We start from the raw sequence: 55718 nt of genomic DNA, 5'->3' as shown, positions 1-55718 counted from the left end.
AGACGTAGAACGGGTCTTTCTTCCTCGTGTCCAGCAGCCCGGGGTCTTCCTGGTAGGCGGCCCTGAAGTCGATGACCCGTCTTAATGGGACCTGCAGCCGATCACCGAGCTTGTCCGCCGCCCACTTCGCCGGGCGCGACCGGAACAACCGGATCGCCGGGCTCATCGGGATCTCGTCGTTCAGCAGGATGTTCATGCACACGCCGGCCGTCACGGCCGGGCACGCGTCGAGCGCGTGGAACGCGACTTCCCCGCCCTGGCTCGCGCCGTGCACGACGATGGGGAGGGACGTGCGCAGCGCCGCGTAATCGGTGACGGCCCTGGTGTCTTCGAGGAAGTCCTCGAAGCTGAACACCCCCGGCTCGCCCTCGGTGCGGCCGTGCCCGGTCAGGTCGAACGAATAGACCGCCGCCCGGTAATTGCGCCGCACGTGCTCGGCGAACGCGTCGTAACTCTCGCTGTTGCCGGCGGTGCCGTGCACCAGCACCAAGACGTAGTCGGCGGTGGGATTGTCGTAGCGGCGCACGAAGATTCGCTTGCCCCCGGATCCGGTCACGGTGTCTTCGACCATCGGTTGCTCGGTGAGGTTCGTGGTCATCGCCCTGGTTCCAATCCTGCGGTGATGCGGGCCGCGAGCAGTTGGGCGAACACGTCGAAGTCGCGGCGAAAGGCCGACGTGTCGGAAACGAACGGCCGCTGCATCGACATGCCCAGCAGCACGGTCTCGAAGAGGCGCACCGACTCGTCGATCAGGCGCTGCGGCACGCCGTCGCCGGCGATGCGGCGAAACGCCTCGCCGAGCTGCCGCCGCTGTTTATCGCGATAGTCGACATACGCGGTCCGCAGGAACTCGTTGTGGTTGGCCGCCGCGGCGAACTCCACCATGAACGTGACCGCGTCGATGTTGTCGATGAATAGGGCGTACATCAGGCCGGCCGCCCCGGTCAGACCCTCCCGCACCGACGTCCGGTGCGGCAGTCGGGTCGCCGCCGTCGCGAACATGCGTTTGGCCATGTCGTCGATCGCGGCCTGGAAGAGCTTTTCCTTGGTCTCGAAGTGGTAGTGCAGCAGCGTCTGCGAGACGCCGGCCTTCGTCGAGATCAGCTTCATCGAGGACTTTTCGTAGCCGTACGCGCAGAAGCACTGGATCGTCGTCTGCAGGATGCGCTGCCGCGCGTCGCCGGCGGGCAACTCGGAGCTGGACACCGCCGCGGTCATCCGCCCACGATACTGTCTGATCGATCAGTCAGGCAAGGTAGGCTGTCGGGTGATGCGATCAAAGATCACGTTGACCTTTGACAACGGCCCGACCGCCGGTGTCACGGACGAGGTTCTCAACGTCCTCGCCGACCGTGAGCTGTCCGCCATCTTCTTCGTCGTTGGGCAAAGCGTCCGCTCCCCCATGGGACGCGGATTACTGGAGCGGGCCGTGCGCGAGGGGCACCGGATCGGCAACCACTCCTTCACTCACGGCCGGCCCCTGGGCGAGCTCTCTGCCGCCGAGACCATTCACGAAATCGGCGGCGCACAAGAGATTTTGGACGAATTCGGCGATGCCGATCGCTACTTCAGGCCATGGGGAACTGAGGGCGCACTGGAACGGCGCTGCCTGAATGCGACGGCGGTCGACCACCTCGTCGCGGAGCAGTACACGTGCGTGCTGTGGAACAGCGTCCCGCGCGACTGGGTCGACCCCCGCGGTTGGGTGGGCCGGGCGCTTACCGATGCCCACAGCCAACGGCACACCGTGGTGGTCCTGCACGACCTGCCCACCGGCGCGATGGAGCAGCTACCGAGGTTCCTCGATGAGCTCGACGAGTCCGGCATCGAGGTCACCACGGACCTCCCCGACGATTGCGTGCCGATCGTCCGCGGCCATGTGCGAACACCCGTCGATCACCTCACTCCGGATAAGGTGAATCGGTAGAAGGTGAGGCTCCAATGAGCGACATGACGGCACGATTCGCCGAAATCGTCGGCCAGCACAACCTGCTGACCGGCGACACCATCCCCGAGGACTACTGGCATGACGAGGTGCTGACGAAACCGCCGCAACGGCCGGCGTACGTCGCCAAACCGGCCTCGGCGGAAGCGGTTTCGCAGCTACTGAAGGCCGCCTCGGACAGTGGCGTGCCGGTGACGGCACGCGGCTCGGGCACCGGCCTGTCGGGCGCCGCGATCCCGCGGGCCGACGGGCTGCTCATCTCCTTCGAACGAATGAACGCCGTGCTCGAGGTCGACACCACCAACCAGGTCGCCGTCGTCCAGCCCGGGGTCACGCTCACCGAGCTGGACGCCGCGACCGCCGACACCGGCCTGCGCTACATGGTCCACCCGGGCGAGCTGTCGTCCAGCGTCGGCGGCAACGTCGGCACCAACGCCGGCGGCATGAACGCGGTCAAGTACGGCATCGCCCGCCACAACGTGCTCGGGCTGCAGGCGGCGCTGCCGACGGGCGAACTGATCCGCACCGGCGGCAAGATCGCCAAGATCTCCACCGGCTACGACCTGACCCAGCTCATCGTCGGCTCCGAGGGCACCCTGGCCCTGGCCACCGAGGTGACCGTCAAGCTACATCCGCGCCTCGACCACAACGCGGCCCTGCTCGCCCCGTTCGCCGACTTCGACCAGATCATGTCGGCGGTCCCCAAGGTCGTGGGCAGCGGCCTCGCGCCCTACATCCTGGAGTACATCGACAACGTGACGATGGCCGCGCTCGTGCACCAACAAAACCTCGAGCTGGGCATCCCCGACAACGTCCGCGACAGTTGCGACGCCTATCTGGTTGTGGCACTTGAGAACCGGTCCGCCGACCGGCTGGACGAGGACGTCGAGAACGCCGGCGAGCTGCTGGCCGAGCTGGGCGCCGTGGACGCCTACGTGCTCGAGGGCGGTTCGGCCCGCAAGCTGATCGAGGCGCGCGAGAAGGCGTTCTGGACGTTGAAGGCGGTCGGCGCCGACGACCTCATCGACACGGTGGTGCCGCGCGGCGCGATGCCCAAATTCCTCTCGGCCGTGCGCGGCCTGGCGGCTGCCGCCGGCGGCGCCGCGGCCGGTTGCGGGCACGCCGGCGACGGCAACGTGCACCTGGCCATCTTCTGCAAGGACCCCGACACGCGCAAGAAGCTGCTGACCGACATCTTCGCGCTGGCAATGGAATTGGGTGGCGCGATCTCCGGCGAGCACGGCCTGGGCCGCGCCAAGACCCCCTACTACCTCGAACTCGAAGACCCGGTCAAGGTCGACCTGATGCGCCGCATCAAGCACAGCTTCGACCCGGCGGGCATCCTCAACCCCGATGTGGTGTTCGCGGCCGGTTAACCGATAACCGGGAAATGGCGTTGGGCGGCAAGGGCTTTGAGTCCCTTCCGCATGGTCCAGCGCACGTGCGCATCGAGCCGCTTGATGTCGGGAGCGTCGCCGAAGTGGCCCAGGTCGATCGGCGGCAACACCTCGGTGACGATCTTGGTGGGCAGCGGCATGTTGACCGGCGCGAGAACGCTGAACCCGAACGGAAAACCAAACGTGACCGGCATGATGTTCGTTCGGAAGAACCGGCGCTCGAACTTGGTCAGCCGGAGCAGCCGCGCCAGCCACTGCCCACGCGTCAGGAACAGCTGGCTCTCCTGCCCCCCGATCGAGACGGCCGGCACGATCGGAACGTTCGCCTCCAGGGCCGTGGTGATGTAGCCGGTCCGGCCGTCGAAGTCGATCACATTCTCCTGCAAGGTCGGCCGGTACACGTCGTAGTCGCCGCCCGGGAAGACCAGCACGACCGCGCCCGAGGCCAGCGCCTTCGCGGCGTTCTCGCGCGTTGCCCGGATCACCCCGGTGCGCCGGAAGAACTCGGCGGCCGGTCCGGAGAAGATGGTGTCGAACGCCAGCGCGTAGAGGGGTCGGTCGTAGCCGTAGGTGTCGTAATAGTCGACGGCGAACACCGACAGGTCGAACGTGAACATGCCGCCGGAATGGTTGCCCACCACCAGCGACGGGCCTTCCGGAATGTTGTCCAGGCCGCGGACCTCGGAACGGAAATACCTTTTGACGATCGGCCGGGTCAGCGCGACGACGTGCTCGGTCAGATCGCGGTCCCATTTGTCGACGTCGGTCGAGTCGGTGTGGGTGTCGTTCATGTTGTTTGCCCTCGCTCGCCGTTGAGCGTGAGCTGATGCTACGCCCGCCGACCTAGGGCGACCTCGGTTTTGCGGCGCGGAATTTTGCCGGCGAATTCGAGGGGATCGTCGATCAGTGAACCCGCGCACACAACCAACGGTTGTGCCCTCACAACGGCGCGACCTCTACTCCCGCACGCCTGGCCTCGGCACTATGAAGTCATGAGACGTGGGCGCAACGAAGCGCCCGCTCTCACCTCTGACTGACAACATCATCGCGTCGATGCCGCGGCCAGCAGCCCAAAGCCGTTCCGCACCGCGAAGGAGACATCATGACCGCAGCACGCCCCGCCAAGACCCGCAGCGAAGGCCAGTGGGCACTGGGTGACCGCGAACCGCTCAACGACACCGAGAAGATCAAGAACGACGACGCGCCGCTGAACGTGCGCGACCGCATCGTCAACGTCTACGCCAAGCAGGGCTTCGACAGCATCGACCACTCCGACCTGCGCGGGCGCTTCCGCTGGATGGGCCTGTACACGCAACGCGAGCAGGGTTACGACGGCAGCTGGACCGGTGACGACAACACCGACAAGATCGAAGCCAAGTACTTCATGATGCGGGTCCGCACCGACGGCAAGCCGTTGACGGCGCGCTCGATGCGCACCTTGGGCCAGATCTCGACGGAATTCGCCCGCGACACCGCCGACATCAGCGACCGGGAAAACCTGCAGCTGCACTGGATCCGCATCGAGGACGTGCCCGAGATCTGGCGCCGCCTCGACGAAGTGGGCCTGCAGACCACCGAGGCCTGCGGCGACTGCCCGCGTGGCATCCACGGGTCGCCGCTGGCCGGCGACGCGCTCGACGAGGTACTCGACCCGACCCCCGCGATCGACGAGATCGTCCGGCGCTCCCTGAACAACCCCGAGTACGCCAACCTCCCGCGCAAATACAAAACCGCGGTGTCGGGCCTGCAGGACGTCTCCCACGAAACCCACGACGTCGCGTTCATCGGCGTCAACCACCCCGAGCACGGCCCCGGCCTGGACCTGTGGGTGGGCGGCGGCCTGTCGACCAACCCGATGCTGGCCCAGCGGGTCGGGGTGTGGGTGCCGCTGGACGAGGTGCCCGACGTGTGGGAGGCCGTGACCCGGCTGTTCCGTGACTACGGCTACCGGCGGATGCGCGCCAAGGCGCGGCTGAAGTTCCTGATCAAGGACTGGGGCGTCGAGAAGTTCCGTGAGGTTCTCGAACAGGAATACCTGAACCGCCGGCTGATCGACGGCCCGGCCCCCGCACCGGTCAAGCACACCATCGACCACGTCGGTGTGCAGAAGATCAAGAACGGGCTCAACGCGATTGGCGTCGCCCCGATCGCCGGACGCGTTTCGGGCACCACCCTGTCGGCGGTGGCCGACCTGATGGAGAAGATCGGCTCCGACCGCGCCCGGCTGACCCCGTTCCAGAAGCTGGTCATCCTCGACGTGCCCGACGACAAAGTCGACGAGACCGTCGCCGCCCTGGACGCGCTGGGCCTGCCATCGCGCCCCTCCGCGTGGCGCAAGAACACCATGGCCTGCACCGGCATCGAGTTCTGCAAGCTGTCCTTCGCCGAAACCCGCGTCCGCACACAGACTTTGGTGCCCGAGCTGGAGCAGCGGCTGGCCGACGTCGACTCCAAGCTCGACGTGCCGATCAGCGTCCACCTCAACGGCTGCCCCAACTCGTGCGCGCGCATTCAGGTCGCCGACATCGGCTTCAAAGGCCAGTGGATCGACGACGGCCAGGGCAACTCCGTCGAAGGCTTCCAGGTCCACCTGGGCGGCGGCCTCGGCGAAGCCAGTGGCTTCGGCCGAAAGTTGCGCCAGCACAAGGTGACCAGCGACGAGCTCGGCGACTACATCGACCGCGTGACCCGCAAGTTCCTCGAGCAGCGCGACGGCGATGAGCGTTTCGCCGCCTGGGCCCTGCGCGCCGACGAGGCCGATCTGCGATAGGAGCTGAGGACCCGCCATGGTGGCGATGAACTTCACCGAAGAGCAGCTGCGCAAACTGGCCGAACGCGGCGCGGCCGAGATGGCGGACGCCGAAGCCACCGATGTCCTGCGCTGGACCGACGAACACTTCGGCGGCGTCGACGGCCCCCGCGAAGGAGCCAACTGCAAATATGTGGTGGCGGCCAATATGCAAGACGCCGTGGTGATTTCGCTCGCGTCCGCCGTGCGCCCGGGCGTGCCGGTGCTGTTCCTGGACACCGGCTACCACTTCGCCGAAACGATCGGCACCCGCGACGCGGTCGAGTCCGTGTACGACATCCACTTGCTCAACGTCACGCCCGAGCACACCGTCGCCGAGCAGGACGAGCTGCGGGGCAAGGACCTGTTCGCCCGCGACCCCAACGAATGCTGCCGCCTGCGCAAGGTTCTCCCCCTGCGCCGCGCGCTGCGCGGCTACGCCGCCTGGGTGAGCGGGCTGCGCCGGGTGGAGGCCGCCACCCGCGCCGACGCGCCGCTGATCAGCTTCGACGAGTCGTTCAAGGTCATCAAGGTCAACCCGATCGCGGCCTGGACCGACGACGACGTCCAGGACTACATCCAGCGCAACAACGTGTTGGTCAACCCGCTGGTCGAGGAGGGCTACCCGTCCATCGGCTGCGCGCCCTGCACCAGCAAGCCGGCCGAGGGTGACGATCCTCGCAGCGGGCGCTGGAGGGGACGAAACAAGATCGAATGCGGGTTGCACGCATCATGAGCACGCTCGTACTCACCGCCCACGGCAGCCGGGACCCGCGCTCGGGCGCCAACGCGCGAGCGCTGGCCGATCGGCTGGCGAGCATGCGCCCCGACCTCGACGTGCGACTGGCGTTCCTCGAGCTCAACGAGCCGAACTTCGTCGACGTGCTGGCCGGCCTGCCGGACAGCCGCCGCGCGGTCGTTGCCCCGTTCCTGCTGGCCAGTGCCTACCACGCGCGCCTGGACATCCCGACGCAGATCGCCGAGGCCGGGGCCCACGGCATCCGGCAGGCCGACGTCCTCGGCGAGGACGAGCGGCTGGTGTCCGTGCTGCGCGAACGCCTCGGCGACGTCGGGGTTTCCCCGGACGACGACGAGCTGGGGGTCATGGTCGTCGCCATCGGCTCGTCGAACGCCGCCGCGAACGTGCGCACCGCGAAGGTGGCGTCCAGGCTGGCCGTCGGCACCCGGTGGGCCGGGGCGACGACGGCGTTCGCCACCCGACCGGAGGCATCGGTCCACAAAGCCGCCGCCCACCTGCGCCGCCGCGGTGCGCGCCGGCTGGTCATCGCGCCCTGGTTCCTGGCGCCGGGACTGCTCACCGACGGCGTCTCAACCTTCGCGCGCGACAACGGCATTCCGATGGCCGCGCCGCTCGGCGCGCATCGGCTCGTCGCCGAGACGGTGCTCGACCGCTACGACGGGGCGCTGGAAGCCGACGCCGCCGCCTGAATCCGCCCCCGAAACCTCACGACAAATCGACACTCGCGGGACGGTTTAGGCTTTCACCCGGCTGACGATGTGGCTCACCATGTCTCGCACCGCCCCGGCCGGCGGCGTGCGCCCACCCACCCAGATGGCGCGAAACTTGCGGCGCAGGTCCAACTTCGGGATGGTGACCGCGCTCAGCCGCCCGACCGCGAGGTCGTCGGCCACCGCCAGCCGGCTCATCGCCGCCGGTCCCGCGCCGGCAAGAACGGCCGCGCGCATCGCGGCGGCCGACGTCAACTCCAGCACCGGCGCAGCCTGTTCCATGTCGTCGCCCAGCACGCGGCGCAGCGCAACCGTCAGCGAATCGCGGATGCCCGAATGCGGTTCGCGCGCGACCAATGGCGTCTGCGCCAGCTCGCGGGCGGTCACGCTACGTCGGGTCCACTTGTGGCCCGGCGGCACCACGATCACCAGTTCGTCCTGCCCCACCACGCAGGTGCCCAATCCCGTTGGCGTGCCGGGGTTCTCGACGAAGCCGAGATCGACGCTGCCGTCGCGGACCGCGGCGATGGCGTGCTCGCTGTTGGTGGCCGTCAAAATCACCTGCGGCGCAGAGCCGCCGCGTCGCGTCGCCTCGGCCTGCAGCGACAACAGCCAGTGCGGCATCAGCTGCTCGGAGATCGTCTGCGAAGCCGCCACCCGGACCCGCTCGCGGCCCTCCTTGCGCAGCGAACCCATGCCGGCGTCGATCTCCGTGGCGACCTCGAGCAATCGTCTCGCCCAGTCCGCGACGACCAGGCCCGCCGGCGTCAGCTGCGAACCGCGCGTGGTCCGCACCGCCAGCGTCACCCCGATCTGCGCCTCCATCGATGCGAGCCGCCGGGAAATCGCCTGCTGCGTCAGCCCGAGTTCGCGCGCGGCGCGGCCCAGGCTGCCGGTCTCGGCGATCGCCAGAAACACCTCGAACGAGGCGAGCTCCGGCATCCGGGGGCTGAGCGGCATGGCTGATCACATCACAATCGATTCGTGTGCCACAACGATAGCTTGTGACTCCACAACGCCGCGTGCCCTACTCGCGCCGGGTGGCGGCGAGAACGATGGGAAGGATGACCCTGGCCGGTAGCGCATCGGCCGCGCTAAATTAGCCAGCCAGACAAGGAAGGACAACGCTCGTGGCATACGTGATCGCCGAACCCTGCGTCGACATCAAGGACAAGGCGTGCATCGAGGAATGTCCCGTCGACTGCATCTATGAGGGCGCGCGGATGCTCTACATCCACCCCGACGAGTGCGTCGACTGCGGCGCCTGCGAGCCGGTGTGCCCGGTGGAGTCCATCTATTACGAGGACGACGTCCCGGGCGAGTACAGCGAGTACACCCAGATCAACGCCGACTTCTTCGCCGAACTGGGCTCCCCGGGCGGCGCCGCGAAGGTCGGGCTGACCGAGAACGACCCCGCCCCGGTCAAGAACCTCGAAAGCCGGGCCGAGGCCACCTAGGCCGCGTCACGCCAGCAGCGATGCGAGTTCGGTACGCGGTACCGACAGCCGCTGGGGTCCGTCGACCTGCGCCAGCACCTCACCCTGGCTGAAGAAGAAGATCACGGCGTCGTCGGTGATCGCGAAGTTCTGGTACGCGTCGACCCCGGGGTCGCCGAACGGCAGTGGACCCAGCTCGCGCCGGACGATCGGGTTGAGCACGTTCAGCGGGTTGGAGCCCGGCTTGAACAGCGTGTCGAAGGTGATGGGCGCGCGCTTGCCCAGGTCGTAGTTGAACGCCTTGTACGAAGTCACCGGGTGGGCGCCGAGGTCCTGGTTGGTGTCGATCACCACGGATTGGGTCCCGGCATTGGGCGTGCCGGACCGGTACGCCTTCCCCGTGATGGTCAGCAGGTACGCCCGGCCGGTGGGCGGATGTGCCTTCGCGTCGTCGGCCCACTCGTCTCGGGTGTGAGTCACGTAGTCGGCGAGCGGCTGCTGGTCGGGATAGTCGACGGGAAAGCTCAGGTCGAGCGTGTAGTTGGTCGTCACGATGTGCCCCCGGCAGATCTGGTGTTCGTCGACGGTTCCGCCGAGGTCGGCGCACGCCGATTGCGCGTTGGCCGTCCAGCCGCACGCCAACGCGGTCAGGACACAGGCGGCCGCCGCGATCGGAGCCTTCCTGGCTATGGTCATCGATGCTGGGTCCGTTCCGTCCGGGGCGCTGCTCGACGCAGCGGTCGTGTGCGGTAAGTAAGCACCGTACGCGCGCCTACCGATCCCAAAACCTCACCTCGTAAGGTGAGCCCATGCGGACAGCTCGAATCATGCATGTCATCCGGCAGATTGGGTCGCTCGTGGTCACGGCGGTGACCGCGGTGTCCACGCTCAACGCCTACCGGCCGTTGGCGCGCAGCGGATACGCCTCGCTGTTCTCGTTCATGTTCGGCGTGGTCGTCACCGAGTTGCCCCTGCAAACGCTCGTCAGCCAGCTCGGCGGTTTGGCGTTGACGGCCCGACGCCTCACCCGGCCGGTGCGATTCGCGGCGTGGACGGTGGCGGGGGTTTCCGCGCTGGGCCTGCTGAACTTCAGCCGCGCCGGGCACCAGGCCAACATTCCGCTGACGGAGGCGTTGGACCAGGGCCTGGGCGCGTCGCGGCTCACCGAATCGGGAGATCTGTGGCGCCGGCCGGCGGGCGGCGGCACCGCCAAGACGCCGGGGGTGTTGCGGATGATGCGCATCTATCGCGACTACGCCCACGACTCCAACATCAGCTACGGGGAATACGGCAGCGCCAATTACCTGGACATCTGGCGTCGTCCCGATCTGGACCCCACCGGCAAGGCCCCGGTGCTCTTCCAGATCCCGGGCGGCGCCTGGACGACGGGAAACAAACGCGGACAAGCCCATCCGTTGATGAGCCACCTCGCGGAGTTGGGCTGGGTCTGCGTGTCGATCAACTACCGGCACAGCCCGCGCAACACCTGGCCCGACCACATCGTCGACGTCAAGCGCGCCCTGGCGTGGGTCAAGGCGCACATCGCCGAGTACGGCGGCGATCCCGAATTCATCGCCATCACCGGCGGTTCGGCCGGCGGCCACCTCTCGTCGCTGGCCGCGCTCACGCCCAACCTGCCGGAGTTTCAGCCCGGCTTCGAGGACGCCGACACGCGGGTGCAGGCGGCCGTGCCGTTCTACGGCATCTACGACTTCACCCGGTTCAACGACGCGATGCATCCGATGATGCCGGCGCTGCTAGTCAAATCCGTTGTCAAGCAACGGCCCTCGACGAACATGCAGCCGTTCATCACCGCGTCGCCGGTCAACCACGTTTCCGCCGACGCTCCCCCATTCTTCGTCCTGCACGGCCGCAACGACTCGCTGGTGCCCGTCGAGCAGGCGCGCGCGTTCGTCGAACGACTGCGGAAGGTCAGCACCCAGTCCGTCGTGTACGCCGAATTGCCGTTCACCCAACACGCTTTCGACATCTTCGGCTCGGCACGCGCGGTGCACACCGCGGTCGCCGTCGAGCAATTCCTGGCCGAGGTGTACGCGACGCGCCGCCAGGCCAACGTGGCCTAGCTGCCGAGCATTTGGGCCACCACCCCGGCGATGATGGCCTCCGGGTCCCGCTCGATGCCGACGGCGCCGAACTCGCCGCCGATCGCCAGGGACGCGACGCCGTGCACCAGCGACCAGAGCGGCGCGGCGAGTTCGCGTGGGTCCCGGCCTTTTACGACGCCCGCATCCTGGCACGCCGCGATCGCGTCGAGTAGGTCGCCGAACGCCTGCTCCCCGGCGACGGCCAGCTCGGGGTGGTCGGCCTTGGAGAGCTCGGCGCCGAACATCACCCGGTAGTGATCCGGGTGGGCGACCGCCCAGCGCACATACGCGCGGCCGAGGTCGACCACCCGTTCCTTCGGGTCCTCGGTGGAGGCCGCCTCGGTCAGTTCCGCATGCAGGTCGCCGAAGCCCTGCGCCGCCACGGTCGCCAGCAGCGCGGCCTTGTCGGCGAAGTGCCGATAGGGCGCGGCGGCGCTGACGCCGGCGCGCCGCGCGGCCTCGGTCAGCGTGAACCCCTTCGGCCCCTTCTCGGCCACCAGCGACAGCGCGGCGCTGGTCAGGGCGCGTTTCAGGTCGCCGTGGTGGTAGCTGTCCCGACGCTTCGCCCCGGTCGACAATTTGCGCGCACGTGCCATGTTGACGAGATTAACATTGCGGACTATGTTAAAGCCATTCACATCTTCGGAAGGGGACGAAATGGACCAGCAACTCATGACCCCCCGCGCCGGCGACCGCGACCGGGAGAGGGCGGCCGCACGCCTGGGCCAGGCGCTCGCGCAGGGCTACCTGGGTCTGGACGAATACGAGCAGCGAGTGCAGGCCGTGTTCGGTGCGCACACCACCGCCGAGCTCCGCGAGCTCCTCGCCGACCTGCCGCTCGAGCGGATCCGGCGCGCGGACCCGCGCCGCCGCGCCGCCCGCGTCGAGGCCGCGCGCCGCAGCGTGCGCATTCACCTCGCCGCCTACCTACTGATGACCGTCATCGTGCTCACCGTGTGGGCCGCCGTCGCCGCGACCACGGGCGCCACCTACTTCTGGCCGATCTGGCCCATCCTGGGAGCCGGCATCGGTCTCGTCAGCCACGCGCTGGGGATCCACCCGGCCGTGAAAACCGTTACGCGGTAAGGGGTGGTCATGTCGGCGCTCGTCGGCGGGCGCATGCTGCGCCCCGCCGCGGCGTAGCGAAAAGGCTTGCGGCAGCCTAACTTTTGGGACGCACGCCGACCGCCCGGTACACGAACACCGGCTGCACCGGAAATCGCAGCGTCGTAGTCGGCAGCTTTTCCAGCACCTCGTCGGGGATCGTCTTCCGGTAATTGAGCTTCATCGACCCGCTGAAGGCGGGATCGACGCCGTGCAAGTCGATTTCGAGCTTGAGGCCTTTGCGGGTAATCGTGGCCTTGGCCGGCCCCTTGCCGGTGTCCCACGGGCAATCGATGGATCGCAGGTTGGCGTCCCCGCGCGTCGTAAGCGTGGCAAAGATCCGCGCGGTGGTGAAGGCGAACGCGCCCGTGTAGCGGGACACGCCCGAGGCCGAATGGACGCCTGGCACATGGCCGCCGAAGTGTCGGCTCACCCCCACCTTGCCCGCGCTGAAGATCATCCCCTCGGCCTCGAGCTCGTCGCGCAGCGGCGCGGGGAGTTTGCCGATCTCGGACAAATCGCGCAGAAAGCCGAACACGTCCAAGACCGTAGCCGCAGCGCGACGCGCTCGCACTCGTTTGCCAGACCGTTTACTTCACCGTGACGTTGGCCGTGTACGTGCACGACGGCTTGGTGTCCTTGCCGACGAAGCTGGTGTAATCGGTACCGATCGTGGTCGTCCCCGGCCTCAACGCCGTGAATTTCCACACCTCGGTCCCGGGGGCTCCCAGCGCGTCGGAACTCGGTGGCACGAACTCGTGGCTCTCCTGCTTGAGGACGCCGGGATCGCCGATCTTCATCTCCGGCGCCCACCGGTACGGGGTGGTGTAGTTCGAGCCCAACTTCACGACGAGCGTGTTGCCGACGGCCAGGGCGATGCTCTGCGTGACGACGCTCTGCGTGAGCACCTCGTTCATGGGCACCTCGAGCGTCTTGGTCGACGGCGGGTTTCTGGACGCGAAGTGGCAGCCCACCAACATCGGCGAAACGAGCATCGCGACGGTCACCAAGAGCTTGATCTTCCCGACAGTCATCGAGCCCATTATGTCCTGGAGCCCCGTTGCCATGCCGCCGCCCACGAGACCATCCCATCCCCGGCGTTTCGATCGCGCGTTTGCTGTGGGTCCGGTAGCTTCTGTGCATGTTTGGCATCATCCGGCCCTGCCGTCACCGGCTCGGCGGCGAGCTGGCGGCCGCCTGGACAGCCCAATTGTGCGGATTGTGTCTGGCGCTGCGCGATGATTACGGCCAGGCCGCCCGCGTCGCCACCAACTACGACGGCCTGGTGGTCTCATTGCTGGTCGAAGCGCAGTCCCCCGGGCAGCCGGCTCGCCGCACCGCCGGGCGTTGCCCGCTACGCGGGATGCGGCGCGCGGACGTGGCCACCGGTGACTGCGTGCGACTGGCCGCGGTGGTGTCGCTGGCGCTGGCCGCGGCCCGGGTCCGTGACCACGTCGACGACCGCGACGGCATGGTCGGCGTGGCCGGGGTGCGACCGGCGGCGCGCCGCATCGCCGAACGTTGGGTGCGCCAGGGCACCGACACCGGTCACGTCCTGGGCTTTGACACCGGCGTGCTCGTCGCCGCTATGGACCGCCAGGCCGCGCTCGAAGCCCAGGCGGGTCCGGGCAGCTCGCTGCTGCTGGTGACCGAGCCGACCGAGACCGCCGTCGCGGAGGCGTTCGCGCACACCGCGGTGCTGGCCGGCCGCCCGGACAACGCGGCGCCGTTGCGCGAGGTGGGGCGGCTGTTCGGCCGGGTGGCGCACCTGCTCGACGCGGTCGAGGACTACCGGGACGACGTGGCGCGCGGGAAGTGGAACCCGTTGGCGGCGACCGCAACTCCCGTCGCGGCTGCGCGCGCCCTCTGTGACGACGCGGTGCTGGGCATCGAGCTGGCGCTGGCCGACGTGTCGTTCACCGACGGACGGCTGGTCGATCGGCTGTTGACCGGCGAGGTGCGCCGCGCGATCAAGCGCACCTTCGTCCAGGCCGGTTTCAGCGCACAGAGCGGAACGCCGCACGGTCAGCAGGAGCCGATCAATTTCGGTGACCAGCCGATCCAGCCGGGGGCCGAGGAGGGAACGCCGAACCCGGGGCGCAAGTCGAGCCGCGGCGGGGACGGGACCGGTTGCTGGTGCTGCTGCGACGGCTGCGATTGTTGCTGCGACTGCGACGACTGCTGCTGCGACTGCACCTGAGTTCAACCGGTCCACGGTTCTCGGATTTGATATCGCCGGCGCTATCGCTTTCGAGAGTCACCACATGCCCGCCGCACGGTGCCCATGTGACTGATGAGACCGCCCGCAGAGCTGGCTGGCCGCCGGGCCGGTCAAACCCCAAGCCGCGCAATCCCATCATGTCCGGCAGGATGGGTTGGTGTTTGGCCTCGTCCTGATCGTTGCGCTCGTCTCCACCGTCATCCTCGGGACGGTTCTCGGCCGGCGTTATCGCGTCGGTCCCCCGGTGCTGCTCATCGTGCTCGGCACGTTGCTGGGGCTCATTCCCAACTTCGCGCATGTGCACGTCAACGGCGAGATCGTGCTGCTGCTCTTCCTGCCGGCGATCCTGTACTGGGAGGGCCTGAACACCAGCTTCCGCGAGATCCGGGCGAACGCGCGCATCATCGTGTTCCTCAGTGTCGGCCTGGTGATCGCGACGGCCGTCGCGGTCTCGTGGACGGCGCGGGCGCTGGGCATGGACTCCCACGCGGCCGCCGTCCTGGGCGCCGTGCTCTCCCCCACGGACGCGGCCGCGGTGGCGGGCCTCGCGAAGAAGTTGCCCCGCCGGTCGGTGACCGTGCTCAAGGCCGAGAGTCTCATTAACGACGGCACCGCCCTAGTCCTGTTCGCCGTCACCGTCCACGTCGCGATCGGGGGTTCCGCGATCACCCCGATCGACCTGGTCGGCCGATTCGTCGGCTCCTACCTGGGCGGCATCGCCGCCGGGCTGTTGGTCGGCGGGGCGGTGACGTTGCTGCGCAAGCGGCTCGACGCGCCCCAGGAGGAAGGGGCCTTGAGCCTGCTGACGCCGTTCGCGGCGTTCTTGCTGGCGCAGAGCATGGAGTGCAGCGGGGTGGTCGCGGTCATGGTCTCCGCCCTGGTGCTTGCCTACGCCGGGCCGGTGGTGATCCGGGCGCGCTCGCGCCTGCAGGCGTATGCCTTCTGGGATAGCGTGACGTTCCTGCTCAACGGCTCGTTGTGGGTGTTCGTCGGCGTCCAGATACCCAACGCGCTGCACGGCATCGCCGGCGTCGACGGCGGGGTGCGGCACGCCTTGTTCATCGCCCTCGCGGTTACCGCGGTGGTGATCCTGTCGCGGATCTTCTGGGGCGAGATCACCGTCGTGCTGATCCGACTGATCGATCGTCGCGAGGCGCAGCGCGAACGCCGGGTCAGCTGGCGTCAGCGCTTCGTCACGGCCTGGGCCGGATTCCGCGGCGCCGTATCGCTTGCGGCGGCGCTGGCCGTTCCGATGACCACCCTCAGCGGCGCACCCTTCCCCGATCGCAGCCTCATCATCTTCATCGTGGTCGTCGTCATTCTGACCACCGTTCTGGTCCAAGGGACCACCTTGCCCGCGGTGGTCCGCTGGGCGAAGATGCCCGAGGACGTCGCGTACGTCGAGGAATTGGAGCTGGCGCGAACGAGGAGCGTCCAAGCGGCGCTCAACGCGCTGCCCACCGTCGCCGACGAGGTCGGCGTTAGCGACGAGCTGCGTCGCCGGCTGGAGAAGGAATACGAGGAGAGGGCCGCGCTGGCCGTGGCCACCGAAGGCGGTTCGGCGAACGGCCACCTCGCCAAGAAGAAGGAGCTGGTCCGGCGGGTGCGCCTGGGCGTGCTGGAGCAGAGGCGACGCGAGCTCACGACGCTACGCAACCAGAACCTGATCGACGACATCGTGCTGCGCGAGCTGCAGCACGAGATGGACCTCGAGGAAGTGCAGCTGCTCGACGCGGCGGACGAGGAGTAGGGCCCGTCGGTCGTCGACCGTACAGTCGGCCCCATGTTGCAGACGGTGGCAATCCGCGGCTATCGCTCGCTGCGCGAGGTGATCCTGCCGCTGGGTCGGCTGTCGGTGGTCACCGGCGCCAACGGCGCAGGCAAGTCGTCGCTGTACCGGGCACTGCGGCTGCTGGCCGACTGCGGCCGCGGGGAGGTGATCGCCTCGCTCGCCCGCGAGGGCGGCCTGCAGTCCGCACTGTGGGCCGGCCCCGAGGAGCTCAAGGGCGCCCGCCGGACGGGCAAGGCCCAGGGCACGGTCCGCACCCGGCCGGTGTCCCTCGAATTGGGCTTTGCTGCAAGCGATTTCGGTTATCTCGTCGACCTGGGGATCCCGGTGTCGACGGGGCGAGCCGACTCGGCCTTCGCCCGCGATCCCGAGATCAAGCGCGAGGCCGTCTTCGCCGGCCCGGTGTTGCGCACCGGCGCGACTCTGGTGCGCCGCGCCGCGAGTTTCGTCGAGGTCAGCGCCGACACCCGCGGATTCGACGAACTGTCGCGGTCGCTGCCGTTGTACCGCAGCGTGCTGGCCGAGTACGCGCACCCGCATGCGCTTCCCGAGCTCGCCGCCGTGCGCGAGCGCCTACGGGAGTGGCGGTTTTACGACGGTTTCCGGGTCGACGCGGACGCGCCCGCGCGCCACCCACAAGTGGGAACACGCACCCCGGTGTTGGCCGACGACGGCAGCGATCTGGCCGCCGCGATCCAGACGATCATCGAGGCGAGCTTCGACGACCTGAGCCGCGCCGTCGCCGACGCGTTCGACGGCGCCACGGTTTCGGTCGCCGTTCACGACGGGCTGTTCGACCTGCAGCTGCGGCAGCGCGGCATGCTGCGCCCGCTGCGCTCGGCCGAATTATCGGACGGCACACTGCGATTCCTGCTCTGGGCCGCGGCGTTGTCCAGCCCGCAGGCGCCGTCGCTGATGGTGCTCAACGAACCGGAGACCTCGCTGCATCCGGACCTGGTGCGGCCGCTCGCGGGGCTCATCCGTACCGCCGCCGCGCGGACGCAGGTCTTGGTGGTCACCCATTCTCGGGCGCTGCTCGAATTCCTGGACACCGTGCCGGTGGCCGACGCCGACGGTAGCGACCAAGCCGTCGAGATCGAGCTGTACAAGGAGTGGGGCGAGACGCGCGTCGCCGGCCAAGGCCTGCTGACCACGCCGCCGTGGGACTGGGGCAAGCGCTGAGGACGGCCGAGCGTGGGCCTTCGCCCCATCGCGCGTGCGTCCCGGGCGGCGCCGCTCGGCGTGTCGCCGCCCTGAGCGCACCCGCGAAGCCCTGAGCGCACCCGCGACGCAACTTGCCTTATGGGCAAAATTGCCCGCCAGGCAATTTTTTCGTATCCTGGTCGTCGTGACCGAACAGCCGCGCGGACTGCGCGAGCGCAAGAAGGCCGACACCCGGCGCGCACTCAGCGATGCCGCGCTCAACCTCGCCTTCGAACGCGGACTCGACAACGTGACGCGCGAGGAAATCGCCAACCTGGCCGGAGTTTCGTTGCGCACCTTCAACAATTACTTCGGTGGCAAATACGAGGCGCTCGCCTACCGACAGACCGAGCGGATGCGCCGCAGCATTGCCGCGCTGCGACAACGCCCCGCCGACGAGCCGCTGTGGTCAGCGATCACGCACGTGGTGCTCGAGCCCCTGGAAGCCGACTTCGGCGAGGTCCACGGCGAGGAAAACCAGGCGCCCAGCCGCCAGGAGCTGGTCGAGGTGCGCAAGATGCTGATGAACCCTCAGGTCCGTAACGCATTGCCGCAGGAGCTATTCGATGAATGGCTCGCGGTGATCGCCGAACGCACCGGCACCGACCCCGAACGGGACTTGTACCCCCGACTGGTCGTGGCGGTCGTGCGCGCCGTCGGCGACGCCGCCGCGGAGGCCTATGCGCGGGCCGACCCGCCGGTCCCGATCACCGACCTGATTCGTTCCGGCTTTGACGCCGTCAGCGCGGGCCTGCCCGAACCCGTCAAGCGCAAGGAGAAACCGTGACCGCCGAACAAACCGACATCGTCATCTCCGGTGCCGGGCCCAACGGACTGATGCTGGCGTGTGAACTTGCGCTGGCCGGGCTCCGACCCGTCGTGCTGGATGTGCTGCCCGGGCCCAGCTCCGAGCCGAAGGCCAACGGGCTTGTCGGGCAGGTGGTTCGGACCCTCGACATGCGCGGGCTGTATCGGTCCTTCACCGGAGACAGTGAACCACCACGGCCGACCGACGGCTGGATCTTCGCCGCCATGACGCTGGATCTTTCAGGCCTGCAAGATAATCCGATGTATGCGATGGTCATGCCGCAACCCCGACTGGTGCGGCTGCTGGAGAAGCGGGCCCGCGATCTGGGGGTGGACCTGCGCTGGGGACACGAACTCGCGGGATTGCAGCAGAGGCCCGAATCCGTTGTGCTCACGGTGTCCTCGGGCGACCGCGAATGCCAGCTGGACGCTCGCTACCTGGTAGGCGCCGACGGCGGACGCAGCCTGGTGCGCAAGACGGTGGGCATCGATTTTCCCGGCTACACATCGCAGACCGTGGCCCGGCTCGCCCACGTGCACATCCCCGACGGACTCCGGCACGCCGACGGCGGCCTCGACGTCCCCGGGTTCGGGCGGATCGCATTCGGCCACAATCGGTTTGACAACGGTGGCATTATCTTTGCCCAGTTCGAACCCGGCGACGCGCTGCTCGGCACCATCGAGTTCGCGCCGCCCGTCGAGGACGAGCCGTTGACCCTGGTCGAACTGCGCGACAGCGCGCGTCGCATCATCGGCGTGGATCTGCCGTTCGAAGAACCGAAAGGCCAGGGTCCGCATGCCCTTCGCCGCATTAACGGACAGAACACCCGCCACGCCGAGCGCTACCGCGACGGACGGGTCCTGCTGCTCGGCGACGCCGCCCACGTGCACAGCGCCATGGGCGGGCCCGGCCTGAACCTGGGCCTGCAGGACACGATGAACCTGGGGTGGAAGCTCGCGGCACACCTCAACGGCTGGGCGCCCCCAGGATTGCTCGATACCTACGAGTCAGAACGCCACCCCGTGGGTGAGCGGGTCGTGATGCACTCACTGTCGCAGACCGCTCTCATGGCGCCGGGCCCCGAGGTCGCCGCGCTCCGCTCGCTGTTGGGCGAACTTTTCACCCTGCCCGACGTGGCCAGGCACATGGCCGCGTTGCTGGCCGGCACCGACGTCCGGTACGACGTCGGTGACGACCACCCCTTGTCGGGGTGGCCCGTGCCCGAACTGATCCTCGCGGACGGCCGGCGGGTCACCGAGCTGCTGCACGCCGCGCGCCCGGTGCTGCTCGACATCGACGGCGGCGTCGGGGCGACCGCGTCGGGCTGGGCCGACCGGGTGGACGTCGTGACCGCGACGGTCGACGACTCACCCGCCGCGGCGCTGCTGATCCGACCCGACGGATACGTCGCCTGGGCGGCGAACCAATTCGGGCCGGCCGACCAAGCGGCCCTGCACGCGGCGCTGCGGCGCTGGTTTGGAGACGAGTCCATCGGTTAGGTTCGCGTGTGCGTCCTGGGCGGCGCCGCTCGGCGTGTCGCCTCCATGGGCGCACCCTCAAAGCCCAGGACGCACACTGGAATCGCCTGCGACGGGCTGGAAATGGGTGATCGCGGGAGCGACCCACTGGCGCAGGTAATCCCGCAGTTTGGTCCCCGACCGCGGCGGTCGTCCGGGATCGACGATGAACGATTGCAGAACCCGGAGCATGAATTCGACCAAACCGTCGCGCCTGTCATCGGTGAGGCCGGCGCCGTCCCAGTCCACGTTGAAGCGGTCGATGATCGAGCGCCCGAGGGACAGCGCAATATCGGAGGTCACGCTGGCCGAGTAGGCAGCGGCCTTCTCGGAGGTCAACAGCAGCCCCAGATATTTGTCCTGGGGAAGCAATTCGAGTGTGTGCGCAATGCCCTCGACCACCGCCTCCGCGGGGTCGTGAATGGGCTCCAGGTGGGCCGCCAACCGGTCGAGGGACGGACCCACTTCCGACAACGCCGTCGCCGCCAGCAAGGCATCGGTACTCGGGAAATAGCGGTACACCGTTTGGCGGGTGACCCCCAGATCGCGCGCGATATCGCTGATCTTGATGTCTGCGCCTGACTGCTCGATCGCGCGGCTCGCCGCGGCGATGATTCGCGCAATGGCTTCCTCGTCGCTCGACGGCAACGCGCCGGCCCAACCGTGTCTGCGCATCTACGGTGCCCTCACGGGCAATATGGTCGCACGAGAACTCAACCCACCGCGACGCCAATTTCTTCGGCGAACACTCTGATCATGTGTTGCACGCCGATCTCGTTGCGGCCGATGACCATATGGTCGTGTTGACCCTGACGCACGCCCTCGCCGCACTGCGGCAGCATCGCAAAGTCCTCGTCACGCACCGCCGCGTGCACCGCGTCATAGATCATGTCGTAGCCGACGCGCTGGTCGTCACTGGTCGCGGGGACGCGCGCCAGCCAGCTGTGCCGCACGGTGCACCGCGTTGGGGCGCCGGCCGGCAGGATGTCGATGACCTCCACGCCCACGTTGCTGTTGGCCAGGATCAGGTTCGGATAGATCCAATAGATCAAGCCCATGTTGTCCCGCACGTCCCACGATCCGCTCGGGTCGGCGGCGAGGTTGACGATCCAATTGAACGGAAACCCCAGCCGGTGATGCTTGCCGTACTCGTCGTAGATCGCCACGTTGGGCAACGCGTTCTGGCCAATCAGGCTCTCGCCGTGGACAAACGGAAAATGGTAACCCTCCGCGAACGCCTCTAGCGCGCCCTTCCACGAGACCTCGGAGGTGAATTCGCGATGCGTGTGGTACCCGAAGGATCCATAGTCGAGTTCGGCCAGCTGTGAGCACAGCGGGCCCAGGTGCGCGTCGACGTCGATGGATGCGTCGGCGCTCAGCACCGCCCAGATGAACCCGTAGGCCTCCTGACTGGGCAACTCCACCAGCCCATAATCGTCGGTGTTCATGCCGGTGAAACCGGATTTGCCTGGGACGCTGAACAATTCCCCGGTGTTCTTGTAGGTCCACGCGTGATACGGACAGGTGAACCGGGAGGCGTTGCCCGCGCCACAGGCCGGCATCGCGCCGCGGTGGCGGCAATAGTTCAGCAACACGTGGCTCACCCCGGCGCGATCCCGGGTCACCAACAACGAACTGCCCAGCACCGAGCGAACTTCGAAGTCGTTCGGGCCGGGCACCTGCACGCTGGGCAAGATCGCCAGCGGGGTCCGCCGCAGGATCTGCGATTCCTCCACTTCGGCGACTTTCGCGTCGCGGTAATAGTGCAACGGCACCCGCAGCACGTCGGCCGCCAGGTCGGTCGTCTTGTCCAACACCAGCCGCAAGGCCCGCCGCGTCAGATCTTCGTTGAGCTCAACCGGCCGCACGCTCTCGATCGTCACAACTTCAGACCATACACCGAGCTACTCATGGATGGTCAACCCGAGGCGACGAAGTCGCACCACACCGCGACGCATGCTTGGCTGGATGGATGGCCCCCACGAATCGCGGTGACGCCGTGCGCAGCGCGCAGCAAGTCGTCGACGTCCTATCGGCGCAGGGCGTGCAGTACGTCTTCGGCGTCCCGGGCGCGAAGATCGACGCCGTCTACGACGCGCTGCTGGACTCCGGCCCGCAGCTGGTGGTGTGCCGCCACGAACAGAACGCCGCCTTCATGGCCGCGGCGATCGGTCGCCTCACCGGCACCCCCGGCGTGGTGCTGGTGACGTCCGGCCCCGGCACCACCAACCTCGCCACCGGTCTGTTGACCGCCAACACCGAACAGGATCCGGTGGTGGCGCTGTGCGGTGCGGTGCGGCGAGTGGATCGCCTCAAGCGCACGCATCAGTCCATGGATGCGGCCGCCATGCTCAGGACGGTCACCAAGTTCACCGGCGAGGTCAACGACCCCGACAACGCCGCCGAGGCCACCGTCGGCGCGTTTCGCGCCGCGCTCAGCGAACCTCGCGGCGCGGCCGCCGTCGTCCTCCCGGCCGATGTCTTGGCCGCGCCGACGACGGCAAGCATCCCGGGCCGGCAGCCGATTCCCCCGCTGGCCGCCGCCCCCGCCGCGTCCATCGCCGAGGCGAGCGAGCTGATCCGCGCCGCCCGGCGACCCGCCCTGTTGGTCGGCATGCGCGGCGCCGACCCCGACAGCTGCCTGGCGCTGCGCGCCCTCGTCGCCACGACGGGGCTGCCCGTCGTCGAGACCTTCCAGGCCGCCGGGGTGATCTCCCGCGCGTTGGAGGACAACTTCCTGGGCCGGGTGGGGCTCTTCCGCAACCAGCCCGGCGACGTCGTCCTCACACACGCCGACGTCCTGGTCGCCGTCGGGTACGACTCGGTCGAATATGACCCCGTGCTGTGGAACGACGATGCCGCGCGCACCGTAGTGCACATCGACTCGGTTCCCGCGGACATCGACAACCACTACCAGCCCACGGTGGAACTGCTGGGCAACATCGCGGCAACCCTCACCTCGCTGACCGACAAGCTGGCCGGCCTGACACTGACCGACAGCTATCAACGCGAGATCGCCGTGCAGCGAAAGGCGTTGAGCGACATCGACGTCACGGCCGGCAGGACCACTCCCGAGGGCCCGGGCCTGAACCCCGTCGCCGTCTTGCTGCGGTTGCGCGAGGAAGTCGACGACACCGCCACCGTCACCTGCGATGTCGGCTCCGTCTACATCTACATGGCCCGCCATTTTCGGGTGTACGAGCCGCGGCGTCTGCTCTTCTCCAACGGCCAACAGACCCTGGGCGTGGCGCTGCCGTGGGCCATGGCCGCCTGCCTGGTGCGGCCGGGAACACCCGTCGTGTCCGTCTCCGGCGACGGCGGATTCCTGTTCTCCGCGCAGGAACTCGCGACCGCCGTCCATCTCGGGCTCACGTTCACCCACATCGTGTTCCGGGACAACACCTATGACATGGTCGGCTTCCAGGAAGTCCTCAAGTACGACCGCAGATCCGGTGTGCAACTGAGCGATTACGACCTTGTCTCGTATGCGGCGGCCTTCGGCGCCCGCGGCTACCGGGTGACGACGCTCGACGAATTCACCGCCATCCTGCGCCAGGCGCTGGCCGAGGACGGGCCCTCCCTGATCGACGTCCCCGTCGACTACAGCCACAACACCGATCTCGCCGCCCAGCTCCACGACGACCCCTTCGAATAAGGATCATGGACACACACCCGAGCGCCTACGAGCGCTTCCGCCATTGGGCGACAACGCTTCTCACCCACCAACGCGCGGACGACGCCGAGGTCTATCAATTCTCGACGATCAGCGCTCTCCTGGAGGGTGTGTACGACGGTGAGGTCACCGTCGCCGAAATCCTGCGCCACGGCGACTTCGGGCTGGGCACCTTCAATCACCTCGACGGCGAAATGGTCATCCTCGACGGCATCTGCTACCGATTGCGCGCCGACGGAACCGCCAGCCGGGCCGCGCCGACCGATCGCAGTCCCTTCGCGGCGGTCACCCGGTTCCACAGCGACTTCGAGATCGCGATTCAAACACGCACGGGGCGCGCGGAGGTGACCGAGGCGATCGACCGCCAGATCACCAGCGCCAACCTGATCTACGCCATCCGGATCACCGGGCACTTCGCCGAGCTGCACACCCGCACCGTGATGGCGCAGCAGCCGCCCTACCCGCCGCTGACCCAGGCCACCGAGGAGCAGGCCGAGAAGGTGTTCGCCGACGTGGCGGGCACCGTGGTCGGGTTCCGCACCCCCGACTTCGAGCAGGGCATCTCGGTCGCCGGTTATCACCTGCACTTCCTCAACGCTGACCGCACCGGCGGCGGTCACATCCTCGATTTCACCCTCAAGCGCGGGGACGTCGCGGTCAGTGGGGCTTCGCAACTGCATCTGAGCCTGCCCACCTCCGGTGGCTTCCTCGGCGCCCAGCTGTCCGGCACCGACATCGCCGAGCGGATCAACAGAGCCGAAGGCCCGAAAGGCGGCTCAAAGTAGCCCCTGCGCCGGAATTCATGGAGTGTTCAGGCCAGCGTCAAGTCCACATTGTTGAGTGCACACGCGCGCCGCGTGTCCTCACGTTATGCGTGTTGTACAGGTCGCCAACTTCTATGGCCCTCGCTCGGGCGGCCTTCGCACCGCGGTCGATCGGCTGGGCGCCGAATATTGCGCCGCCGGCCACGAGGTCTTCCTGATCGTTCCCGGCCAGCGCGCCGAGCGCAGCCAGCTGCGCACCGGTGTGGTCCGAATCACCCTGCCCGCCCGGCTGATTCCCCTCACCGGCGGCTATCGCGCCGTGCTGCCCGGACCGGTCAAGGCGCTCCTGGAGGCCCTGCGACCCGACGCTCTGGAGGTGTCCGACCGGCTCACGCTGCGTTCACTGGGCCGATGGGGGCGCGACCGCGGCGCCACGACGGTGATGATCTCCCATGAGCGGCTGGATCGCCTTGTGGGACAGGTTCTTCCGCACCGCGCCGCGGTGAAGTTCGCCGATTTGGCCAACGCGCGCACCGCGGCCGACTACGACACCGTGGTGTGCACCACCGGTTTCGCGCGTGAGGAATTCGACCGCATCGGCGCGACGAACACGGTGACCGTCCCGTTGGGCGTGGACCTGCAGACCTTTCACCCGCGCCGGCACTCGTACCTGCTGCGGCGCCGCTGGGCCACCCCGACGCAGCTGCTGCTGGTCCATTGCGGTCGGTTGTCGGTGGAAAAGCGCGTCGACCGCAGCATCGACGCCGTCGGCGAGTTGTGTCACGCCGGGGTCGACGCCCGGCTCGTCGTGGTGGGCGAGGGTCCGTTGCGGGCCAGGCTGGAACGCCAGGCGGCCCGGCTGCCGGTGGACTTCACCGGTTTCGTCTCCGACCGGCACACGGTGGCCGGGCTGCTGGCGTCCGCCGACGTGACGCTGGCTCCCGGGCCGCACGAGACGTTCGGGCTGGCCGCGCTGGAATCGCTGGCCTGCGGGACGCCGGCCGTCGTCTCGCGCACCTCGGCGCTCACCGAGATCATCACCCCGGACAGCGGCGCGTCGGCGGACAACCACCCGGCCGCCATCGCGCGGGCGGTCGGCGCCGTCACCAGCCGTCCCGAGCATCACCGTCGCGTGTCCGCGCGACGCCGCGCCGAGGACTTCACCTGGCATCGGGCGGCGACGGGCATGCTGGCCTCGTTGGCGGCGCCCACGGTGGACGAGGGCGACGCCGAACACACGGCATAGCGCTAGTAGGTGCGCGGCAGCGCGGAAACCAACGTTTCGACCTCCGCTCGCGTGAGCGTCGTGACGCTTCCGTCCGGTAGCCCGAGGATGCGGTCGATGGCGAGGCCGTGCAGCCTGAATCGTTTTGTCATCCTGTCGATCGCGCGCTCCCGGGCGGACTCGTCGGGCGCCTGCAACACCGCGACGATGGTCGAGTTCGTCCGCGCGGCGAGGCCATAGATCATGTCGGCGACGCCCTCGGGATCGAAGGTGTCGAAGACCCGCTCGGCGACGCCCTCGTCGATCAGGCGCGTCAGCAGGGGCCGTACCAGCGCTTCGTCGACCGCCGTTATCCGCCCGTAGAGATGGGCGTTGTCCGGTCGCAGCAACGACGCCATCGCGGCCAGCTGCTCCGGCACGTTCATCTGCATCTTGACGTCGAATCCGGCCCGCAGCAACGCGTTCAGCCGGTCCAGCGCGTCACCACCACACGTGGCGACCGCATCCTCGACACCGGCGAACGCGGCCCGCGCGCTGCGCTCGGCCAAGGCCGCGATCAACGCCTCCTTCGATGGAAACCAATGGTAGAAAGCACCTTTGGAGACGCCCGCGTCGGCTATCAGGTCGTTGAGACTGACGTTGTCATATCCGTCCCGCAGAAACAGCGCCACCGCCCGATCGAGCAACTCCGCGCGACGAATGTCGGGATGCTTAACTACCCGAGGCACTCTCGGGCTTCCAGCCGACGTATGTCAGGTACAGCCCGACTGAGGCGAGGAAGATGAACAGTACCCATATCGCCGCGGTCGCGCCCGAACTGTAGAAGGCGTTGCCGGCCGCGTCGTAGGCCCGTGGCACGGTCAACAACAGCAGACCACGTATGAAGAAGAACCAGCCCACCGCCGACACCAGGATCGCTGCCAGGCCGCGCCAATACTGGTGAAAGGCGATGATGAAGATGCCGGCCATCAGCAGGATGGCCCCATACAGCCACGGCCACATGGGGTTTGCCTTGAACTCCGTGAACAGCTCCTGCACGTATGAACCGCGCACCGCGATCGTGGTCGGCACGATCGTCATGAACGGGCCCAACACCCGGGCGAACATGCGGGTCCGGATCTGCGATTGCTCGGATGCACTCATTGCGCCACCTCCCTGGCTCGCACCAAGGATAACCGACCGATGGTCGGTATACCAGACCGACGGTCGGTTGAATGCTCAGAAGTCGGAGGCCGCCCACGATCCGGGCGGGTACGGCGGGACCGCTCCGGTCAAGGCGCCGTCGGTGAGCCTGCACAGGGTGTCGGAGATCGTTCCGGCGTTGGCCAGTACCTTCGGGTCGCCGCCCGGCACGATGCGCGCGATCACCGCCTGCCAGGAGTATCCGACCCCGCCGTGCTCGTACCACACGAACCAGTCCGCATCGTGATTGCCGGCGCGGATGAGCCGGCGGAACGGCAACGTCGGATCGCTGACCGAGTCGGTCGCGTTGAAGGGCGCGCCGATGTCGGCGATGGGCGGGAGAAGCTTGAGGAGTTCCGGGGGCAGCTGGGACACGTGCTGCACTTCCTGGACGGGTGTCGTCAGGGTGCAGCGGGTGTTTGGTATGGCCTCGGCGGGCGCGGCCGTCAGCAGAGCCGACGCGACCGCGAGACATCCGGTGAATCCATAGCTGATGCGCGCCATGATATTGCTCCATCTGCGGTGCTACTCGGTAAGACGCTACGCCGCAGTTTGCTGAGCGGGGCGGGTTTTGCCGGCCGCTAGGCTGAATCGGTGGAACCTCGCGACCAGGTTTTGATCACTGTCACGGAGTTGGCCGGCCTCATCGAGGCCGGCGCCCCGATAACCATCCTTGACGTCCGCTGGCGGCTGGACGAGCCCGACGGGCGGCCCGCCTACCTGGAGGGCCACATACCGGGCGCGGTGTATGCGTCCCTCGAGGAGGAGCTCAGCGACCACTCGGTCGCCGGTCGCGGCCGCCACCCGCTGCCGTCGGGGAGCAACCTGCAGGCCGCCGCGCGCCGATGGGGTGTCCGGCAGGACTCGCCGGTGGTGGTCTATGACGACTGGAATCGCGCCGGTTCGGCGCGCGCGTGGTGGGTGTTGACGGCGGCCGGCCTGCCCGACGTCCGCATTTTGGACGGCGGCCTGCCCGCCTGGCAAGCGTCCGGCCGCAGCCTCGAAACCGGTCCGGTCATCCCGCAACCCGGGAATGTGACTGTGCCACACCATGATCTGTACGCCGGGAGCCGCCCTACGCTGACGGCCGATCAAGTCGACGGCGTGACGTTGCTCGATGCGCGGGCGCCCGAACGCTTCCGCGGCGACGTCGAACCGCTCGACCCCGCGGCCGGGCACATCCCCGGCGCGACGAACCTGCCGAGCACCGCCGTCCTGGCCGCCGACGGCACGTTCGTCGGGGACCACGCGCTTACCCAACTGCTCGCCGAGCGCGGGATCGAGCGTGACGGCGCCTTGGGCGCCTACTGCGGCTCGGGCGTCACGGCCAGTGTCACGGTCGCGGCGCTCGCGGCGTTGGGCTTGGACGCGGCGCTGTTTCCCGGGTCGTGGTCCGAGTGGTGTTCGGATCCGGGCCGCCCGGTGGCCGTCGGCCCCGATTAACCACCGCCCCAACTCCGTAGCAGGGCGGCGGTGACCCGGGCGGCGTTGTGCGCCGCGATCCGCTTGTAGCAGAAGAACTGAAACGGAAAGCCCGGCAGGTGAAGCGGGTCGTCCGGCCCATCCGTGATGCCGCGGATGCCGAGGAACGGGACACCGTGCGCGTCGGCGACCGTTTGCGCGGCCGCGGTCTCCATGTCGGTCGCGTCGAAGGCCGGGTCTGCGGCCGAGACGATGTTCATGTTGCTGATCAGGGCGCTTCGCAGCCACCGGCCCGCCGCCTGCCGGAAGTTGCCGGTGTATCGGAATGACCGGTCGGGCGCGCTGCGCGGTTGGCAGCCGAAGACGTCTCCGCCGTTGGGGATGCAGGGGAACGCCACGCCGTTGTTGTTGTCCCAGCTGCAACCGTCTCCGCCGACCACGACCTGCGGGCGGCGCCGCAGATCGATCCTGCGGGTCACGCTTTCCAGTGCGACAGAGAGCGTTTCGGCGGTCGCCAGCATGGTGGGATCGACCGGGTGAAAGGTGTCGCCGTTGTCCAGTGTCCAGCGCGCCGGTATGGCCACGTCTGCGATCCTGGTCCGCGCCGCCCCGCCGGCGACGCCCGAAAACACCACCGCGCCAATCCCGAAGCGGGTCAACGCGGCCTCGGTGGTGTCGACGGCGTTCACCAGGCCGATGCCGGTCATCCCCACGATCACGCTCTTGCCCGCGATCGAGCCGAGGTAGAAATGCCGCCGGTCGACGATCACCACCGGATCGGGATCGAGCGTGGTGTGCGACAGCACCGCGTCGGCTTCGGCCGGAAAGGCCGACAGGACCAGCGTGCGTCGTTCGCCATCTGCACCCACCGGACCAGTAAACGCCACGAGACATCGTGGCTTCGGCGATTCCGGTCCGCCACCCGCGCGTCAGCGGCTAATCTCAGCGGCGTTGCAGCCAACCCGGGGGGCGCGGCCCGACGAGGAGTCACGCTCATGCTCGAAGTGATCGAAAGAACGCCGGGCGGCGAATCCCATAAGCCGCCGGTGCTATTCGTGCACGGCGCCTGGCACGGCGCCTGGTGTTGGGACGAGCATTTCCTGCAGTTCTTCGCGGACAAGGGCCACCGAGCGCTGGCCGTCAGCCTCCGCGGTCACGGAAACAGCCCGGCGCCCAAGTCGATGCGGCTCTGCTCGATCGCGGACTTCGTTGCCGACGTCGCCGCTGTTGCCGACGGCCTGCCCGAACGACCGGTCGTAATCGGCCACTCCCTGGGTGGCTTCGTCGTGCAGAAGTATCTGGAATCGCACGGCGCCGCCGCCGCGGTGCTGCTGGCCTCCGCACCCCCGAGCGGCATCTTGGGATTCCTGGCCCGCCGGCTCAAGCGGCACCCGTGGTACACGGCCAGCGGCCTGGCGATGACCAGGTCGCTGCGCGGCGTCGGCGCCACACCGGAGTTGGCCCGCGAAACGTTTTTCTCGCGGTCGCACTCCGAAGCCGATGTTGCGCGCTATGCCGCGAAACTCTGCGAGGAATACGCGCTGAAGATCGCGATCGACATGCTGTGGCATGACTTGCCCAGGCCGCACCTCGTCACCACCCCGCTGTTGGTGTTGGGGGCCGAGGACGACGTCTGCTTCACGGCGCAGGAAGTGCGGGCAACCGCGGCCGCCTACCACACCGACGCGGAAATCTTCCCTAAGATGAGCCACGACATGATGCTCGACCCGGGGTGGCTCGCCGTCGCCGAACGAATCCACGCGTGGCTCGAAACATGTGTGCCCGCAAGATGACTGCGCGATGACGGGCCGGCTCGACGGCAAGGTCGCGATCATCACCGGGGCCAGCACCGGCCTGGGACCCGTGCTCGGTTCGGTGTTCGTGCGGGAAGGCGCCCGGGTGCTGCTGGCCGCGCGGCGAGAAGAGCTCGTGCGCGACGCCGCCCGCGCGGCCGGTTCCGCAGCCATCGCGATGCGCGCGGACGTGACCGACGAGAGTGACGTCGCGGCCATGGTGGCGCGGGCCGTCGACGAATTCGGCCATGTCGACATCCTGTGCAATAACGCCGCCGCGCCCGGACAGGACCGCTGGATCTGGGAGCAGACGCTGGACAACTGGAACGCCACCATCGCCATCGACGTCACCGCCGCGATGCTGTGCACCCGGGAAGTACTCAACCAGTCGATGCTGTCGCGCCGACGCGGAGTGATCCTCAACTTCTCCTCCACGGCAGGCTATTCCGGGGTCGCCCGCAAGAGCCACTACGTCACCGCCAAGGCGTCGCTGCGGGCGTTCACCAAGGCGGTGGCGTTGGAGGTCGGCCCGCACGGCATCCGGTGCAACTGCATCGTGCCCGGGGCCATCGACACCGAGCTGTGGCGTCGATGGGTGCAACGCACCGCGGACGAGCAGGGGGTCGACTTCGCCACTCAGCGCACGAAGGCACTCAAAGGAGTTGCACTGCAGGACATCTCCACGACCGAAGACGTCGCCAACCTGGCGTTGTTCCTGGCCAGCGACGAAAGCCGCACCATCACCGGCCAATCGATCCCCGTCGACGCCGGAGGGTACATGCAGGGATGACCCCACGACTCTCGGTGGCCACACCCGTGGTGACCATGTTTCCGAAGGCCAGCGGCGACTGGGAAAAGCACGGCTCGATCGAGGACCTGGCCCGCATCGCCGACACCGCGGATCGGCTCGGCTACCACCACCTGACCTGCAGCGAGCACATCGCGCTGCCCGCCATCGAGTTGGACCGCCGAGGCGCCCGCTACTGGGACCCGCTGGCCACCTTCGGCTACCTGGCCGCGTGCACCCGACGCATCCGGTTGGCCACCAACGTCCTGGTGCTCGGGTACCACCATCCGCTCGAGATCGCCAAGCGTTACGGCACTTTGGACAAAGTCAGCAACGGCAGGCTCGTCCTCGGCGTCGGCGTCGGCAGCCTCAAAGAAGAGTTCGACCTCATCGGCGCGCCCTTTGACGACCGCGGACCGCGCGGCGACGACGCCATCGAGGCCCTGCGCGCGTCGCTGTCCGTCCCCGAACCCGCCTACCGCGGTGAGTTCTATGCGTTCGACGGCCTGGTCGTTGACCCGTGCGCCGTACAGCAGCGTGTCCCGATCTGGGTGGGCGGGCGCACGTTGCGATCGCTGCGCCGCGCCGCGACCCTGGCCGACGGCTGGGCGCCTTTCAGCGTAGGCCTGCGCCAGGCGCGAGACTGGTTGAGCCGCTTCGAGCTTCGCCCGGAGTTCGAGGTCGTCCTGCCGCCACCGGCGCCGCTGGACCCGGTCAACGAGCCGGAGCGCACCCGCGACGCCATCGGGGAAGCCGCCGCCCACGGCGCCACGATCGTGCCCGCCGTCTTCCGGCACACCTCTCTGCAGCATTACCTGGACCAGCTGCAGGCGCTCGCTGAGCTGCATGACCCCGGGGGCGCCTCGTGATACGCGTCAGGGCGGGCGTATTCAGCCTCACCGCCGCCGCGCCGGCCGGCGACGACGGCAGCTACCTGCGTTGGCACCTGCTGGATCACATGCCGGAGCAGTATCAACTGCCGGGCATCGTGTACGGGTTGCGCTGGATCGCCGACGGCGACTATCCGCAGCACCGCGTGGCCGGACACGGCCCGTTGGCCGACATCGCCAACGCGGTGCACTACCTGGTCGGCGATCCCGTCGAGGAAACCTTCGACGACTTCGTCACGCTCGGCCGGGAGCTGCGCGAGAACGGCCGGTTCCCCGTCGTCCGGCCGTCGCTGCAAGTGGCCGGCCTGCGCCTGCTGCAGTGGCAATCGGCACCGCATGCGCTCATCTCCGCCGAGGTGGTGCCGTTTCGGCCGCATCGCGGCGTCGTCCTCATCGTCGAGGAACCCGTCGACGGGCGCCGCCCGGACACGTGGCTGCAATGGCTGCACGCCGAACACCATCCGGCGCTGCTCGCCGCGCCTGGGACGGCCGGCGCGTGGACGTTCGGCTCCAGCACCGGCTGGAGCCACCTGCCGCGAGGCTGGCGCACGGACTTCCAGTACATCACCGTCGTTTACCTTGACGCCGACCCGCTGACCACCACCGACGCGCTGGCGCCCTTGCTCGAGGACCGGTGGCGATCGGGCGCCGTTAGGCCTTCGTTTGCCGGACCGCTGCGCAGCATGGTCGGATGGGAAGCCTGGCGATAACCGGTAGGGGCCAGTTCAGTCACCGGGCCGGAACCCCCGCGATGCTTCAACTTCGGCGAAAGGCATGCGTGTGAACCAGATCCGAGTTGGACTGAGCACCCAGCTCCTCAATTCTCGGTATTCCGCGACCATGCTCGCTCGCACGACCGTGCGGATGGCCGCGGCCGCCGGTGTGGACTCCTACTGGGTGGCCGATCACATGAATTCGCTGTACCCGCGCTCGATCGCAACGCCGGACTACCTTGGTGTCGCCAAATTCGTCCCAAAGGTCGACGCCCAACTCGAACCGTGGACGATGCTTGGATACCTTGCCTCCCGCAACGGCTTTGGCCGGTTGCGGCTGGGTGTCGGCGTTACCGACGCCAATCGACGTCACCCGGCGGTCACCGCGCAGGCTGCGGCCACGTTGCACTTGATGAGCCGCGGCCGCGCCATCCTGGGCATCGGCGTCGGAGAGCGAGAGGGCAATGAGCCCTACGGGGTGGACTGGACCAAACCGGTGGCGCGCTTCGAAGAGGCGATCGCCACAATCCGTGCGCTCTGGAACTCCGGCGGCGAACTAATCTCGCGTGAGTCGCCGTACTTCCCGCTGCGTAACGCGCTGTTCGACCTGCCCCCCTACCGTGGCAAATGGCCCGAGATATGGATCGCCGCCAAGGGGCCGCGGATGCTGCGAGCGACCGGGAGATATGCCGACGCTTGGTTCCCCGGGCTGATTTCGCGACCGGAAGACTACGCATCAGGTCTCGAAGCGGTGCGAACGGCGGCGTCCGACGCCGGGCGCGACCCCGGATCCATCACGCCGGCGCTGTCAATCTTTGTCGTCACCGGGCGTAGCCGCGACGACGTGGAGGAGACATTGAACTCGGATGCCGCGAAAGCCTTCGCGCTCATCATTCCGGGCCAGGTATGGGCCGACCATGGCGTGCGACATCCCCTCGGACATGATTTCTCGGGCGCCCAGGACCTGATCCCGCAGACGTTGGACCAACAGACGGTGTTGTCGTACATCAAAGACGTCCCGGCATCAATGCTCAAAGAGGTGCTGCTGACCGGGACGCCCAACGAAGTCATCGATCGGGCCGCGCAATGGCGCGACCACGGGGTGCGCTACCTGGTCGTCAACAACGTGAGTATCCTGCAGCCGACCCTTCGGAAAGGCCTCGCAACTTACGCGCCATTCTTGAAGATCCTCCGCGGGCTCAAGAAACTGTGAATCGCCCCCAGCGAACGGAACCTTGTCCGACGGTTGGTGCCGGCACGCCGAAACCCGCTTGCTTCAAGAGATTTGCCGTGACGCCGCGGGAACTCGGTAACCATAGCGGTCAATGACTTCTCCCCAGCGGTCATCGAGAACCGCGCGCTGCTCGGCGGTCAGTTCGTAGGTGTTTGTCGCGTAGTGCTCATGGTCGGCGAGATACTGTCGCAGGCGCGGCAGGTACTGCTCGAAATCGCCCAGTCCCAGGTGGTCGTACAGCCGGCGCAGCTGCCCCTCGGGGTCATCGATCAACTCCTCATAGCGCAGTTCGTAAAAGCGCGAGGGGTCGACCAGTGCTCGCCCTTCGTCCACTTTGCGATACAGGTCTACATAGGTCGCGAGAACTCTCTCGTCCAAACCCTCGAATATCGGTTTCTGCAGACTGTGTACACGGGATAACGACTTGAGGAGATGAATGCTCGACGGATAGACCACGTACGGGTCTCGAACGATATGAATGAACTTCGCTTGCGGAAAGATGTCCAACAACACCTTCATCCGGAAGCTGTGGTTTGGATTTTTGAGGATCACGGTCTTGCGGTGGCGGAAGTACAGCTGCTGGACGAATCGGTAGAGGGGCCGTTTCCAGGCTTCCAGTTCTTGCGCCGTCAACTGCTCCAAATCCAGATACCGCTCGTGCTCCGGCGGCCGGTTCGGAAACGCCAGTGTCAGGTACGGCGACGGCTGCCCCTGCATGACCCAGACGAACTCGTCTTCCTGTGGGTGATACAGACTCGAATCCATGTTGTCCATGGCCCGATGCTTCGAGACCATGAACCCCACCAACGGCGCGAACCGCTCGGTCAGCAAAAAGTGTTGTGGAGCAACGCATTCGTAGCCCGTGGGACCGATGTGTCGATCGTCGAGTACCAACAGCTCGTGCAACAACGTAGTGCCGGTGCGCCAGTGGCCGACGATGAAGACGGGCGGATCGGCGATCCGTGTGTTGGCCACTCGCCTAGCGAACACAATATTCTGCAAAAGCCCCAGACACGAATTCACAACGCTGACAAGGGTATAAAGAACCGCGTAGTGCCAACGACTCCAGTGCACGGCGAAACGGTTGCGGATCAGCAGGCGCATCCATGCCGAGAAATTGCACCCGATCCACACCGGCGCCGCCCACTCACGCCACCTGACGAATAGCGACGCCGAGCCGGGATGTCTCATGGTTGGCGACGCATCTCTATACGGTTTCGCCAGGCGTCACGGCGATCCGTAGCCGGGTCAGGCCATGAAGGTTGGCATTGGCCGTCCACTCCGGCGGGCCGATCAGCTCTATCCGGTCGATGTTGGCGACGATCTCGCCCAGTACCGCCTGGCCCTCCATCCGCGCCAGCTGGCTCCCGGGACACGAGTGGATACCGGAGCCGAACGCGAGATTCCCGGCCGGAATGCGGTCGGCCCGAAAGACATCGGGGTCGTCATATTGCCGCGGGTCACGATTGGCTGCGGCCCACGCAAGCATCACCAGGGAGCCTGCCGGGATGACGGTATCGCCGACGGCGTAGTCGACGCGCGTTGTGCGGCAAATGTTTTGGACCGGAGACATGAAGCGAAGTTGCTCCTCGATCGCCGACGGGATCAGATCTGGTCGCTGCGCAAGGAGCCTGAGTTGGTCTGGAAACTCGGCCAGCGTGAGAAACAAGGTGCTGATCATATTCGCCGTGGTCTCATATCCTGCGACCAGCAACAACACCGCAAACAAGGACAATTCGCTGTCGCTGAGCCCACCGTGCTCGGCGTGCTCGACGAGCTGCCCGAGAATGCTGGACTCGCTCAGTAACCCGTTGTCACGCCGATGGGTGAACAGCGCACGCAATTGCCGAAATCCGGTAAACCCCCGCAGCAACGAAACCATGCCCGGACCCGACAGAGTGACGTCGGTGATGCAAATCGCCTGGTTGGACAAACGGCGGAAGGCGGCCTCGTCACCGCCCGCTACGCCCAGAACGTTGGTGATGGTGCGCATGGCCATCGGTGTGGCCACCGCGGAGACGACGTCCGCGGATTGCCGTGCCACTAACCCGCTGACCAACTCCCGGGCAAGGTGGGTGACCATCGGCCGCCAGGACTCCATCGCGCCGCGCGTCAAGCCCGGTGCCAGCTGCTTACGCATCCCGGTGTGCACGGGCGGATCGGACGTGGGGAGGAAAGGGGGCGACCCCTGTGAAAATGTCACTCCACGGGCGCTGGACAGTGCCTCATGGTTACGCGCGGCCTCGCGGACGTCGGCGTGCCGACTCAAGATGTAGACGTCGCGCTTGGCGTTGTACTGCACCCGCTCGCCCGCCAAAAGCTTTCGGTAATGCGGGTACGGGTCGCGGGCTATCGCGGGGTTCAACGGGTCAAATTCGGTGAATTGCACATGCTTCGGGTCAGGGCAGCCGGCCAGTCTCGACCGGGCCTTCGCAACGGCGGCCCCAAGTGCCTTTGCCACCATGGGCGCGCACGCCCACGCAAGCTGTGCGTCACGCCGCATCGTTGCAGCCGCCGGATAACCACGGCGAGTCGGCACGCGCCGACTCGCAAGCTCATCCGTCAGCGCGGTCGCGTCGTGTGTGGGACGCGCGGAGTACGACGTGCTGCCCTGGAACGGGCATTGGCCGTGCGGTGGCCAATCCTGTGCTGCTTGGGAACCGGATGCTGTCCCCATCATCGGCTCCCCCGATGTCAGGTGGTGAGATTACGACAGTGTGCAAGGCTACCGTCGCGCATCGCTGCACGCGCGCCGTTCGCCGTTTGTTAACGGTATGTGAAGCCGACGCGGCTAGCAGTGCAGCACACTCGGCGAGATAGGTCGAGGCCACTGCACGCGCTCCTGACCAGCAAGAATGCGCCGCAGCACGCGGTCATGAGGGTCTTCACGTTAAACTGCTGGGCGCCGAGCAGGGGATGCGGCGCCCGTGGCGCCCACTTCATTTCGCACAAACGCGCACCCGAAGTGATACGCGAGGACACGCAATGAAATTTGTGCTTGCGAGCTGGGGAAGTCGCGGCGATGTGGAGCCCTGCGCCGCCGTCGGCCGTGAGCTGCTGCGCAGAGGGCACGACGTGCACATGGCAGTCCCGCCCGACATGGTTGGTTTCGTCGAGTCGGCCGGGCTTACGGCGGTCGCTTATGGGGTGGATACCGAGGCTTGCGTGGAAGCGCTGCGCAACTTCTGGGAATGCTTATTCGACGGCTTCTGGCGGATCCGAAGCCTGATCGCGTTGTGGCGCCAGGCTCGGGAGCTGGCTATGCGGTGCCGCAGCGAGCTGAGCACGACGCTGACGTCTCTGGCGGACGGGGCCGACTTGCTATTCACCGGCCTGGTTTTCGAGCAGCCCGCCGCCAACGTCGCGGAATATTACGACATTCCGTTGACCACGCTGCATTACTTTCCGGCGCGTGCCAACGGCCAGCTCGTTCCGATCCTGCCGCCGCGGTTGATCCGCTCGGCAACGACGGTGTTCGAGTGGCTCGTCTGGCGCATGATGAAGAAGGCCGATTGCGAGGAGCGCCGGAAACTGGGCCTACCGAAGGTAATGGCCCCCACGCCGCGGCGGATCGCCGAACGCGGATCCCTGGAAATTCAGGCCTACGACGAGGTTTGCTTCCCCGGGTTGGCAGCCGAATGGGCGAAGTGGGATGGGCGACGTCCTTTTGTCGGTGCGCTGACGATGGAGCTGATGACGGCTGCCGATGATGCCGTCGCTTCGTGGATCGCCGCAGGCACACCGCCGATTTGCTTCAGTTTCGGCAGCATGCCGGCGTGCTCCGCCCTCGAATCACTCGCCGACACGGTGGGCATGATCAGCGCGGCCTGCGAGCGGTTGGGCGAGCGGGCGTTGGTTTGCTCCGGCTGGGCTGATTCCAGCGACCTTCCCCATTTCGACCACGTCAAGGTGGTGGGAGCGGTGAATTTCGCGACGACCTTTCCCAGCTGCCGCGCGGCTGTGCACCACGGCGGTGCGGGTACCACGGCGGCAGGCCTGCGCGCGGGAATCCCGACGCTCATCCTCTGGACGTTGCCCGATCAGCCGATGTGGGGCGCTCAGCTCAAACGACTGAAGGTGGGTAGCGCCCGGCGCTTTTCGGCAACCACCGTCGATTCGCTGGTCGCCGACCTGCGCCAGATCCTGGCCCCCGAATACGTCGACCGAGCCCGTGAGCTAGCCAGCCAGATGACTAAGCCCGCCGAGAGCGTTGGCCGCGCCGCCGACCTCGTCGAAAACTTCGCACGCTTGAGGCGTGTTGGCTCATACTGACCCACTGTCCGATAAACCCGACAGTCGACCGGCCGCCAGCGAGATGAGACCTTCCCGAAAGGAATGGGACCTATAGTCCTCGCTGACATAGGAGGTGAGATGACGAATCGATACATCCTCACGGCCGCCGGGGTCGTGCTGGCCACTGGTCTGTCCGGGTGTTCCGGCAAGGACAACCATCCGGCGTCGACCCCGAGTTCGACTCCCGTTGCGGTAACCACGACCGTCATGATCGACGGGAACAAGCACACCATGACCGCGCGGGTCGAATGCAGCAGTTCGGCGGCGCAACCGAACGCGTCTCCGCCGGAATCGGGGGACCTCACCACCCGGATCGGCGTGCACGACGATACGGCCTCGGTGTCGCTGGCCGTTTCGGACGAGAACCCGCCCATGATCGACGGATTCGCGCTCTCGCTGACACTGGCCACCGGCCAGTATCAACTCCCCTATCAGGCCACCAAGTCCGCAAATCAGGTCCAGGCGACCAAGCAGGGCAAGAGTTACACGATCACCGGGGCCGGCGAGGCGTCGACCCCGGGCCAAAGCGGCACGCGCCCGGTGACTTTCGGGGTGCACGTCACCTGCCCGTGAGCTGACCGCGGCTGAGGGGGTCGTCGTCACCTTCCGGTAGCACATGGTTGTCTGCCGCGACCGCCTCTGCGATGCTGGCAGCTTGGACATCTTCGCGAAGTGGCAAAGCGGCGGTACCGAACTGCGTTGGCGGTCAACGACCGCCGCCAATGACGGGCACGAGGTCGCGGTGTTCAGCCGCCGCTGTGGCACGCCGGGAGCGCCCGCCCTGGTGCTCGTGCACGGCTTCCCGACGTCGAGCATCGACTTTTTCGCCTTGGTTGGGGAGCTGGGCTCGGAGTTCGACATCTGCCTGCTGGACTTCCCGGGCTACGGGTTGTCGGACAAACCAGCCGAGCCGTACGTGTATTCGCTCTACGACGACGCGCGCCTGCTCGTGTACGCGATCACCCAGGTATGGAACCTGACCGACTACCGCATGCTCACCCATGACCGCGGCAGCAGCGTCGGCATGATCGCGGTGGAGATGCTGGCGGCTCTCGATCCGCCGGCCGTACCGGTCGATCTCATCGTGACGAACGCCAACATTTACCTGCCGCTGTCCAACCTCACCGTCTTCCAGACCGCGCTACTCGATCCCGCGACCGGGCGGCCCACCGCGGCGGCGACGACGCCGGAGATGTTGGCCGCCGGCCTGGGCGCCAGCACCTTCATGCCGCGGCGAACACTGGACGACCCGGAGATCGCCGCGTTGGCGAAGTGCTTCGCCCACAACGACGGAATCCGCGTGCTGCCCGACACCATTCAATACCTCAACGAGCGCGCTGCGGACGAAACCGGTTGGCTGGAAGCGCTTTCCAAAAGCCCGATCAACACCACCGTGGTGTGGGGGTTGCACGACAACGTCGCCCCGCTTCGCGTGCCCAACCATGTCTGGCAGACGTATCTGAAGACCAAGCCGGGCCGCAACCGCTACTGGGTGGTGCCCGGCGCCGACCATTACCTGCAATGCGATGCTCCCGGGCCGCTGGCGGAGATCGTCCGTCTCACCGCGCGGGGCGGGGACATTCCGCTGCAGACGCTCGGCGACCGGCCTGACGGCGCGGTCTTGGTGGACCAGAGCGGGGTGTAGCTTCACACTCGCGCCGAGCGTCACGCCAGCGTGACGCTCGACCACCAACGTCACGCTGGTGTGACACTCGCGGCCAGAGGCGCCCCGGTCAGCCCGTGACGACGGGCAGGCGCGCCCAGCCGCGCACGCTCGCGGTGTGCGCCCGCTGGGCGCTGGCGTAGTCGACTTCCCAGTCGGGCCAGCGCTTGAGAACCTCTTCGAGGGCCACCCGGCCCTCCATTCGGGCCAGCGCCGAGCCGAGGCAGAAGTGCAGGCCCTGGCCGAAGCTCAGGTGGCCACCCTGGCGGTGGATGTCATAGCGATCCGGATCGTCGAAGTGGCGATCGTCGCGGTTGGCGGAACCGTTGAGCAGCAACATGTATGAACCCTCGGGCACGACGGTGCCGTAGAGCTCGGCGTCCTGGGCGACATACCGGGCCTGCACCGGTGACGGCGGCTCGTAGCGCAGGGTCTCCTCGACGGCCCCGGGGATCAGCGACGGGTTCGCGGCGAGTTCGCGGCGCTGATCCGGATGATCCGACAGCAGCTGCCCCATGTAGCCGATCAGCCGGGCGGTGGTCTCGTTGCCGGCGCCGGCGATCATGGCGGTGTAGGCCAGCACCTCGGTCCGCGAAAGGGGCCGCCGGGTGCCGTCGGGCTCGTCGATCTCGGCCCGCAGCAGGTCGGTCATCAGGTCATCGGACGGGTGATCGGCCCGCCACTCGATGTACTCGGCGAAGACGACGAGGCTCTCCTCGAACAGCTTCGCGTTCACCGCGGCGGGGTCGCGCTCCTTCGACAACTCGATGTACGCCCCGCCGCGATCGCGGATCTTTTCCTGGTCCTGTTCGGGAATGCCCAGGAGGTACCCGATGGTCCGCATCGGCATCATGGCCCCGAGATCGGCGATGAAATCGAACCCGCCGGCGCCGACCAACGGATCCAGCTCGCGCACGCAGAAGCCGCGCACCAGATCCTCGACGGCCAGCATGCGCCGCGGCGTGAAAACCCGGGACAGCAGGCGGCGGTGCAGGTCGTGCAGCGGAGGGTCCTCGAACAACAGGATGCCCGGTGGCACTTCGATATTGGCGAACAAAACGTCGGCCGTGGTCCCGCGACCGGACCGGTAGGTCTGCCAGTTCGGCAGCTCACGCGCCACGTCCTCGTAGCGGCTCAGCGCGTAGAAGTTGTACTTCTCGTTGTAATAGAGCGGCGCTTCGTCGCGCATGCGCTTCCACACCGGGTACGGGTTGTCGTCGATGTCGGAGTCGAACGGGTCGTAGTACAAGTCGACCACGCTGGTGCCTGGCATTCTCAATCCCTTCGCTCAGTCATTTCGGTGCAGGAAGCCGTGCAGGATCGCCTGGACCAGTTCCTCGACGATGACCTCTCGCGGCGGCGGCCTGGTGCCGAAATAGGTGGACCGCAACGCGGCCATGCCGGCGATCATCGCCACCGTCGAGTGAGCGGGCAGATCGGGATGGTCGGACCGCAGGCCACGCAGGTGCATGCCCTCCGCGCTGATCTGGCCGAGCGCCCGGATCGCCTCCCTGATCTCCGCTATGCCGGCGTCGGTTTTCTCCTCTTCGCTCAGCGCCTCCGACGCCATCAGCGTCAACAGCAGACCCTGGTGTTCGACGAACACGTCGTAGAGCTGTCCGACGAAGTGTCGCGCCAGCTCCTTCTCGTCCGTTTCCTCCGGTACCACCGACTGCCACGTCCGGCCGAACTCGTCGACGAAGGTCGTGAAGGGCAGGACCAGCGCCTCCCGGAACAGCGCCGCCTTCGAACCGAAGTGACGAAACAACAGATGCTCGGTAACGCCTGCGGCCTGGGCGATTTCACGCGTCGTCGTGCTGCGGTAGTCCTGGCGGGCGAAGCGCGCCCGTGCCGCGTCGAGCAGCAACCCCCGCGGGGCGCCGCGTGGCCGGCGAGCTGCCGCCGCCGGTGCGCCGCGCTTCGTGGGTGGCCGCTGGGGCACAGTTCCGCTCCTATCCGGGTGGTTGACCGCCTTTAGGATAGTGTGCACTATCTAGAGAGTCGAGCGTTGAAAGGGGTGCGACCGTGGGCGCCGTCATCATGCTGGGCACGCTGTTCGGATTGGTCGCCCTGATCTTCGGGCTGGTGCTGCACTTTGACCCGCAGGCGCGCCGGACTCGGGGGAACGACCGGTGAGCTCGCAGATGACGCCCGTGATGCGGGCGGCCAGCGACTTCGCGCTCGTCGGGGGCATCACGTTCACCGCGCTCGGCGTGTTCCTGAGCGTCCGCCAGCGCCGCCTGCACCCACTGCTGCTGCTCTGCATCTCAGCGATCTCGTTCTCGTGGATCGAGGCGCCTTACGACTGGGCGATGTACGCCCAGTTCCCGCCCGCCATCCCGCGCATGCCATCCTGGTGGCCGCTGAACGTGACGTGGGGCGGACTGCCCCTGTTCGTTCCCATCGGCTACGTCTCCTACTTCGTGCTACCGGCCGTGACGGGCACGGCGCTCGGGCGATGGCTGAGCGAACGGTTCGGGTGGCGAAGGCCGCCAACGCTTTTAGCGGTTGGCCTGGTCGTAGGCTTCTGCTGGGCGCTCTTCTTCAACGGGTTTCTGGGCGCCAAACTCGGCGTGTTCTATTACGGCAGGGTGATTCCGGGGTTGGCCATCCGCGAGGGGACCGTGCATCAGTACCCGCTCTACGACTCCCTCGCGATGGCCATCCAGATGATGGTGTTCACTTACCTGCTCGGCCGCACCGACGCGCAGGGACGAAACGTCATCGAGATGTGGGCCGACAGCAGGTCGAAGAACCGCCTCGGCTCGTCACTGCTGTCCGTCGCCGCGGTGATCGTCATCGGGAACGTGCTTTACGGCGCGGTTTTCGCCCCGCACCTGGTGACGAAGTTGGGCGGCTGGGTGACCTCGGGGCCGACGGAACAACTGTTTCCGGGTGTGCCGAACCAACCCGAGTAGGGCTGCGCTCAGCGTCGAGTCGTTGGGCAGAAACGCGAATTCGCCTCAACAACCCGACGTTCGGCGGGCTCGTCGCGCTCAGTCAAGCGCCTGCGGCAGCACGACCTCGCCCACGCGCTTCAGATACTGCCACGCGATGTCCGGTGGCAGCCCGCCACACAACGGCGACAGGTTGAGCACCTGGCCCGCGCGAACGCGCGAAATCGCCTCCGGCACAGAGATGATGATGTGCGAACCCGGTCTCTCGCGCAGCTCGTCGACGGTATTGACATGCGAGAAGCCGGCCGTCGTCTCGTCACCGGGATTCCACGCGGCGTAGGCACGCACGTCGTGCAACAGGTGCTCGCCGATCTCCTTCCACGCCTGATCCACGTCGTCGGCGACGAACACGACCGAGGGGGTGTCGCGGCCGGGGAACATCGTCGGCCCGGGCGGGTGGCCGTGCTTGCGGCAAGCCTCCTCGTACGCCTCCTGCATGCCAGGGGCGTTGGCGTTGCCCAGCATGCCGAGGCCGTACCTGCCGGCCCGGCGCGCGGCGGCCAACGTTCCCCCGCCCCACATCATCGCTGGGCCGCCCTCGGTGAGCGGGACCGGCGTCACCCTGATGCGGCGTCCGTCGTCGTCGACCGTTTCGCCGGTGAGGAGCCGGCGCAGCAGCCCCAGCTTTTCGTCGGCCAGCCGGCCGCGCTTGCTGATTTCCAACCCGAAGTGCTCGAACTCCTCGGGCCGATACCCGAGGGCGAGCGTGTAGGTCGCGCGACCGGCGCTGACGATGTCGAGGACCGCCATGTCCTCGGCCAGCCGGACCGGGTCGTAAAACGGCAGGATCAGGATGAGGTTCATCGGCAACCGCCTGGTGCGAGCCGCGATGGCCGGCGCCAGGATCAGCGGCGACGGCAGGTAGCCGTCCTCGGACCCGTGGTGCTCACAGAGCACCACGGCCAGACCGCCGTGTTCCTCAGCCCAGGAACACATTTCGGGTACCGCGGCATACAATGCGGCGGTTGGCGCACCCCATGACGGGGCACGCATATCGAAGCGAAGTGTGTACACGGCAAACTCCTCGCTGGCCTAATCCGTCCGACGTACGTTACACGTTCAGCCGAACGCGTAAAGCGGAAGCGTGGTCGGGATATCCAGCGAGCTCAGCAGGCCCGGCCGCGCGTCGACGACATGGGGGAAGACGCGCATGGCGGTAGATGTCATCGCGGCTGAGTGTGAAGATCAGCGCGCACCGAAACGCCGATCCCGCGCGCTGGAGCGTAACCTAAGATTTGTTCGCTAAGATAGTGTGCACTTTCTTAAACCCTTGACCGCGCGGTCCCGCACTGTTAGCTTCCGAGTCGAACGTTGAGCGATACCGGCTGCCTGCCGGCGTAAGGGCAACGGGCGCCCCAGCTTTCATCGCACACGCGCCACCGAGGAGGACGACATGACGGCTCACCGCGTGGTGGTATGGGCGACGGGCGGCATCGGGTCGATCGCCATCCGGACCATTCAGCGTCGTCCGAATCTGGAACTGGTCGGTGTCTGGGTGCATTCGCCGGAAAAGGACGGCAAGGACGCCGGCGAACTCGCCAACGGCGAGCCGATCGGTCTGGTCGCCACCACCGATGCGGACGCGCTGATCGCCCTGAAGCCCGACTGCGTGATCTACGCCGCGAGCGGCCCGGAGCGCGACGCGCTGGCCATCCCCGACTACGTGCGGCTGCTCGAGTCCGGCATCAACGTCGTCACGACCAGCACCACCCGGCTGGTCAACCCACACGCCTACGAACCCACGGAGTGGCGCGACCAACTGGTCGCCGCGGCCAAGCAGGGCCAGGCTTCGCTGTACGCGTCGGGGATCGAACCGGGCTTCGCCGCCGATTACCTGCCGCTGGTGTTGTCCACCCAGTCGTCGTCCATCGACAAGATCCACGCGTTCGAGATCGGCCTGTACGACGACTACGGCGTCCCCGACATCATGAGCGACGCATTGGGTTTCGGACGGCCGCTCGACTACCAGCCCTGGATCGGCTTCCCGGGGGCGATCGCCGGGGAATGGCAGGGCCAAATCCGGTTGGTCGCCGACGCACTCGGCGTCGAAATCCAGGAGGTCCGAGAATTTTTCGACCGTGCGGTCACCAACCGGACGCTGGAGGTCGCCATGGGCACCGTCGAGGCGGGGACCTGCGGTGCGCTGCGCATGCGGGCGATCGGCGTGGTCGACGGCCGGGAGGCCATCGTCATCGAGCACGTCACCCGGCTCGCCCACGACGTCGCCCCGGACTGGCCGACCGGGATCGGGGATCTGTCCTACCGGGTGATGATCAGCGGCGACCCCGACATCGATTGCACCTTCGCGGCCACACTCAAGGATCCGCGCAAGGCCGGCGTGGCGGGGATGACTTCCGGCGCCGGCGCGATGGTCGCCACCGCGATGCGCGTGGTCAATGCCGTGCCGTATGTCGTCGCCGCAGAACCCGGGCTGTTGAGCTCGGTCGACCTACCGCTGACGATTCCAAAGCACGCGTTCGCCACTTAGTCTGCCCGAGTGACGTTTAACCCACTCGAGGAACTCACGCTGCCCCAGCTCCGGTCGCGCACCAGCATGAAGTGGCGCGCGCACCCGGAGGATGTGCTGCCGCTGTGGGTCGCCGAGATGGACGTCAACCTGGCCCCGGCGGTGGCCGAGGCCCTGCGGCGGGCCATCGACATCGGTGATACGGGGTACCCGTACGGCACGGCGTTCGCCGAGGCGGTGAGCGAATTCGCCTCGCGCCGTTGGCAATGGCACGACCTGGAGGTCAGCCGCACGGCGATCGTCCCGGACGTCATGCTCGGCGCCGTCGAGGTGCTGCGCTTGGTCACCGACCGAGGCGATGCCGTGATCGTCAACCCGCCGGTGTACGCGCCGTTCTACGCGTTCGTGTCGCACGACGGCCGCCGGATCATCGAGGCGCCGCTGGGCGCCGGGGGCCGAATCGATCTGGACGTCTTGGCGGAAGCGTTCGCACGCGCCCGGGCGATGGGCGGGAAGGCCGCCTATCTGTTGTGCAACCCCCACAATCCCACCGGGACGGTGCACACGGCCGAGGAACTCGGCGCCGTCGCCGAGCTGGCCCGCCGGTTCGATGTCCGGGTCGTGTCGGACGAGATTCACGCGCCCGTCATCTTGCCCGGCGCGCGTTTCACCCCATTCCTGACCGTGCCCGGAGCGGAGAACGCGTTCGCCCTGACGTCCGCCTCCAAGGCCTGGAACCTGTCCGGCCTCAAAGCGGCGCTGGCCATCTCCGGACCGGATGCTGTCGCGGACCTACACCGGATGCCCGAAGAGGTCAGCCACGGACCGAGCCACTTCGGCGTCATCGCCCACTCCGAAGCGTTCCGGGCGGGCGGCGATTGGCTCGACGGGCTGCTGCGCGGCCTGGACGAAAACCGGACGCTGCTCGGTGACCTGGTCGCAGAGCACCTTCCGAAGGTGAAATATCAATGGCCGCAAGGGACTTACCTTGCGTGGCTGGACTGCCGCGCGCTCGGATTCGCCGAAGAGGCCGCCGCGGGCCTGGCGGTGGTCGCCGACCTGTCCGGGCCCGCCCGGTGGTTCCTCGACCATGCTCGGGTGGCGCTGAGTTCCGGCCACGTCTTCGGAACGGGCGGCGGGGGCCATGTCAGATTGAACTTCGCGACCTCGCGGGCCATCCTCACCGAGGCCGTGTCGCGGATGGGCCGCGCCCTCGCCGATGCCCGCTAGGCGGGGATCTGCTTGGCGCCGCGGCCCAGGTTGCGGAAGCCCGCGGCGGGTTCCTTGAAGCCGAGCACGAACGGCAGCGAGCTCAACTCCAGATTCATCGTCGCCCGGAACCGGCGAAAGAAGCCGGACTCCGGCTGCGCGAGGGAAACCTGCGAGACCGCGAGGTCGATGTAGTGCGTCGGCGTCTCGCCGATGTCGTCGAAGACGTGAGTCAGCGGTTTGCACTGCGCGCGCACGGACTCGTCGAGGCACGCCGCGACGGGTTCGGTCATCAGCACGTATTCGACCACCGGAACCAGGTTTTTCAGCATTCGGTGCACCAGGATGACGTCGAAGCCGGCGAGCTCGGTGTGGCGCTTCACCCGCTGCTCGGCCACCTCACCCTGATGGACGACGAACTTCAACGACAGGCTGTCCAGTTGCGCGCAACTCGCACACTCGCAGGCGACGTCCTTCTTGAAGCGCTCGCGCCGCGCGATGAACGCCTCCCGCATCCGGGACAGCCGGTCACACACCAGCACTTTGGCGTCACCGTCGGGCGCCCAGAAGAAGGCGGCGTCACCCTCGAGCTTCGCCAGCTTCAAGCCCCTGCCGGCGTCGATCACCGACTCCAGCAGGCCCGCCACCGTCAACTGCGCGTGGGCCAGATGGGTGCGGTTCCACTGCATGTAGTGCGTGTAGCCGCTGATGTCCGCAATGATCAGGACAGCGTGCCGAATCGCCATGAACAAGCCAGTTTAATGGCCAGCCGACGTCTAGCCCACGGGAATCTCCCACTAGACGAAGTCGCGTTGTCGCGAGAGGCTTGCAGAGGCGCCCGCCCACCGGAGGAGCTGAATATGCATGTGCTACGAACCCCGGACTCCCGATTCGAAAACTTGGAGGGTTATCCGTTCGTAGCGAACTACGTTGACGTGGCGGCAAGCGACACCCAGCCGCTGCGCATGCACTTTCTCGACGAGGGCCCCGCCGACGGGCCACCGATCGTGCTCCTGCATGGCGAGCCGACCTGGAGCTACCTGTACCGGACGATGATCCAGCCGCTGGCCGACGCGGGGAACCGCGTGCTCGCCCCCGACCTGGTCGGCTTCGGCCGCTCCGACAAGCCCGGCCGGATCGAGGACTACACCTATCAGCGGCACGTCGAATGGGTGACGTCGTGGTTCGAGCGGCTGAACCTCAAGGACGTGACGCTGTTCGTGCAGGACTGGGGATCGCTGATCGGGCTGCGCATCGCCGCCGAACAGGGTGACCGCATCGCACGACTTGTGGTGGCCAACGGGTTCCTACCGACCGCGGAGCGACGTACCCCGCCCGCTTTCTATGCCTGGCGCGCGTTCGCGCGCTACTCCCCCGTCCTGCCCGCCGGCCGCATCGTCTCGGTGGGCACCGTGCGCCGGGTTTCCGCCAGGGTGCGGGCGGGCTATGACGCGCCCTTTCCCGACAAGAGCTATCAGGCCGGTGCGCGGGCCTTCCCGCAGTTGGTGCCGACCTCACCGGAGGATCCGGCGATCCCCGCCAACAGGGCCGCGTGGAAGGCGCTGGGTCAATGGGAGAAACCCTGCCTGGCCATTTTCGGCGCCCGCGACCCGATCCTCGGCCAGGCGGACCGTCCCCTGATCAAGCACATTCCCGGCGCCGCGGGCCAGCCGCACGCACGCATCAACGCCGGTCATTTCATCCAGGAAGACTCCGGACCCGAACTGGCCGAACGCATTCTGTCCTGGCAGCAGGCGCTGCGCTGACCTCTTCAGCGCGTGTTGACGAGCCGCACGACGACCCGCATGGCCGCCCTGCTCCCCTTCGATCAGTGATCGGGAATCCCCGCCCCTGCCAGCGCAGGCACCACGTCCTCGTTGTGTAGCAGCGACGCGGCGCCGGCCTTGAACTGGGTGAGTTTCTCGATGATCGTATGTCCCTCGGGGGTGTGGCCCCAGATGCTGATGCCCCGATGGGTAGTGGGCTCCCAGGTGGTCTCGTCGACGACGATCGGATTCCAGCCCAGCTCCCATTCGAACCCCGAGGGAGTCACGGCGTAGAAGGACAGTTCCTTGTCGTTGGTGTGCTGGCCGACGCCGAGTGCCATCCGAAAGCCGAGTTCCTTGACGCGCTGGTAGGCGGCCGTCATGTCGTCGAGCTCGGCCACCTGGACGTTGACGTGCTGAACCCGGGTGCGGATCGGGTTGAGCCGCAGGCGGTTGACCGCCGCAATCGCCACCGTGTGGTGCCGCTCGTTGACCCGCAGGAAGCGGATCTTGAACTTCAGCCCGCTGATCGTCTCGTCGATGAAGTCGGACAGTCGCGCGTCCAACACCGCGTCGTAGTAGCCGTGCAGCTGATCGGGCTTGGTGGTGGTGACGGCTACGTGGCCCAAACCCGCTGCGCCGGTGATGAACCCACCTTCCGCGGCCATGCGCAACGGCATCGCGCCGGAGCGTGCGCGCGTGAAGGCTTCCTGGGTCAGGCCGTTGGGTCCGGGGAAGCGGACGAGCCGTTCCACGCCGCGCAGCGCGGCGTCCTCCTCGGTGCCCTCGGTCACCGGCACACCATGACTCTTGACGCGGGCCAGGACGGCGTCAAAGGCGTCGTGGTCGTCGACGTGCCAGCCGAGCGCGGTGACATCCTCGGCGGGGCCCCGTTGCAACAGGAAGCGACACTCGTTGTCGTCGAGACGGAACCGCATGGCGTCGGTCGTCGCGTCGTCACAGTGCATGCCGATGGCGTCGCGGCCGAATCGTCGCCAGTCGCCGAACTTCTGCGTCTCGATCACCGCGTAGCCGAGTTGGACCCGGCCGAACACCGAGGGGCTCATCGCCGACCCTCCAGAAACTCGATGGCCAGCCGGTTGAACAGTTCGGCGCGTTCCCATTGCATCCAATGGCCGGTGTGCGAGGTCATCACCAACTCGGCGTTCGGCAACGTGTTGAGTAGCGTGGGGCCGCCCGATGGCCGGTTCACCTTGTCGTCGCGGCCCCACAGGACGAGCGTCGGCGTCGTCAGCCGGCGCAGCCGGCTGTCCCGGGTGAGGTCCATTCGCCACAGGGTGCGCAACGCCCGCGGCCCGGAGGGGCGGCGCAGCGGCGGGTCCGCGATTACCTCCGGGTCGATCGAGGCGCGGTAGCGCAGGTCGATCAGGTCCTCGGGTACCGAGGAGCCGTCGTAGACGAGGTAGGTGCGGATGAAGGTGGCGAGTTTGTCGCGGCTGGGGCCGTCGCCGCCGTAGTAGGACAGCAGGCTCCGCAACCCGGCCGTGGGCAGGCCCCTGGTTGTGCCGATGCCGCCGGGGCCCATCAGCACGAGTTTGCCGACGCGGTGCGGGGTGTCCAGGGCCAGCCGCAGGGCCGCCGCACCGCCGTACGAGTTGCCGACGAGGTGGGCGGTGTCGATGCCCAGTTCGTCGAGGAGGCCGCGGGTCATGTCGGCCAGGTAGCCGAACGGATCGTCGTGGTCGACGTACTTGGCCGACCGGCCGTAGCCGGGCATGTCGGGGACGATGAGCCGGAAATGCGTTGCGAGGGCGTCGATATTGCGCGAGTAGTTCGACACGCCCGACGCGCCTGGTCCGCCGCCGTGCAGCATGACGACCGCCGGTCCATCCCCGGTTTCGGAAACGAAGATCGGTTTCCCTGCGACGCTGACGGTGCGCTCGCTCAACTGCGTGGTGATCATGCGCTGGCTCCGATCGGGGTGGCCGCCAGCGGTGGCGTCAGGTCGGTGAAGCCCGTCGGCGGCGCCGGCAGCGGGAGGCCCGAGCCGGCGGCGGCGAACACGAATCCGTCGGGGCGCAGCACCACCGCCGCCGCCTTCTTGCCGTGCAGCCACCGGGTCAGCGTGCCGTCGTCGTCGCGAATCGCGCCGGGCCGCGGTGCGCCGGCGGTGATGGCCAGAGCACGAGCGCCCAGCTGCGCCCACCGCCCGGCACCCGGTGGCACCGCGCCGAGGTGCAGGACGGTCCAGCCGCCGCCGAGGGCGTCGTCCAGCCTCTCGCGCTTTCCGGCGGCGATGGTGACCCAGGGCTGCGGCAGCTGCCAGCCGACCGCGGCGTGCGCCTCGGCCGTGAAACACCCATTCGGGTAGTGCGCGGGCGGAATCCAGATCAGGCTCTGCCCCGCCTTCAGCACGCCGGGCAGCCGCGTCAAGCCTCGCAACAAATGGTTTCTTAGGAGCGCCAACCACTTTCGGCGCTCGGTGATGAGGCGCCCGTTGCGCACCGCCCGGCGGGTGACCTCGGTGACGTGCGGTTTGCGCTCGACCTGGTAGCTGTCGAGCAGCGCATCGGGCGCCTGCCCGCGCGCCACGGCCGCTAGCTTCCAGCACAGGTTGGCCGCGTCACGCACCCCCGCCGACATCCCCTGACCGATCCAGGGCGGCATGGCATGCGCCGCGTCACCGGCCAGGAAGACCCGGCCGACGCGCCAGCGATCCGCGACGCGCACGTGGTGGCTGTAGATGACGGCGCGCAGGATCTTCACCTGTTCTTCGGTGATGCCCTGCTCGTGCAGGACCTCCCACACGGCCTCATCGGTGACGAGTCGCTTCTCGTCCTCTCCGGCTCGGGCCGGGTATTCCCAGCGGTGATGCCCCAGCGGAGTCGGGCAGTCGACCGTCGGGCGGGCGGGATTGCAGTGAAAGCGCAACCGGTCGTGACCGTCCCACTCGCGAATCACCTTGGTGTCGATGACAACCCAGCGTTCCGCGTAGGTGCGTCCTTCGTATCCGACTCCGAGTTGGGCGCGGGTCGGCGACGCTCCGCCGTCGGCGGCGATCACGTACGACGCTCTGACGCGTTTGAAGGCGTCGGCGCGCAGATCGGCAAGCAGCAGGTCGACCGTCGAGTCGCCGTTGACCACACGCAGGCATTCGTGTTCGAGCAACACGTCGACGTTGGGATACCTGGCGACGCCCTCCCGCAACACGTGGTCAACCGCGGGCTGGTACAGGAACTGCTGGGGCGGGTGCCCGCAGCCCCGGGACGTCATGGTGGTTTCGACGAACGGCACCCCGTTGGCGTCGACCCACGCCAACGGCCGATCGGGCAGCATGTCCCGTTGCAACCGGTCCGCCAAGCCGACGGACTGCCAGATCCGCATCACCTCCTCGTCGGTCGAAATGGCCCGCGCGCGCCCGTACACGTCGGGATCGCGCTCGATGACGACGACGTTAAGGCCCATGCGGCCAAGCAGATTCGCGGCGGTGGCACCCGTGGGTCCATAGCCGATCACCGCTACGTCATAGGTCGGGTGCTCGTTCATTGCCCTCTCGCCTTCGTGTCGGGCTTGTTCTGTAGTGATCACTACGGTAATGTAATGATCACTACAGGGTCAAGACCTCATGCGGAGGAGTTTCCGTGGCGACCAAAGACAAGCCGCAGCGCCGCCGCCGTCTCGATGGCGAAGCATCCCGGGCGCGCATTCTGGATGCGGCCACCGAGATCGCCAGCGAGCGCGGCTACGAGGGCACAAGCATCGGGCTGGTCAGCGCGAAGTGCGGCCTGCCGGCCAGCTCGATCTACTGGCACTTCAAAGACAAAGACGACCTGATCGCCGCCGTCATCGAACGCAGCTTCGCGCAATGGCTTTCAGCATGGGAGATGCCGGCCGAGGGCACCGCGCGAGAGCGGCTCGTCTCGATGGTGATGCAGATCGCCAAGGCGCTGCTGGACTCCCCCGACTTCCTGCGCCTCGGCCTGATGCTCGCCCTGGAGCGGCGGCCGGTCGAGCCACGGGCGCGTGCCATGTTCCTGGCCGTGCGCGCCCGGGCGTTCGAGACGCTCACCCTCGCCATCCGGGACCTCGTCCCGGGGCTGACCGACGCGCAGGTCCACCAGTGGGCCACCTACGCGCTCTCCGGTGGTGACGGACTGTTCGTCGCCAAGGAGCTCGGCGGTGACTCGGTCGACCTGCTGGCGCTGTTTGAGCTGCACGCGAACACCCTCTACGAAGGTGCGCTGCGGATGGCCGCCGAAAACGCGAAATGACCGCTACCCAACGCTGGCCGGTGGCCATCATCGGCTCGGGAAACATCGGCACCGACCTGCTCCTCAAGATCCACCGCAGCGACGGTCCGCTCACCGTGGGCGCGATGGTGGGCATCGACCCTGACTCGGACGGGCTGGCCCGGGCGCGGCGAATGGGCGTGCCCGCCACCGCCGACGGCGTCGACGGGTTGCTCAACATGCCGGACTTCGCCCGCATCAAGCTCGCCTTCGACGCCACGTCCGCCGAGGCGCACCGGGCCACCTGGGCCGCCTTGCAGGCCACCGGAATACGGATGATCGACCTCACCCCCGCATCGGTCGGCCCGATGTGCGTGCCCGTGGTCAACCTCGACGACCACCTCGACGCGCCCAACCTCAACATGGTGACCTGCGGCGGGCAGGCGACGGTGCCCATCGTGGCCGCCGTCGCCAAGGCCGGCGTCGTCTCCTACGCCGAGATCGTCTCGTCGATCTCGGCGAAGTCCGCCGGGCCCGGCACCCGGGCCAACATCGACGATTTCATCGAAACCACCGCCACCGCCCTGCAAGTCGTGGGCGGCGCGCAGCGCGGCAAGGCCGTCATCATCGTCAACCCCGCCGAACCCCCGGTGCACATGCGCAACACCGTCTACTGCCTTGTCGACGGGGACGTCGACAAGGCCTTGATCGAGAACGAAATCCTTGGCATGGTCGCCCAGGTCGCCGCGTACGTGCCCGGCTATCGGCTCAAGCAGGACGTGCAATTCGAGGTCTTCGGCCACGACAATCCGCTCTACATCCCGCAAACCGGCAAGTTCACCGGCACCCGCGTCACGGTGCTGCTGGAGGTGGCCGGCGCCGCCGACTACTTACCCGCCTACGCCGGCAACCTCGACATCATGACCTCTGCCGCCAAGGCCACCGCCGAGCGCATGGCCACCCATGCGATGGGCTTCCGCGAAACTGCCGGTGCCGCAACGTGACCCAACGCATCTACGTCAGCGATGTGACCCTGCGCGACGGCATGCACGCCGTGCGCCACCAGTACAGCATCGAGCAGGCCACGACGATCGCGCGGGCACTCGACGAAGCAGGGGTCGACTCGATCGAAGTCGCTCACGGTGACGGGCTGTCGGGTTCCAGCTGCGTGTACGGGTTCGGGGCGCACACGGACACCGAATGGATCGAGGCCGTCGCCGCGGCCGTCGGCAACGCGAAGATCGCGACGCTGCTCCTGCCCGGAGTCGGCACCCTTCGCGATCTCAGGGACGCGCGGCGCGCAGGCGCAACCGTCGTGCGCGTCGGCACCCACTGCACCGAGGCCGACCTTGCCGCGCCCTATCTCGCGGCTGCCCGCGGCCTGGGCATGGACGCCGTCGGCTTCCTGATGATGAGCCACCTGACCAGTCCCGCCCGCCTGGCCGCCCAAGCCAAGCTGATGGAGCGATTCGGCGCCACCTGTGTATATGTCGTGGACTCGGGCGGCGCGATGACGATGCGCGGCGTCGGTGAGCGCGTCGACGCCCTGCGCCAAACCCTGCGGCCCACAACGGAGATCGGCATCCACGCCCACCACAACTTGTCACTGGGCGTCGCCAACTCGATCACCGCCGTGGAGCACGGCGCTTACCGGGTCGACGCGTCCCTCGCGGGCATGGGCGCGGGCGCCGGAAACGCGCCGCTCGAGGTGTTCATCGCCGCGGCCTCCCGCCTCGGCTGGGACCATGGCTGCGATCTACATCTGCTGCAGGACGCGGCCGACGACGTCGTCCGGCCCCTGCAAGACCGGCCCGTGCGGGTCGACCGCGAGACCCTGACCCTCGGCTACGCCGGCGTGTACTCCAGCTTCTTGCGGCACGCGGAGGCGGCCGCCGCCCGGTTCGACATCGACGTCCGCGCGCTGCTCGAAGAGGCCGGCCGGCGCGGGATGGTGGGCGGCCAGGAGGACATGCTCGTCGACATCGCCCTCGACCTCACCGGTGCAGCCATCAGCCCGTGACGGCCAGCACGGCTTCCGCCAACTCGGGCCGGCAGACCACCAAGTCCGGCAACTTGGGATCAGACCGGTTGTAGGCGAGGGCGGACCCGTCGATGCGGGAGGTGTGCAGACCGGCCGCTCGGGCCACGGCCACCGGCGCAGCCGAGTCCCACTCGAATTGGCCGCCGGCGTGGACGTACACGTCGGACAACCCCTGCACGAGCGAAGCCACCTTGGCCCCGGCCGAGCCCATTTCCACCAGCACTCCGTCCAGGGCGTCGCGGACGGTCAGCGCAATGGCGGGGGGCCGGGTGCGCGACACCACGATGCGCGGCTTGCCAGGCGCGGCGGGAGGCGAATCCACCTCGGGGGTGGCCAGGGTGATCCCCTGCGCCGGCAGCGCGACCGCCCCGGCGACGAGCTCACCGGCCTCCCACAGCGCAACGTGCACGGCCCAGTCGTCACGTCCGAGCTCGGAGAATTCCCGCGTCCCGTCCAGCGGATCCACGATCCACACCCGCTCCGAGCGCAGCCGAACCGGATTGTCGACGCCCTCCTCGGACAGCACCGCGTCGTCGGGCCGCTCGTCGGCGAGCGCCGCCATCAAGAAATCGTGGGATCGCTTGTCTCCCGCGGCTTTCCGCTCGCCCGCTTCCGCGTCTGCGAACTCTTCCCGGACCGTGAGCAACAGCCGTCCGGCCTCGGTGGCCAACCGCGCGGCCAATTCGTGGTCATCCGTCAGCTGCAGGGCCATCACAATCCTTAAGTTGGCAGTGTTGACCAACTTTACCGTGCCACCGGGGTGCGGACGGGCACCACCCCTCGCGGAGTGTTCCGGCCGTAATCTGGTGATCGTGAGCGGGGGCAACGTTCCTATCTTGAGTCGGTTGGGACGCATTCCACGGGGGCGTCTGATCGTGATCGGCATCGTTTCGGCGGTCGCGCTGGGCGGCGTCCTCACCTTCGTGGTGCTGAAATTGAGCCAGGGTGACCAGGGCGCCAAGCCACCCACCGCCCAGCCGGCACCACCGCAGAGCTTCGCGATCCCGGGCTGCTACAACCTGTCGGTTCCTCCCGTCGAGCGGCCCAAGCGGCTGAACGTGCTGGGTTGTGCGAGCGTCGCCGTTGCGCTGCAAGACATGTCGTGGAGTTCGTGGGGCCCGCAGGGCGCCGACGGCACCGGCACGGCCGTCTTCAAGGTCTGCGACCCGAATTGCGCGGCCGGGTACCAACTCAGCGAGCCGGTAATCGTCCACGCGTGGAATCCGCAGCCGCCGCGGCGCGAAGCGATCTGCCAGGTCGGCCTGAACATCTTCGCCGACATGATCCTGGCCTTTCCCAAGAGTGTTCCCCCGCCGACCGTGCAGAAGATGAACACTCAGTACAACGGGCAGCCGGCGGTGCACTTCGCCAACTACTCGAGCGGCGACACACGCGGCACTCAATTCATCGGCTACACGTACTGCAACTAGCCGCTGGACCCCCGATGGCGGCGACCCGTCCCCCGCAAGCGGGAGGTGCCCCCATCGCCCGGCTTCGCCGCGCTCGCGATCGCCGCTGATATGGGAGACATCTTGTCAAGGGGCAGGGTGAAGCGGCGGCCGCAACCGTCGTCGTGGCCGCCGCTTCGTTGACCAGATGGGTCAGTTGGGGGATGTCGAGCGTGTCGTATCGACGCGTGTCAGTCTGATATACGCGGGTTGGTTAC

Annotated in this window: 57 protein-coding genes and 1 pseudogene (1 of these 58 running past the window's edge); 33 read left to right on the top strand and 25 right to left on the bottom strand. The window is 67.6% G+C overall.

The window, feature by feature from the left end:
• A protein-coding gene (locus tag BRW65_RS22010; protein ID WP_073878243.1) for an alpha/beta fold hydrolase crosses the window boundary here: on the bottom strand, positions 1-598 show its 5' portion. It extends 1226 nt beyond the left edge of the window; 598 of the gene's 1824 nt are visible here — the first part of the coding sequence; the start codon lies at positions 596-598; its stop codon lies off the left edge, out of view.
• Entirely contained in the window at positions 595-1218 is a 624-nt protein-coding gene (locus BRW65_RS22005; RefSeq protein ID WP_073878242.1) for a TetR/AcrR family transcriptional regulator, read from the bottom strand. Before BRW65_RS22005 ends, BRW65_RS22010 begins: the two co-directional genes overlap by 4 nt.
• 52 nt (positions 1219-1270) lie before the next feature.
• Here BRW65_RS22005 and BRW65_RS22000 point away from each other — a divergent pair, with 52 nt between their 5' ends.
• Both BRW65_RS22000 and BRW65_RS21995 read left to right on the top strand, forming a co-directional pair.
• Positions 1271-1927: a polysaccharide deacetylase family protein gene (locus tag BRW65_RS22000; RefSeq protein ID WP_073878304.1), complete on the top strand. Its 657-nt coding sequence runs from the start codon at positions 1271-1273 to the stop codon at positions 1925-1927.
• Between the two features lie 14 nt (positions 1928-1941).
• Positions 1942-3321, top strand: a complete 1380-nt coding sequence (locus tag BRW65_RS21995) for an FAD-binding oxidoreductase (protein ID WP_073878240.1) — start codon at positions 1942-1944, stop codon at positions 3319-3321.
• Here the strand turns inward: BRW65_RS21995 and BRW65_RS21990 are convergent.
• Positions 3318-4133 (bottom strand): lysophospholipid acyltransferase family protein, encoded by an 816-nt coding sequence (locus BRW65_RS21990; protein ID WP_073878238.1) that lies wholly within the window; start codon positions 4131-4133, stop codon positions 3318-3320. The two genes, BRW65_RS21995 and BRW65_RS21990, sit on opposite strands and share 4 nt — an antisense overlap.
• Positions 4134-4444: 311 nt before the next feature.
• On the opposite strand from BRW65_RS21990, the gene BRW65_RS21985 reads away from it, so the two are divergent.
• From BRW65_RS21985 to BRW65_RS21975, 3 genes are read left to right on the top strand one after another with little or no spacing between them, the layout of a single operon-like run.
• Positions 4445-6112 (top strand): nitrite/sulfite reductase, encoded by a 1668-nt coding sequence (locus BRW65_RS21985; RefSeq protein WP_073878237.1) that lies wholly within the window; start codon positions 4445-4447, stop codon positions 6110-6112.
• Positions 6113-6128: 16 nt separating this feature from the next.
• Entirely contained in the window at positions 6129-6866 is a 738-nt protein-coding gene (locus tag BRW65_RS21980; RefSeq protein WP_073878235.1) for a phosphoadenylyl-sulfate reductase, read from the top strand.
• Positions 6863-7579: a sirohydrochlorin chelatase gene (locus tag BRW65_RS21975; protein WP_073878233.1), complete on the top strand. Its 717-nt coding sequence runs from the start codon at positions 6863-6865 to the stop codon at positions 7577-7579. Before BRW65_RS21980 ends, BRW65_RS21975 begins: the two co-directional genes overlap by 4 nt.
• Positions 7580-7624: 45 nt before the next feature.
• Here BRW65_RS21975 and BRW65_RS21970 read toward each other — a convergent pair whose 3' ends face one another.
• The gene (locus tag BRW65_RS21970; RefSeq protein ID WP_073878231.1) at positions 7625-8560 is read right to left on the bottom strand and encodes a LysR family transcriptional regulator; all 936 of its coding nucleotides are present in this window, start codon (positions 8558-8560) and stop codon (positions 7625-7627) included.
• 170 nt (positions 8561-8730) lie between these two features.
• Between BRW65_RS21970 and fdxA the strand changes: the two genes are divergently transcribed.
• A complete protein-coding gene (gene fdxA / locus BRW65_RS21965) occupies positions 8731-9057 on the top strand; it encodes a ferredoxin (RefSeq protein WP_073878230.1) in 327 nt (108 codons plus the stop codon).
• Positions 9058-9063: 6 nt separating this feature from the next.
• On the opposite strand, the gene BRW65_RS21960 is transcribed toward fdxA, so the two are convergent.
• Positions 9064-9732, bottom strand: coding sequence for an esterase (locus tag BRW65_RS21960; protein WP_073878228.1), 669 nt, complete (start codon positions 9730-9732; stop codon positions 9064-9066).
• Between the two features lie 113 nt (positions 9733-9845).
• Between BRW65_RS21960 and BRW65_RS21955 the strand changes: the two genes are divergently transcribed.
• Positions 9846-11120 carry an alpha/beta hydrolase gene (locus BRW65_RS21955; RefSeq protein WP_073878226.1) on the top strand — a complete coding sequence of 425 codons (1275 nt, stop codon included), beginning with the start codon at positions 9846-9848 and terminating at the stop codon, positions 11118-11120.
• Here the strand turns inward: BRW65_RS21955 and BRW65_RS21950 are convergent.
• Positions 11117-11737, bottom strand: a complete 621-nt coding sequence (locus BRW65_RS21950; RefSeq protein ID WP_073878224.1) for a TetR/AcrR family transcriptional regulator — start codon at positions 11735-11737, stop codon at positions 11117-11119. The two genes, BRW65_RS21955 and BRW65_RS21950, sit on opposite strands and share 4 nt — an antisense overlap.
• 61 nt (positions 11738-11798) lie before the next feature.
• Here BRW65_RS21950 and BRW65_RS21945 point away from each other — a divergent pair, with 61 nt between their 5' ends.
• Positions 11799-12227 (top strand): DUF1707 domain-containing protein, encoded by a 429-nt coding sequence (locus tag BRW65_RS21945; RefSeq protein WP_073878222.1) that lies wholly within the window; start codon positions 11799-11801, stop codon positions 12225-12227.
• 76 nt (positions 12228-12303) lie between these two features.
• Here the strand turns inward: BRW65_RS21945 and BRW65_RS21940 are convergent, their stop codons facing one another.
• Together BRW65_RS21940 and BRW65_RS21935 are read right to left on the bottom strand one after the other, a co-directional pair.
• The gene (locus BRW65_RS21940) at positions 12304-12789 is read right to left on the bottom strand and encodes a hypothetical protein (protein WP_084187907.1); all 486 of its coding nucleotides are present in this window, start codon (positions 12787-12789) and stop codon (positions 12304-12306) included.
• A gap of 46 nt (positions 12790-12835) precedes the next feature.
• Positions 12836-13288 carry a protease inhibitor I42 family protein gene (locus BRW65_RS21935; RefSeq protein ID WP_084187917.1) on the bottom strand — a complete coding sequence of 151 codons (453 nt, stop codon included), beginning with the start codon at positions 13286-13288 and terminating at the stop codon, positions 12836-12838.
• Positions 13289-13386: 98 nt separating this feature from the next.
• On the opposite strand from BRW65_RS21935, the gene BRW65_RS21930 reads away from it, so the two are divergent.
• The 5 genes from BRW65_RS21930 to BRW65_RS21910 all read left to right on the top strand — a co-directional run bounded on the left by BRW65_RS21930 (position 13387) and on the right by BRW65_RS21910 (position 19765).
• Positions 13387-14445 carry a DUF5685 family protein gene (locus BRW65_RS21930; RefSeq protein ID WP_073878220.1) on the top strand — a complete coding sequence of 353 codons (1059 nt, stop codon included), beginning with the start codon at positions 13387-13389 and terminating at the stop codon, positions 14443-14445.
• 178 nt (positions 14446-14623) lie between these two features.
• Positions 14624-16216 carry a Na+/H+ antiporter gene (locus BRW65_RS21925; RefSeq protein WP_073878218.1) on the top strand — a complete coding sequence of 531 codons (1593 nt, stop codon included), beginning with the start codon at positions 14624-14626 and terminating at the stop codon, positions 16214-16216.
• A gap of 33 nt (positions 16217-16249) precedes the next feature.
• Entirely contained in the window at positions 16250-17437 is a 1188-nt protein-coding gene (locus tag BRW65_RS21920) for an AAA family ATPase (protein WP_073878217.1), read from the top strand.
• A 166-nt stretch (positions 17438-17603) separates the two neighbouring features.
• Positions 17604-18245, top strand: coding sequence for a TetR/AcrR family transcriptional regulator (locus tag BRW65_RS21915; protein WP_073878215.1), 642 nt, complete (start codon positions 17604-17606; stop codon positions 18243-18245).
• A complete protein-coding gene (locus BRW65_RS21910; RefSeq protein ID WP_073878213.1) occupies positions 18242-19765 on the top strand; it encodes an FAD-dependent monooxygenase in 1524 nt (507 codons plus the stop codon). Before BRW65_RS21915 ends, BRW65_RS21910 begins: the two co-directional genes overlap by 4 nt.
• A gap of 57 nt (positions 19766-19822) precedes the next feature.
• On the opposite strand, the gene BRW65_RS21905 is transcribed toward BRW65_RS21910, so the two are convergent.
• Both BRW65_RS21905 and BRW65_RS21900 read right to left on the bottom strand, forming a co-directional pair.
• The gene (locus tag BRW65_RS21905) at positions 19823-20458 is read right to left on the bottom strand and encodes a TetR/AcrR family transcriptional regulator (protein WP_073878212.1); all 636 of its coding nucleotides are present in this window, start codon (positions 20456-20458) and stop codon (positions 19823-19825) included.
• Between the two features lie 38 nt (positions 20459-20496).
• Positions 20497-21666 carry an aromatic ring-hydroxylating oxygenase subunit alpha gene (locus BRW65_RS21900; protein WP_073878210.1) on the bottom strand — a complete coding sequence of 390 codons (1170 nt, stop codon included), beginning with the start codon at positions 21664-21666 and terminating at the stop codon, positions 20497-20499.
• Positions 21667-21755: 89 nt separating this feature from the next.
• Here BRW65_RS21900 and alsS point away from each other — a divergent pair, with 89 nt between their 5' ends.
• From alsS to BRW65_RS21885, 3 genes are all read left to right on the top strand, one after another.
• Positions 21756-23438 carry an acetolactate synthase AlsS gene (alsS, locus tag BRW65_RS21895; protein ID WP_073878208.1) on the top strand — a complete coding sequence of 561 codons (1683 nt, stop codon included), beginning with the start codon at positions 21756-21758 and terminating at the stop codon, positions 23436-23438.
• Positions 23439-23443: 5 nt separating this feature from the next.
• Positions 23444-24241 carry an acetolactate decarboxylase gene (gene budA / locus BRW65_RS21890; RefSeq protein WP_073878207.1) on the top strand — a complete coding sequence of 266 codons (798 nt, stop codon included), beginning with the start codon at positions 23444-23446 and terminating at the stop codon, positions 24239-24241.
• 85 nt (positions 24242-24326) lie between these two features.
• Complete coding sequence (locus BRW65_RS21885) at positions 24327-25466, top strand: glycosyltransferase (RefSeq protein WP_073878205.1); 1140 nt, start codon at positions 24327-24329, stop codon at positions 25464-25466.
• 2 nt (positions 25467-25468) lie between these two features.
• On the opposite strand, the gene BRW65_RS21880 is transcribed toward BRW65_RS21885, so the two are convergent.
• The 3 genes from BRW65_RS21880 to BRW65_RS21870 all read right to left on the bottom strand — a co-directional run bounded on the left by BRW65_RS21880 (position 25469) and on the right by BRW65_RS21870 (position 27131).
• Positions 25469-26173 (bottom strand): TetR/AcrR family transcriptional regulator, encoded by a 705-nt coding sequence (locus BRW65_RS21880; RefSeq protein WP_073878203.1) that lies wholly within the window; start codon positions 26171-26173, stop codon positions 25469-25471.
• Entirely contained in the window at positions 26157-26588 is a 432-nt protein-coding gene (locus BRW65_RS21875; RefSeq protein WP_073878298.1) for a hypothetical protein, read from the bottom strand. The genes BRW65_RS21880 and BRW65_RS21875 overlap by 17 nt, the downstream gene beginning before the upstream one ends.
• A gap of 75 nt (positions 26589-26663) precedes the next feature.
• Positions 26664-27131, bottom strand: coding sequence for a hypothetical protein (locus tag BRW65_RS21870; RefSeq protein WP_244168165.1), 468 nt, complete (start codon positions 27129-27131; stop codon positions 26664-26666).
• 90 nt (positions 27132-27221) lie between these two features.
• On the opposite strand from BRW65_RS21870, the gene BRW65_RS21865 reads away from it, so the two are divergent.
• Complete coding sequence (locus BRW65_RS21865; RefSeq protein WP_073878202.1) at positions 27222-28070, top strand: sulfurtransferase; 849 nt, start codon at positions 27222-27224, stop codon at positions 28068-28070.
• Here BRW65_RS21865 and BRW65_RS21860 read toward each other — a convergent pair.
• Positions 28067-28918: a 5'-methylthioadenosine/S-adenosylhomocysteine nucleosidase gene (locus tag BRW65_RS21860; protein ID WP_084187905.1), complete on the bottom strand. Its 852-nt coding sequence runs from the start codon at positions 28916-28918 to the stop codon at positions 28067-28069. The two genes, BRW65_RS21865 and BRW65_RS21860, sit on opposite strands and share 4 nt — an antisense overlap.
• A 126-nt stretch (positions 28919-29044) precedes the next feature.
• Between BRW65_RS21860 and BRW65_RS21855 the strand changes: the two genes are divergently transcribed.
• The 5 genes from BRW65_RS21855 (at position 29045) to BRW65_RS21835 (ending at position 33445) form a co-directional block, all read left to right on the top strand.
• Positions 29045-29842 carry an alpha/beta hydrolase gene (locus BRW65_RS21855; protein ID WP_073878200.1) on the top strand — a complete coding sequence of 266 codons (798 nt, stop codon included), beginning with the start codon at positions 29045-29047 and terminating at the stop codon, positions 29840-29842.
• A gap of 7 nt (positions 29843-29849) precedes the next feature.
• On the top strand, positions 29850-30632 hold the full coding sequence (locus tag BRW65_RS21850) for an SDR family NAD(P)-dependent oxidoreductase (RefSeq protein WP_073878198.1): 783 nt from the start codon (positions 29850-29852) through the stop codon (positions 30630-30632).
• Positions 30629-31498 carry an LLM class F420-dependent oxidoreductase gene (locus tag BRW65_RS21845; protein ID WP_073878197.1) on the top strand — a complete coding sequence of 290 codons (870 nt, stop codon included), beginning with the start codon at positions 30629-30631 and terminating at the stop codon, positions 31496-31498. The genes BRW65_RS21850 and BRW65_RS21845 overlap by 4 nt, the downstream gene beginning before the upstream one ends.
• Positions 31498-32229 (top strand): hypothetical protein, encoded by a 732-nt coding sequence (locus BRW65_RS21840; RefSeq protein ID WP_073878292.1) that lies wholly within the window; start codon positions 31498-31500, stop codon positions 32227-32229. The genes BRW65_RS21845 and BRW65_RS21840 overlap by 1 nt, the downstream gene beginning before the upstream one ends.
• 70 nt (positions 32230-32299) lie before the next feature.
• Positions 32300-33445: an LLM class flavin-dependent oxidoreductase gene (locus BRW65_RS21835; protein ID WP_432206446.1), complete on the top strand. Its 1146-nt coding sequence runs from the start codon at positions 32300-32302 to the stop codon at positions 33443-33445.
• 63 nt (positions 33446-33508) lie between these two features.
• Here BRW65_RS21835 and BRW65_RS21830 read toward each other — a convergent pair whose 3' ends face one another.
• Complete coding sequence (locus BRW65_RS21830) at positions 33509-34657, bottom strand: sulfotransferase family protein (protein WP_073878194.1); 1149 nt, start codon at positions 34655-34657, stop codon at positions 33509-33511.
• A 16-nt stretch (positions 34658-34673) separates the two neighbouring features.
• Entirely contained in the window at positions 34674-36146 is a 1473-nt protein-coding gene (locus BRW65_RS21825) for a cytochrome P450 (protein WP_073878192.1), read from the bottom strand.
• 305 nt (positions 36147-36451) lie between these two features.
• On the opposite strand from BRW65_RS21825, the gene BRW65_RS21820 reads away from it, so the two are divergent.
• From BRW65_RS21820 to BRW65_RS21810, 3 genes are all read left to right on the top strand, one after another.
• The gene (locus BRW65_RS21820; protein WP_073878190.1) at positions 36452-37738 is read left to right on the top strand and encodes a glycosyltransferase; all 1287 of its coding nucleotides are present in this window, start codon (positions 36452-36454) and stop codon (positions 37736-37738) included.
• Positions 37739-37837: 99 nt separating this feature from the next.
• Positions 37838-38332 (top strand): lipoprotein LpqH, encoded by a 495-nt coding sequence (locus BRW65_RS21815; protein ID WP_073878188.1) that lies wholly within the window; start codon positions 37838-37840, stop codon positions 38330-38332.
• A gap of 82 nt (positions 38333-38414) precedes the next feature.
• Complete coding sequence (locus BRW65_RS21810) at positions 38415-39404, top strand: alpha/beta fold hydrolase (protein WP_073878290.1); 990 nt, start codon at positions 38415-38417, stop codon at positions 39402-39404.
• Positions 39405-39492: 88 nt separating this feature from the next.
• Here the strand turns inward: BRW65_RS21810 and BRW65_RS21805 are convergent, their stop codons facing one another.
• The gene (locus tag BRW65_RS21805) at positions 39493-40695 is read right to left on the bottom strand and encodes a cytochrome P450 (RefSeq protein ID WP_073878187.1); all 1203 of its coding nucleotides are present in this window, start codon (positions 40693-40695) and stop codon (positions 39493-39495) included.
• A gap of 15 nt (positions 40696-40710) precedes the next feature.
• Positions 40711-41364 (bottom strand): TetR/AcrR family transcriptional regulator, encoded by a 654-nt coding sequence (locus BRW65_RS21800; protein ID WP_073878185.1) that lies wholly within the window; start codon positions 41362-41364, stop codon positions 40711-40713.
• A 190-nt stretch (positions 41365-41554) separates the two neighbouring features.
• On the opposite strand from BRW65_RS21800, the gene BRW65_RS21795 reads away from it, so the two are divergent.
• The gene (locus tag BRW65_RS21795; protein WP_073878183.1) at positions 41555-42340 is read left to right on the top strand and encodes a spirocyclase AveC family protein; all 786 of its coding nucleotides are present in this window, start codon (positions 41555-41557) and stop codon (positions 42338-42340) included.
• Between the two features lie 78 nt (positions 42341-42418).
• Here the strand turns inward: BRW65_RS21795 and BRW65_RS21790 are convergent, their stop codons facing one another.
• Both BRW65_RS21790 and BRW65_RS31425 read right to left on the bottom strand, forming a co-directional pair.
• Positions 42419-43393, bottom strand: a complete 975-nt coding sequence (locus tag BRW65_RS21790; protein ID WP_073878182.1) for an LLM class flavin-dependent oxidoreductase — start codon at positions 43391-43393, stop codon at positions 42419-42421.
• Between the two features lie 45 nt (positions 43394-43438).
• Positions 43439-43552, bottom strand: a pseudogene (locus BRW65_RS31425) (dihydrodipicolinate reductase); the annotation flags it as partial.
• Positions 43553-43772: 220 nt separating this feature from the next.
• Here BRW65_RS31425 and BRW65_RS21785 point away from each other — a divergent pair.
• Together BRW65_RS21785 and BRW65_RS21780 are read left to right on the top strand one after the other, a co-directional pair.
• On the top strand, positions 43773-44867 hold the full coding sequence (locus tag BRW65_RS21785) for an NAD(P)H-dependent amine dehydrogenase family protein (protein ID WP_073878180.1): 1095 nt from the start codon (positions 43773-43775) through the stop codon (positions 44865-44867).
• Positions 44868-44876: 9 nt separating this feature from the next.
• On the top strand, positions 44877-46076 hold the full coding sequence (locus BRW65_RS21780; protein WP_073878178.1) for a MalY/PatB family protein: 1200 nt from the start codon (positions 44877-44879) through the stop codon (positions 46074-46076).
• On the opposite strand, the gene BRW65_RS21775 is transcribed toward BRW65_RS21780, so the two are convergent.
• Positions 46073-46801, bottom strand: a complete 729-nt coding sequence (locus BRW65_RS21775) for a DUF2652 domain-containing protein (RefSeq protein WP_073878288.1) — start codon at positions 46799-46801, stop codon at positions 46073-46075. The two genes, BRW65_RS21780 and BRW65_RS21775, sit on opposite strands and share 4 nt — an antisense overlap.
• Positions 46802-46915: 114 nt before the next feature.
• Between BRW65_RS21775 and BRW65_RS21770 the strand changes: the two genes are divergently transcribed.
• Positions 46916-47821: a haloalkane dehalogenase gene (locus BRW65_RS21770; RefSeq protein WP_073878176.1), complete on the top strand. Its 906-nt coding sequence runs from the start codon at positions 46916-46918 to the stop codon at positions 47819-47821.
• A gap of 62 nt (positions 47822-47883) precedes the next feature.
• On the opposite strand, the gene BRW65_RS21765 is transcribed toward BRW65_RS21770, so the two are convergent.
• From BRW65_RS21765 to BRW65_RS21755, 3 genes are read right to left on the bottom strand one after another with little or no spacing between them, the layout of a single operon-like run.
• Positions 47884-48888, bottom strand: coding sequence for a VOC family protein (locus BRW65_RS21765; protein ID WP_073878175.1), 1005 nt, complete (start codon positions 48886-48888; stop codon positions 47884-47886).
• Positions 48885-49745 carry an alpha/beta fold hydrolase gene (locus BRW65_RS21760; protein WP_073878173.1) on the bottom strand — a complete coding sequence of 287 codons (861 nt, stop codon included), beginning with the start codon at positions 49743-49745 and terminating at the stop codon, positions 48885-48887. The genes BRW65_RS21765 and BRW65_RS21760 overlap by 4 nt, the downstream gene beginning before the upstream one ends.
• The gene (locus BRW65_RS21755; RefSeq protein ID WP_073878171.1) at positions 49742-51328 is read right to left on the bottom strand and encodes a bifunctional 3-(3-hydroxy-phenyl)propionate/3-hydroxycinnamic acid hydroxylase; all 1587 of its coding nucleotides are present in this window, start codon (positions 51326-51328) and stop codon (positions 49742-49744) included. Before BRW65_RS21755 ends, BRW65_RS21760 begins: the two co-directional genes overlap by 4 nt.
• Positions 51329-51423: 95 nt before the next feature.
• Here BRW65_RS21755 and BRW65_RS21750 point away from each other — a divergent pair, with 95 nt between their 5' ends.
• Genes BRW65_RS21750 through dmpG form a run of 3 tightly spaced genes read left to right on the top strand, consistent with a single transcriptional unit; the run spans position 51424 to position 54031 of the window.
• On the top strand, positions 51424-52053 hold the full coding sequence (locus BRW65_RS21750) for a TetR/AcrR family transcriptional regulator (RefSeq protein ID WP_073878170.1): 630 nt from the start codon (positions 51424-51426) through the stop codon (positions 52051-52053).
• Positions 52050-53015, top strand: a complete 966-nt coding sequence (locus tag BRW65_RS21745) for an acetaldehyde dehydrogenase (acetylating) (RefSeq protein ID WP_167374079.1) — start codon at positions 52050-52052, stop codon at positions 53013-53015. The genes BRW65_RS21750 and BRW65_RS21745 overlap by 4 nt, the downstream gene beginning before the upstream one ends.
• A complete protein-coding gene (gene dmpG, locus BRW65_RS21740) occupies positions 53012-54031 on the top strand; it encodes a 4-hydroxy-2-oxovalerate aldolase (protein ID WP_073878168.1) in 1020 nt (339 codons plus the stop codon). The genes BRW65_RS21745 and dmpG overlap by 4 nt, the downstream gene beginning before the upstream one ends.
• Here the strand turns inward: dmpG and BRW65_RS21735 are convergent.
• A complete protein-coding gene (locus tag BRW65_RS21735; protein WP_073878166.1) occupies positions 54021-54764 on the bottom strand; it encodes a 3'(2'),5'-bisphosphate nucleotidase CysQ in 744 nt (247 codons plus the stop codon). The genes dmpG and BRW65_RS21735 overlap by 11 nt on opposite strands.
• Positions 54765-54888: 124 nt before the next feature.
• Between BRW65_RS21735 and BRW65_RS21730 the strand changes: the two genes are divergently transcribed.
• Positions 54889-55482, top strand: a complete 594-nt coding sequence (locus BRW65_RS21730; RefSeq protein WP_208611907.1) for a hypothetical protein — start codon at positions 54889-54891, stop codon at positions 55480-55482.
• Positions 55483-55718 lie beyond the last annotated feature (236 nt).

Origin of the sequence: Mycobacterium paraffinicum (genome assembly GCF_001907675.1) — a bacterium.
In the GTDB taxonomy this organism is placed as follows: Bacteria; Actinomycetota; Actinomycetes; order Mycobacteriales; family Mycobacteriaceae; genus Mycobacterium; species Mycobacterium paraffinicum_A.
This window is presented reverse-complemented; position numbering and strand designations above follow the sequence as displayed.

Coding starts and splice junctions, on each gene's coding strand:
- BRW65_RS22005 (WP_073878242.1), bottom strand. CDS start 1,218: ATGACCGCGGCGGTGTCCAGCTCCGAGTTGCCCGCCGGCGACGCGCGG.
- BRW65_RS22000 (WP_073878304.1), top strand. CDS start 1,271: ATGCGATCAAAGATCACGTTGACCTTTGACAACGGCCCGACCGCCGGT.
- BRW65_RS21995 (WP_073878240.1), top strand. CDS start 1,942: ATGAGCGACATGACGGCACGATTCGCCGAAATCGTCGGCCAGCACAAC.
- BRW65_RS21990 (WP_073878238.1), bottom strand. CDS start 4,133: ATGAACGACACCCACACCGACTCGACCGACGTCGACAAATGGGACCGC.
- BRW65_RS21985 (WP_073878237.1), top strand. CDS start 4,445: ATGACCGCAGCACGCCCCGCCAAGACCCGCAGCGAAGGCCAGTGGGCA.
- BRW65_RS21980 (WP_073878235.1), top strand. CDS start 6,129: ATGGTGGCGATGAACTTCACCGAAGAGCAGCTGCGCAAACTGGCCGAA.
- BRW65_RS21975 (WP_073878233.1), top strand. CDS start 6,863: ATGAGCACGCTCGTACTCACCGCCCACGGCAGCCGGGACCCGCGCTCG.
- BRW65_RS21970 (WP_073878231.1), bottom strand. CDS start 8,560: ATGCCGCTCAGCCCCCGGATGCCGGAGCTCGCCTCGTTCGAGGTGTTT.
- BRW65_RS21960 (WP_073878228.1), bottom strand. CDS start 9,732: ATGACCATAGCCAGGAAGGCTCCGATCGCGGCGGCCGCCTGTGTCCTG.
- BRW65_RS21955 (WP_073878226.1), top strand. CDS start 9,846: ATGCGGACAGCTCGAATCATGCATGTCATCCGGCAGATTGGGTCGCTC.
- BRW65_RS21950 (WP_073878224.1), bottom strand. CDS start 11,737: ATGGCACGTGCGCGCAAATTGTCGACCGGGGCGAAGCGTCGGGACAGC.
- BRW65_RS21945 (WP_073878222.1), top strand. CDS start 11,799: ATGGACCAGCAACTCATGACCCCCCGCGCCGGCGACCGCGACCGGGAG.
- BRW65_RS21935 (WP_084187917.1), bottom strand. CDS start 13,288: ATGGGCTCGATGACTGTCGGGAAGATCAAGCTCTTGGTGACCGTCGCG.
- BRW65_RS21930 (WP_073878220.1), top strand. CDS start 13,387: ATGTTTGGCATCATCCGGCCCTGCCGTCACCGGCTCGGCGGCGAGCTG.
- BRW65_RS21920 (WP_073878217.1), top strand. CDS start 16,250: ATGTTGCAGACGGTGGCAATCCGCGGCTATCGCTCGCTGCGCGAGGTG.
- BRW65_RS21905 (WP_073878212.1), bottom strand. CDS start 20,458: ATGCGCAGACACGGTTGGGCCGGCGCGTTGCCGTCGAGCGACGAGGAA.
- alsS (WP_073878208.1), top strand. CDS start 21,756: ATGGCCCCCACGAATCGCGGTGACGCCGTGCGCAGCGCGCAGCAAGTC.
- budA (WP_073878207.1), top strand. CDS start 23,444: ATGGACACACACCCGAGCGCCTACGAGCGCTTCCGCCATTGGGCGACA.
- BRW65_RS21885 (WP_073878205.1), top strand. CDS start 24,327: ATGCGTGTTGTACAGGTCGCCAACTTCTATGGCCCTCGCTCGGGCGGC.
- BRW65_RS21875 (WP_073878298.1), bottom strand. CDS start 26,588: ATGAGTGCATCCGAGCAATCGCAGATCCGGACCCGCATGTTCGCCCGG.
- BRW65_RS21870 (WP_244168165.1), bottom strand. CDS start 27,131: ATGGCGCGCATCAGCTATGGATTCACCGGATGTCTCGCGGTCGCGTCG.
- BRW65_RS21855 (WP_073878200.1), top strand. CDS start 29,045: ATGCTCGAAGTGATCGAAAGAACGCCGGGCGGCGAATCCCATAAGCCG.
- BRW65_RS21850 (WP_073878198.1), top strand. CDS start 29,850: ATGACGGGCCGGCTCGACGGCAAGGTCGCGATCATCACCGGGGCCAGC.
- BRW65_RS21845 (WP_073878197.1), top strand. CDS start 30,629: ATGACCCCACGACTCTCGGTGGCCACACCCGTGGTGACCATGTTTCCG.
- BRW65_RS21830 (WP_073878194.1), bottom strand. CDS start 34,657: ATGAGACATCCCGGCTCGGCGTCGCTATTCGTCAGGTGGCGTGAGTGG.
- BRW65_RS21825 (WP_073878192.1), bottom strand. CDS start 36,146: ATGATGGGGACAGCATCCGGTTCCCAAGCAGCACAGGATTGGCCACCG.
- BRW65_RS21820 (WP_073878190.1), top strand. CDS start 36,452: ATGAAATTTGTGCTTGCGAGCTGGGGAAGTCGCGGCGATGTGGAGCCC.
- BRW65_RS21815 (WP_073878188.1), top strand. CDS start 37,838: ATGACGAATCGATACATCCTCACGGCCGCCGGGGTCGTGCTGGCCACT.
- BRW65_RS21805 (WP_073878187.1), bottom strand. CDS start 40,695: ATGCCAGGCACCAGCGTGGTCGACTTGTACTACGACCCGTTCGACTCC.
- BRW65_RS21785 (WP_073878180.1), top strand. CDS start 43,773: ATGACGGCTCACCGCGTGGTGGTATGGGCGACGGGCGGCATCGGGTCG.
- BRW65_RS21775 (WP_073878288.1), bottom strand. CDS start 46,801: ATGGCGATTCGGCACGCTGTCCTGATCATTGCGGACATCAGCGGCTAC.
- BRW65_RS21770 (WP_073878176.1), top strand. CDS start 46,916: ATGCATGTGCTACGAACCCCGGACTCCCGATTCGAAAACTTGGAGGGT.
- BRW65_RS21765 (WP_073878175.1), bottom strand. CDS start 48,888: ATGAGCCCCTCGGTGTTCGGCCGGGTCCAACTCGGCTACGCGGTGATC.
- BRW65_RS21760 (WP_073878173.1), bottom strand. CDS start 49,745: ATGATCACCACGCAGTTGAGCGAGCGCACCGTCAGCGTCGCAGGGAAA.
- BRW65_RS21755 (WP_073878171.1), bottom strand. CDS start 51,328: ATGAACGAGCACCCGACCTATGACGTAGCGGTGATCGGCTATGGACCC.
- BRW65_RS21745 (WP_167374079.1), top strand. CDS start 52,050: ATGACCGCTACCCAACGCTGGCCGGTGGCCATCATCGGCTCGGGAAAC.
- BRW65_RS21735 (WP_073878166.1), bottom strand. CDS start 54,764: ATGGCCCTGCAGCTGACGGATGACCACGAATTGGCCGCGCGGTTGGCC.